The organism is Rossellomorea aquimaris (genome assembly GCF_020172085.1).
GTDB classification, from domain to species: Bacteria; Bacillota; Bacilli; order Bacillales; family Bacillaceae_B; genus Rossellomorea; species Rossellomorea aquimaris_E.
In genome coordinates this window covers 287022-344692 of the sequence record NZ_JAIVAT010000008.1, presented here as the reverse complement: position 1 = coordinate 344692, position 57671 = coordinate 287022, and the positions used below count along the sequence as shown (strand labels likewise).

General features: G+C 41.9%; 61 protein-coding genes and 1 pseudogene (1 of these 62 only partly in view). 44 read left to right on the top strand and 18 right to left on the bottom strand.

Going from position 1 to position 57671, the window contains the following annotated elements; genetic code table 11:
* From LCL96_RS19405 to LCL96_RS19380, 6 genes are all read left to right on the top strand, one after another.
* Positions 1-32, top strand: partial view of a two-component system regulatory protein YycI gene (locus LCL96_RS19405; protein ID WP_224944384.1) — the 3' portion only. The gene continues 769 nt to the left of window position 1, outside the view; 32 of the gene's 801 nt are visible here — the last part of the coding sequence; the start codon falls outside the window, past its left edge; it ends in the stop codon at positions 30-32.
* Between the two features lie 11 nt (positions 33-43).
* A complete protein-coding gene (locus LCL96_RS19400; RefSeq protein WP_224944381.1) occupies positions 44-838 on the top strand; it encodes an MBL fold metallo-hydrolase in 795 nt (264 codons plus the stop codon).
* A 346-nt stretch (positions 839-1184) separates the two neighbouring features.
* The gene (locus LCL96_RS19395; RefSeq protein ID WP_224944378.1) at positions 1185-2429 is read left to right on the top strand and encodes a S1C family serine protease; all 1245 of its coding nucleotides are present in this window, start codon (positions 1185-1187) and stop codon (positions 2427-2429) included.
* Between the two features lie 121 nt (positions 2430-2550).
* Positions 2551-2709, top strand: a complete 159-nt coding sequence (locus LCL96_RS19390; protein ID WP_224944375.1) for a CxxH/CxxC protein — start codon at positions 2551-2553, stop codon at positions 2707-2709.
* Positions 2710-2804: 95 nt separating this feature from the next.
* Positions 2805-3284: a 23S rRNA (pseudouridine(1915)-N(3))-methyltransferase RlmH gene (gene rlmH, locus LCL96_RS19385; RefSeq protein WP_224944373.1), complete on the top strand. Its 480-nt coding sequence runs from the start codon at positions 2805-2807 to the stop codon at positions 3282-3284.
* A 324-nt stretch (positions 3285-3608) separates the two neighbouring features.
* Entirely contained in the window at positions 3609-4235 is a 627-nt protein-coding gene (locus LCL96_RS19380; RefSeq protein WP_224944371.1) for a sulfotransferase family 2 domain-containing protein, read from the top strand.
* A 73-nt stretch (positions 4236-4308) separates the two neighbouring features.
* Here the strand turns inward: LCL96_RS19380 and LCL96_RS19375 are convergent, their stop codons facing one another.
* Positions 4309-5481: an MFS transporter gene (locus LCL96_RS19375; RefSeq protein ID WP_224944362.1), complete on the bottom strand. Its 1173-nt coding sequence runs from the start codon at positions 5479-5481 to the stop codon at positions 4309-4311.
* 79 nt (positions 5482-5560) lie between these two features.
* Between LCL96_RS19375 and yeiL the strand changes: the two genes are divergently transcribed.
* The gene (gene yeiL, locus LCL96_RS19370; protein ID WP_224944360.1) at positions 5561-6232 is read left to right on the top strand and encodes a transcriptional regulator YeiL; all 672 of its coding nucleotides are present in this window, start codon (positions 5561-5563) and stop codon (positions 6230-6232) included.
* Positions 6233-6300: 68 nt separating this feature from the next.
* On the opposite strand, the gene adhP is transcribed toward yeiL, so the two are convergent.
* Both adhP and LCL96_RS19360 read right to left on the bottom strand, forming a co-directional pair.
* Positions 6301-7332 (bottom strand): alcohol dehydrogenase AdhP, encoded by a 1032-nt coding sequence (gene adhP, locus LCL96_RS19365; RefSeq protein WP_224944357.1) that lies wholly within the window; start codon positions 7330-7332, stop codon positions 6301-6303.
* Positions 7333-7603: 271 nt separating this feature from the next.
* The gene (locus LCL96_RS19360) at positions 7604-8599 is read right to left on the bottom strand and encodes a tRNA dihydrouridine synthase (RefSeq protein ID WP_224944355.1); all 996 of its coding nucleotides are present in this window, start codon (positions 8597-8599) and stop codon (positions 7604-7606) included.
* Between the two features lie 358 nt (positions 8600-8957).
* Between LCL96_RS19360 and yiaA the strand changes: the two genes are divergently transcribed.
* From yiaA to LCL96_RS19345, 3 genes are all read left to right on the top strand, one after another.
* Entirely contained in the window at positions 8958-9428 is a 471-nt protein-coding gene (yiaA, locus tag LCL96_RS19355; protein ID WP_224944353.1) for an inner membrane protein YiaA, read from the top strand.
* A gap of 445 nt (positions 9429-9873) precedes the next feature.
* Entirely contained in the window at positions 9874-10212 is a 339-nt protein-coding gene (locus tag LCL96_RS19350; protein WP_224944352.1) for a PadR family transcriptional regulator, read from the top strand.
* Positions 10209-11195, top strand: a complete 987-nt coding sequence (locus tag LCL96_RS19345) for an HAAS signaling domain-containing protein (RefSeq protein ID WP_224944351.1) — start codon at positions 10209-10211, stop codon at positions 11193-11195. Before LCL96_RS19350 ends, LCL96_RS19345 begins: the two co-directional genes overlap by 4 nt.
* 56 nt (positions 11196-11251) lie before the next feature.
* On the opposite strand, the gene LCL96_RS19340 is transcribed toward LCL96_RS19345, so the two are convergent.
* Positions 11252-12442, bottom strand: coding sequence for an MFS transporter (locus tag LCL96_RS19340; protein ID WP_224944349.1), 1191 nt, complete (start codon positions 12440-12442; stop codon positions 11252-11254).
* A 178-nt stretch (positions 12443-12620) separates the two neighbouring features.
* Positions 12621-14087 (bottom strand): L,D-transpeptidase, encoded by a 1467-nt coding sequence (locus LCL96_RS19335; protein WP_224944336.1) that lies wholly within the window; start codon positions 14085-14087, stop codon positions 12621-12623.
* Between the two features lie 166 nt (positions 14088-14253).
* Here LCL96_RS19335 and LCL96_RS19330 point away from each other — a divergent pair, with 166 nt between their 5' ends.
* A complete protein-coding gene (locus tag LCL96_RS19330; RefSeq protein WP_224944333.1) occupies positions 14254-14649 on the top strand; it encodes a hypothetical protein in 396 nt (131 codons plus the stop codon).
* Position 14650: 1 nt separating this feature from the next.
* Positions 14651-15928, top strand: coding sequence for an ammonium transporter (locus LCL96_RS19325; RefSeq protein ID WP_224944331.1), 1278 nt, complete (start codon positions 14651-14653; stop codon positions 15926-15928).
* 33 nt (positions 15929-15961) lie between these two features.
* Here LCL96_RS19325 and LCL96_RS19320 read toward each other — a convergent pair whose 3' ends face one another.
* Together LCL96_RS19320 and LCL96_RS19315 are read right to left on the bottom strand one after the other, a co-directional pair.
* Entirely contained in the window at positions 15962-17383 is a 1422-nt protein-coding gene (locus LCL96_RS19320) for a PH domain-containing protein (RefSeq protein WP_224944329.1), read from the bottom strand.
* A complete protein-coding gene (locus LCL96_RS19315) occupies positions 17380-17898 on the bottom strand; it encodes a PH domain-containing protein (RefSeq protein ID WP_224944327.1) in 519 nt (172 codons plus the stop codon). Before LCL96_RS19315 ends, LCL96_RS19320 begins: the two co-directional genes overlap by 4 nt.
* Positions 17899-18165: 267 nt before the next feature.
* Between LCL96_RS19315 and LCL96_RS19310 the strand changes: the two genes are divergently transcribed.
* From LCL96_RS19310 to LCL96_RS19285, 6 genes are read left to right on the top strand one after another with little or no spacing between them, the layout of a single operon-like run.
* The gene (locus LCL96_RS19310; protein WP_224944325.1) at positions 18166-18522 is read left to right on the top strand and encodes a DUF5082 domain-containing protein; all 357 of its coding nucleotides are present in this window, start codon (positions 18166-18168) and stop codon (positions 18520-18522) included.
* An 18-nt stretch (positions 18523-18540) separates the two neighbouring features.
* Positions 18541-18819, top strand: coding sequence for a YwqI/YxiC family protein (locus LCL96_RS19305; RefSeq protein ID WP_224944323.1), 279 nt, complete (start codon positions 18541-18543; stop codon positions 18817-18819).
* A gap of 13 nt (positions 18820-18832) precedes the next feature.
* Positions 18833-20263: a ribonuclease YeeF family protein gene (locus LCL96_RS19300; protein ID WP_224944322.1), complete on the top strand. Its 1431-nt coding sequence runs from the start codon at positions 18833-18835 to the stop codon at positions 20261-20263.
* A 33-nt stretch (positions 20264-20296) separates the two neighbouring features.
* A complete protein-coding gene (locus tag LCL96_RS19295) occupies positions 20297-21004 on the top strand; it encodes a hypothetical protein (RefSeq protein ID WP_224944320.1) in 708 nt (235 codons plus the stop codon).
* A gap of 16 nt (positions 21005-21020) precedes the next feature.
* Positions 21021-21815 carry a hypothetical protein gene (locus LCL96_RS19290; protein ID WP_224944318.1) on the top strand — a complete coding sequence of 265 codons (795 nt, stop codon included), beginning with the start codon at positions 21021-21023 and terminating at the stop codon, positions 21813-21815.
* A 14-nt stretch (positions 21816-21829) separates the two neighbouring features.
* The gene (locus LCL96_RS19285) at positions 21830-22252 is read left to right on the top strand and encodes a hypothetical protein (protein ID WP_224944316.1); all 423 of its coding nucleotides are present in this window, start codon (positions 21830-21832) and stop codon (positions 22250-22252) included.
* A 412-nt stretch (positions 22253-22664) separates the two neighbouring features.
* Here the strand turns inward: LCL96_RS19285 and LCL96_RS19280 are convergent.
* Positions 22665-22826: pseudogene (locus tag LCL96_RS19280) on the bottom strand (DNA-binding response regulator); the annotation flags it as partial.
* A 163-nt stretch (positions 22827-22989) separates the two neighbouring features.
* On the opposite strand from LCL96_RS19280, the gene LCL96_RS19275 reads away from it, so the two are divergent.
* The 7 genes from LCL96_RS19275 (at position 22990) to essA (ending at position 33994) form a co-directional block, all read left to right on the top strand.
* A complete protein-coding gene (locus tag LCL96_RS19275; RefSeq protein ID WP_224944314.1) occupies positions 22990-23616 on the top strand; it encodes a hypothetical protein in 627 nt (208 codons plus the stop codon).
* A gap of 516 nt (positions 23617-24132) precedes the next feature.
* Entirely contained in the window at positions 24133-24426 is a 294-nt protein-coding gene (locus LCL96_RS19270; protein ID WP_224944311.1) for a WXG100 family type VII secretion target, read from the top strand.
* Positions 24427-24506: 80 nt separating this feature from the next.
* Complete coding sequence (locus tag LCL96_RS19265) at positions 24507-24746, top strand: EsaB/YukD family protein (RefSeq protein WP_224944309.1); 240 nt, start codon at positions 24507-24509, stop codon at positions 24744-24746.
* 14 nt (positions 24747-24760) lie between these two features.
* A complete protein-coding gene (gene essB / locus LCL96_RS19260; RefSeq protein WP_224944308.1) occupies positions 24761-26065 on the top strand; it encodes a type VII secretion protein EssB in 1305 nt (434 codons plus the stop codon).
* A 15-nt stretch (positions 26066-26080) separates the two neighbouring features.
* On the top strand, positions 26081-30538 hold the full coding sequence (essC, locus tag LCL96_RS19255) for a type VII secretion protein EssC (RefSeq protein WP_224944306.1): 4458 nt from the start codon (positions 26081-26083) through the stop codon (positions 30536-30538).
* A complete protein-coding gene (esaA, locus tag LCL96_RS19250) occupies positions 30535-33528 on the top strand; it encodes a type VII secretion protein EsaA (protein ID WP_224944304.1) in 2994 nt (997 codons plus the stop codon). The genes essC and esaA overlap by 4 nt, the downstream gene beginning before the upstream one ends.
* Positions 33518-33994 (top strand): type VII secretion protein EssA, encoded by a 477-nt coding sequence (gene essA / locus LCL96_RS19245; protein WP_412103608.1) that lies wholly within the window; start codon positions 33518-33520, stop codon positions 33992-33994. The genes esaA and essA overlap by 11 nt, the downstream gene beginning before the upstream one ends.
* 53 nt (positions 33995-34047) lie before the next feature.
* Here essA and LCL96_RS19240 read toward each other — a convergent pair whose 3' ends face one another.
* Positions 34048-34410 carry a VOC family protein gene (locus LCL96_RS19240; protein ID WP_224944300.1) on the bottom strand — a complete coding sequence of 121 codons (363 nt, stop codon included), beginning with the start codon at positions 34408-34410 and terminating at the stop codon, positions 34048-34050.
* 49 nt (positions 34411-34459) lie between these two features.
* A complete protein-coding gene (locus LCL96_RS19235; RefSeq protein ID WP_224944298.1) occupies positions 34460-35314 on the bottom strand; it encodes an AraC family transcriptional regulator in 855 nt (284 codons plus the stop codon).
* A gap of 149 nt (positions 35315-35463) precedes the next feature.
* On the opposite strand from LCL96_RS19235, the gene LCL96_RS19230 reads away from it, so the two are divergent.
* On the top strand, positions 35464-36474 hold the full coding sequence (locus LCL96_RS19230) for an NADP-dependent oxidoreductase (protein ID WP_224944295.1): 1011 nt from the start codon (positions 35464-35466) through the stop codon (positions 36472-36474).
* A gap of 39 nt (positions 36475-36513) precedes the next feature.
* On the opposite strand, the gene LCL96_RS19225 is transcribed toward LCL96_RS19230, so the two are convergent.
* Together LCL96_RS19225 and LCL96_RS19220 are read right to left on the bottom strand one after the other, a co-directional pair.
* Positions 36514-36918 carry a carboxymuconolactone decarboxylase family protein gene (locus tag LCL96_RS19225; RefSeq protein ID WP_224944293.1) on the bottom strand — a complete coding sequence of 135 codons (405 nt, stop codon included), beginning with the start codon at positions 36916-36918 and terminating at the stop codon, positions 36514-36516.
* 103 nt (positions 36919-37021) lie between these two features.
* Positions 37022-37897 carry a LysR family transcriptional regulator gene (locus LCL96_RS19220; protein ID WP_224944278.1) on the bottom strand — a complete coding sequence of 292 codons (876 nt, stop codon included), beginning with the start codon at positions 37895-37897 and terminating at the stop codon, positions 37022-37024.
* A gap of 187 nt (positions 37898-38084) precedes the next feature.
* On the opposite strand from LCL96_RS19220, the gene LCL96_RS19215 reads away from it, so the two are divergent.
* The 18 genes from LCL96_RS19215 to gvpU all read left to right on the top strand — a co-directional run bounded on the left by LCL96_RS19215 (position 38085) and on the right by gvpU (position 49712).
* Positions 38085-39371: a GntP family permease gene (locus tag LCL96_RS19215; RefSeq protein ID WP_224944276.1), complete on the top strand. Its 1287-nt coding sequence runs from the start codon at positions 38085-38087 to the stop codon at positions 39369-39371.
* 21 nt (positions 39372-39392) lie between these two features.
* Positions 39393-40169 (top strand): 3-hydroxybutyrate dehydrogenase, encoded by a 777-nt coding sequence (locus tag LCL96_RS19210; protein ID WP_224944273.1) that lies wholly within the window; start codon positions 39393-39395, stop codon positions 40167-40169.
* A 543-nt stretch (positions 40170-40712) separates the two neighbouring features.
* Positions 40713-41891, top strand: coding sequence for a ParM/StbA family protein (locus LCL96_RS19205; protein WP_224944270.1), 1179 nt, complete (start codon positions 40713-40715; stop codon positions 41889-41891).
* A gap of 9 nt (positions 41892-41900) precedes the next feature.
* Entirely contained in the window at positions 41901-42494 is a 594-nt protein-coding gene (locus LCL96_RS19200; protein ID WP_224944268.1) for a ribosomal L1 domain-containing protein, read from the top strand.
* Between the two features lie 360 nt (positions 42495-42854).
* Entirely contained in the window at positions 42855-43115 is a 261-nt protein-coding gene (gene gvpA / locus LCL96_RS19195) for a gas vesicle structural protein GvpA (protein ID WP_224944266.1), read from the top strand.
* A gap of 50 nt (positions 43116-43165) precedes the next feature.
* On the top strand, positions 43166-43651 hold the full coding sequence (gvpT, locus tag LCL96_RS19190; RefSeq protein WP_224944264.1) for a GvpT/GvpP family gas vesicle accessory protein: 486 nt from the start codon (positions 43166-43168) through the stop codon (positions 43649-43651).
* Between the two features lie 27 nt (positions 43652-43678).
* Positions 43679-44140: a gas vesicle protein GvpQ gene (gene gvpQ, locus LCL96_RS19185; RefSeq protein WP_224944262.1), complete on the top strand. Its 462-nt coding sequence runs from the start codon at positions 43679-43681 to the stop codon at positions 44138-44140.
* A gap of 21 nt (positions 44141-44161) precedes the next feature.
* Positions 44162-44422 carry a gas vesicle protein GvpJ gene (gvpJ, locus tag LCL96_RS19180; protein ID WP_034764908.1) on the top strand — a complete coding sequence of 87 codons (261 nt, stop codon included), beginning with the start codon at positions 44162-44164 and terminating at the stop codon, positions 44420-44422.
* 88 nt (positions 44423-44510) lie between these two features.
* Entirely contained in the window at positions 44511-44777 is a 267-nt protein-coding gene (gvpO, locus tag LCL96_RS19175) for a gas vesicle protein GvpO (RefSeq protein ID WP_224944260.1), read from the top strand.
* A 27-nt stretch (positions 44778-44804) separates the two neighbouring features.
* Positions 44805-45728, top strand: coding sequence for a gas vesicle protein GvpN (gvpN, locus tag LCL96_RS19170; RefSeq protein ID WP_224944258.1), 924 nt, complete (start codon positions 44805-44807; stop codon positions 45726-45728).
* Positions 45729-45739: 11 nt separating this feature from the next.
* Positions 45740-46507 (top strand): GvpL/GvpF family gas vesicle protein, encoded by a 768-nt coding sequence (locus tag LCL96_RS19165; RefSeq protein WP_397550614.1) that lies wholly within the window; start codon positions 45740-45742, stop codon positions 46505-46507.
* Positions 46507-46761 (top strand): gas vesicle protein GvpG, encoded by a 255-nt coding sequence (locus LCL96_RS19160; RefSeq protein ID WP_224944255.1) that lies wholly within the window; start codon positions 46507-46509, stop codon positions 46759-46761. The genes LCL96_RS19165 and LCL96_RS19160 overlap by 1 nt, the downstream gene beginning before the upstream one ends.
* A 10-nt stretch (positions 46762-46771) precedes the next feature.
* Positions 46772-47578 carry a GvpL/GvpF family gas vesicle protein gene (locus LCL96_RS19155; RefSeq protein WP_224944252.1) on the top strand — a complete coding sequence of 269 codons (807 nt, stop codon included), beginning with the start codon at positions 46772-46774 and terminating at the stop codon, positions 47576-47578.
* Positions 47579-47601: 23 nt separating this feature from the next.
* On the top strand, positions 47602-47877 hold the full coding sequence (locus tag LCL96_RS19150) for a gas vesicle protein (RefSeq protein WP_034764922.1): 276 nt from the start codon (positions 47602-47604) through the stop codon (positions 47875-47877).
* A complete protein-coding gene (locus LCL96_RS19145) occupies positions 47843-48127 on the top strand; it encodes a gas vesicle protein K (protein WP_224944241.1) in 285 nt (94 codons plus the stop codon). Before LCL96_RS19150 ends, LCL96_RS19145 begins: the two co-directional genes overlap by 35 nt.
* Positions 48128-48149: 22 nt before the next feature.
* The gene (gene gvpJ / locus LCL96_RS19140) at positions 48150-48479 is read left to right on the top strand and encodes a gas vesicle protein (RefSeq protein WP_224944528.1); all 330 of its coding nucleotides are present in this window, start codon (positions 48150-48152) and stop codon (positions 48477-48479) included.
* A gap of 15 nt (positions 48480-48494) precedes the next feature.
* A complete protein-coding gene (gene gvpT, locus LCL96_RS19135) occupies positions 48495-49298 on the top strand; it encodes a YtxH domain-containing protein (protein ID WP_224944240.1) in 804 nt (267 codons plus the stop codon).
* Positions 49299-49316: 18 nt separating this feature from the next.
* Positions 49317-49712 carry a gas vesicle accessory protein GvpU gene (gene gvpU, locus LCL96_RS19130; protein WP_224944239.1) on the top strand — a complete coding sequence of 132 codons (396 nt, stop codon included), beginning with the start codon at positions 49317-49319 and terminating at the stop codon, positions 49710-49712.
* Positions 49713-49843: 131 nt separating this feature from the next.
* Here the strand turns inward: gvpU and LCL96_RS19125 are convergent, their stop codons facing one another.
* The 6 genes from LCL96_RS19125 to LCL96_RS19100 form a co-directional block, all read right to left on the bottom strand.
* Positions 49844-51616, bottom strand: a complete 1773-nt coding sequence (locus LCL96_RS19125; protein ID WP_224944238.1) for a metallophosphoesterase family protein — start codon at positions 51614-51616, stop codon at positions 49844-49846.
* Between the two features lie 153 nt (positions 51617-51769).
* On the bottom strand, positions 51770-53125 hold the full coding sequence (locus LCL96_RS19120) for a GntP family permease (protein WP_224944237.1): 1356 nt from the start codon (positions 53123-53125) through the stop codon (positions 51770-51772).
* Between the two features lie 15 nt (positions 53126-53140).
* The gene (locus LCL96_RS19115) at positions 53141-54277 is read right to left on the bottom strand and encodes a glycerate kinase (protein ID WP_224944235.1); all 1137 of its coding nucleotides are present in this window, start codon (positions 54275-54277) and stop codon (positions 53141-53143) included.
* Positions 54278-54416: 139 nt separating this feature from the next.
* Positions 54417-55568: a CdaR family transcriptional regulator gene (locus LCL96_RS19110; protein ID WP_224944233.1), complete on the bottom strand. Its 1152-nt coding sequence runs from the start codon at positions 55566-55568 to the stop codon at positions 54417-54419.
* A gap of 275 nt (positions 55569-55843) precedes the next feature.
* A complete protein-coding gene (locus tag LCL96_RS19105; protein ID WP_224944231.1) occupies positions 55844-56101 on the bottom strand; it encodes a GlsB/YeaQ/YmgE family stress response membrane protein in 258 nt (85 codons plus the stop codon).
* A gap of 75 nt (positions 56102-56176) precedes the next feature.
* A complete protein-coding gene (locus tag LCL96_RS19100) occupies positions 56177-57646 on the bottom strand; it encodes a phospholipase D family protein (protein WP_224944228.1) in 1470 nt (489 codons plus the stop codon).
* Positions 57647-57671 lie beyond the last annotated feature (25 nt).

Below are 57671 nucleotides of genomic sequence, written 5' to 3'. Positions count from 1 at the left end.
TAGAAATCACCAATCCAGAAAAAGAAACATAGGAGTGAGCGTTATGACGATGCATTTTAGTGTGCTTGCCAGCGGCAGTACAGGAAATGCAATATTTGTCGAGTCAGAGGAGCATTCCTTCCTTGTCGATGCCGGCTTAAGCGGCAAGCAGATGGAAGGTTTGTTCAGTCAGATCGACAGGAAGATAGAAGATCTGTCAGGGATTCTCGTCACGCATGAGCATAGTGACCATATTAAAGGGATCGGTGTGTTGGCAAGAAAGTACAAGCTTCCGATCTATGCGAATGATAAGACCTGGAATGCCATGGATGGTTTAGTGGGGAAAATCGATACGGAGCAGAAGTTCTCCTTTGATATGGAAACGTCCAAGCACTTTGGAGGACTGAGCATTGAGTCCTTCGGTGTATCACATGACGCCGCTGAACCGATGTTTTATATATTCCACCATGGAGATAAGAAGCTTGTTCTTGTCACCGATACGGGATATGTAAGCGATCGGATGAAAGGGATCATCTCAAATGCCGATGCTTACGTATTCGAAAGTAACCATGATGTGGGAATGCTTCGCATGTGCCGTTACCCATGGAATATCAAGCGGCGGATCCTCAGTGACTATGGTCATGTATCCAATGAGGATGCTGCCATTGCCATGAGTGAAGTGATGGGAGAAAATACAAAAGGCATTTATCTAGCCCATTTAAGCCTCGATAACAACATGAAGGACCTGGCAAGGATGAGTGTTACTCAGACACTTGAATCAAAGGGAATAATGGTAGGAGAACAAATTGATCTATTTGATACGGATCCTAAAGTACCAACGCCTTTAGTTGCGATTTAAACCGGTTTAAATGTTTATGAATTCTCTTTTGATGGTATGTAAAAGGTGAGGACCTCTGTCCTCACCTTTTTGTGTTTTACATAAAGAAGATATATACCCAATCGGTAATCATCCAGCTCCGGCGGCTAGAGGCTCGAGGTCATAAGTCACGAACACCAAAAAGGCAAAGAGCGCCTTTCCGGTGTTCGCGCCATATGCATGTCGCCTCTGGTCAAGCCACCTGCGCTTTTGGTATCATGATGAAATTCTTACCTTTTTTTCATCATTTTTTAATTTAATCTGACTATAATCGGGCTTGGAAAGATAAAATAACAAAAGGAATAGCTGGTAGAAAGGATGATGAAACGTGGGATATTATGACGGCAATCATAACTCGGAAGGCAGGACTGGCAGACAAAAGGGAAATCGGGGCGGGATGTTTCTTGCGGGGCTATTTGGGGTCATCCTGGGAGCGATTCTCGTGGTCGTGGCCATTCCTCAGCTGACGAACTTTGATATATTACCTTATTCGGTCCAACCGGATCAGGATCTGAAAGAGACGGACCAGAATTACCATAATGGAGCTACAAAGAATGTGTCTGTCAACGTGACGACGGATGTGACGAAAGCAGTTGAGAAGACGGGAGACTCCGTAGTCGGCATCACGAACATCCAGTCCCAAAGCTTCTGGGGTCAGGGTGGCGGACAAACCCAGGACCAACAGGCGGGAACAGGTTCCGGGGTCATGTATAAAAAAGAAGGAAATACGGTGTATATCGTAACGAACAATCACGTGGTTGAAGGGGCTGACCAGCTTGAGGTCACTTTGGCTGACGGCACAAAGGTCCCGGCGAAGCTTCGCGGTACCGATGTTTGGACCGACCTTGCCGTCATCGAAATCGATGGAAGCAAGATCAAGAATGACGACATTGCCGAGTTTGGAAATTCGGACGAGCTGAAAGCGGGAGAACCTGTCATTGCCATCGGTAACCCGTTGGGACTACAATTCTCAGGTTCTGTGACACAAGGAGTCGTATCCGGTGTGGAAAGAACGATCCCGGTAGACATTAATCAGGATGGGATGGAAGATTGGAATGCGGAAGTACTGCAAACTGATGCAGCGATCAACCCGGGTAACAGTGGCGGAGCACTCATCAATATATCCGGACAGCTGGTCGGCATCAACTCCATGAAAATTGCCCAAGAAGCCGTTGAAGGCATTGGACTTGCCATTCCCATTAATTCTGCCCGGCCAATCATTGAGGATTTAGAGAAGTACGGAGAGGTCAAGCGTCCGGCAATGGGTGTGACCCTTGAAGACGTTAACCAGATTTCTGCTTATCATCAGCAGGAAACATTAAAGCTGCCGAAAGACATTAATTATGGTGTGATGATCAGACAAACCGTTCCTAATTCACCTGCTGCACAGGCCGGACTTCAAGAACTTGATGTCATCACAGAGCTTGATGGCGAGAAGATTCAAAATGTGATCGATCTCAGGAAGCATCTTTATACGAAAAAAGAAGTGAACGATCAAATGAAAGTCACCTTCTATCGTGATGGTAAGAAGAAAGAAGTCACGATGAAATTAACGGACGAATCGCGATTATAGGTTGTGGATAAAACGAAAAGCAGGAAGGCATGTGCCCTTTCCTGCTTTTTCTTTACATGATATGATGTTTGTGGATAAGTATATGAACAGGAATTTTAAAGAAGGATGAGGAGGAAACGACATGATTTTTTGCTGCTTAGAGCACGTGGAATTAGCCATGGATATTGTCGTCGATGAGCATGAAGTAGCACCACAGCTGGAAGAACTATCTGAAGAAAAAAAGTTATCCACAACCTGTGAATATTGTGAGAATAACGCAATATATATAGTGGCGAACTAATATTCCCATACTATATGCGGAAGTGATCTGTGGATATGTGGATAGTTTCTGTGGATAATGTGTTTGTAAATTGTTTGTAAAGTGAGTGTGGATGTGTGAATATCACCATTGTAACGGTTGGAAAGTTGAAAGAGAAATACTTAAAACAGGGAATTGGCGAATATGTGAAGCGTCTAGGGGCGTATGCAAAGATCGACATTGTGGAGCTGGCAGACGAAAAAGCCCCTGAAGTACTGAGTGATTCTGAAATGGAACAGGTCAAGAATAAGGAAGGAGAAAGGATCCTTTCAAAGATATCACCGGATCACCATGTCATCGCACTGGCCATCCAAGGGAAAATGCGCTCTTCAGAAGAGTTAGCCGATAACCTGGACAAGCTTGCCACGTATGGGAAAAGCAAAGTAGCATTTGTGATTGGCGGGTCATTGGGGCTGAGTGATGATGTGATCAAGCGGTCGAATGAGACTCTTTCATTTTCAAAGATGACCTTTCCCCATCAGCTGATGAGACTGATATTGGTGGAGCAGATTTACCGGGCGTTTCGGATTAATCGGGGGGAACCGTACCATAAGTGAGGGCGAAACCATTACAAGATGCGGATTTATAAAAATCATTGTAAATCTAAACGGCAGAACAATCTGCCGTTTTTTTATTACACAATTTTTTTTGGATTCTACTTCCAAGAACTTATCTTTTACTCCATTTTTAATGCCGTACTGATTAGTTAAGGGCGAAAATTTTTTCAAAGATAGAAATTAGACTAGAAAGGACTTTCTCAGCACTTAAAAGAAGCTGTATAACAACTTTTAACAGTTAGAATAAGGAAAAGGCCGTTCCATAAGAAAATAAATTAAATAAGATATAAAAAAAGTATGATTAAGAGTAAGGGGAATGGAGTAATGATTATTTCTCATAAATATAAATTTATTTTTTTGAAAACCAAAAAAACGGCGGGGACAAGTGTCGAGATTTCCTTATCCAGGTATTGTGGTGATAGCGATATTATCACTCCTATATCACCGGATGATGAAAAAATTAGAGCTAAACTTGGTAAATATCCTCAAAATTACAATATTGGCTCAACAAAATTCTATAACCACATTCCTGCAAATAAAATAAAGTCTTTAATAGGAGACGATATATGGAGCACGTATTATAAATTTTGTTTCGATAGAAATCCTTGGGACAAAGTGATTTCTTTATATTATTATAGTGGAAATTCAGAAAAACAAAGTTTTGAAAAATATTTAGAACAAGAGAAATATAAAGGTGCTTATAATTTCCCCATCTATACATTGAATCATCAACCGGCTGTTGATTATCTGGGGAAATATGAAAGTTTAGAAAGTGATTTGAAATCTATTTGTGATCATATAGGTCTTCCTTTCGATGGTTGGCTACCAAAGGCAAAAGGTGATTTTAGGAAAAATCGACAAAGTTATCGTACACAATATAATGAGAACCAAACTAGGATTATTAAACAATTCTTTCAAAAAGAAATAGATTTACTCGGTTACAAATTTTAAAGCAGATGAGACTTATCAAAATTGATAAGTCTCATCATTTTTTATTATGTTGAACAATTAAATTACTAGAAATTTAAGCAGATACTAAAACATTCTTCTCAACCTCTACCCTTCGATATACAAGCGCAATCAACATCGCTGGTAAACTACAGGCCAGCATTCCAATGAAGGCATAGCGAGGCTCAATTTCATATAGGTAGCCTCCGAAAATGGTGAAAACCGCAGTGCTCCAGCTAAGGGCAAATGCTGAGTACATCCCTTGAGCTTTGGGTATTTGTATATGCGGAATGTTAGTGGTTAAGTATTTCATAAAGGCATAGTGACCCATCGCAAACGAAAAGGCATGTAGTGTTTGTGCGATAGAGAAAACCATGACATTTGGAAAAGCAAATACTAATATCCAGCGCAAGGAAGATCCAGCCGCGGCTAATGCTAATAAGGTTCCTGGTGAAAGGTGATGTAATCGTTTATCTGCAATGGAAAAGAAAATAATTTCTGCGATGACAGCAATGTTAATAATGACCCCAATAAGATAAACAGGTGCATCGATCTCTTGTAGAAAGATATAGCCGTAATTGTAATAAGTAGCATGGGCTGCTTGAAGCAGGATAACGATCAATAGAACGAGCATGAAGTGTTTGATTTGCAGTAGATCTAGTACCTTTATCTTTTTGGTTTGGCCAGCTTGTGGCTTTTTCGATAAAATCTCAGGAGCCTTCAAAAAGCTTAGCCCCACAAAACAACTAACTCCAAGTAATAGCGCCCAGAAGATAACATCATCTCCGAACATGCCTGTAAAAACGGTCAGCATGATGCCAACTGAAACAAACCCAATGGACCCCCATTGACGACTTTTACCGTAATGCTTCAACTGTTTACTTTGCACAAGAATACCGGCAACACTATCTAAAGCGGGCATTAAAATGGGATAAAAAATGTTTAAAGCGATTGTTACCATTAGTAAGCCAGTAAAAGAATGTGCCGGAACATAACATAAAATGGTGATAAGTGCCCCGATACCTGCTATGTTCAAGAGTGTTTTATTACTAATCCTCTCTAACAAATAGGGAAAAGCGAATAATGTGGAAAGTCCCCTCGCAATCAAGCCAAGACTCATAATCAAACTAGCTTCTGATACCGAAATACCTTTTGTGTAAATCATCCAGCCGGCCCAATAAGGTAGAAAAATCCCCCATGTCATAAAAAAGCTGAAGAAATGTGTACTCATCCATCGTTGTGTATTCATTTGTATCCTCCTAATCATTAGCATGATATCATGGGAATAGATACGATTATATGAGATATCTCATATTTTGAGGTGGAAGATGGAATTTTATAAAGGTGAGAAAAAGCGGCTGTATGTAGAAAAGCACTCTATAGCGAGTAAATTTTCTTTCAACGTTGAAGAGTTTATGGAAGTTAGGGAATATGACCGTGGTGAATGGATTATTCAAGAGGGGAAGAGACCTGACTTTTTATTTTATGTAACAGAGGGAAAAGCCAAAATATACGTCACCCATCAGAACGGAAAAGTGTCACTTATCAATTTTATCAATGCACATGATTATATTGGAGAAATGGAATTACTTCATGATGTGTATTATACAAAAGGGATTCAAGCATCGACCAAAACGGTCTGTTTTGCGATTCCTTATTATCATTGTCGTACCAAATTACTTGAAGATGCAAAATTCCTGCGTGAATTAACCAAGTTTTTGAGCATGAAGGCAACGCTAATGGCAGCCAAGTATTCACAAAGTCTTGCATTCCCCTTGGAAAATAGGTTTGCAGATTTTATTTTACAAACCGCTGATAATGGGGTTTATAGAGAAAAGCACGTCATTGTTTGTGATTATTTAGGCGTATCTTACCGCCATTTATTGCATGTTTTGACGCAATTTTGTAAGAAAGGGTACCTGCATAAGGATGGCCGCAATTATATAATTAAACAGTATGATTCTTTGCACGGGCTTGCTGAGGCGATTAAGAATCAATAATCCTAACCAACCCCTTAACAAAAGCGGAATCACCCATTGTCACCGGTGATCCCGCCATTTCAAATCTATTATCTATATGAATGTTGTTTAAAATCAATAACCATCCGACCTTGGATTTTCCCTTTTTCCATCTCTTCAAACACATCCTGTACTTCGTGTAAGCAGCGGGTTTTAACGATAGGCACGACTTTGCCTTCTGCCCCGAATTGGAACGCCTCTTCAAGGTCTCTACGTGTTCCCACCAAAGATCCGACAACTTCAATTCCGTCCAGTACCAGTCGTGGAATATTCAGGTCCATGGTTTCAGATGGCAATCCGACGGCCACGACTTTCCCGCATGTGCGGACTGCATTGACGGCAGAATTGAAAGCAGCTTTAGACACGGCTGTTACGACTGCGGCATGAGCTCCACCGATTTGTTCTTGGATAAGTTGATCAGCATCCCCTTGGGTGATCGGGTTAATGGTCATATCTGCCCCGATCTCTTTGGCAAGAGTTAATTTATCGTCATTGATATCGACAGCAATGACCTTTGCGTTGAACACGTGTTTGGCGTATTGGATAGCAAGGTTCCCAAGTCCACCGCACCCATAGATGACAATCCATTGACCAGCTTTAATATCCGCCACTTTGATGGCTTTGTACGTAGTGACGCCTGCGCATGTAATACTACTGGCCTGTGCAGGATTCAATCCTTCAGGTACTTTGACGGCATAGTCGGCCGCTACGATACATTGTTCAGCCTTTCCTCCGTCCACACTATAACCCGCGTTCTGGACGTTACGACAGAATGTTTCTCTTCCTGTTGTACAATATTCACAACGGCCGCAGGAATGAAACATCCAGGCGATGCTGACTCGGTCACCGATCTTTAAGCTTGTCACATCGTCGGCAATTTGAGATACAATACCGATTCCTTCATGACCTAAAATCCGACCCTCGACATTTCCGAAATTACCGGCTGCAACGTGCAGATCCGTATGACAGACACCGCAATACTCTACATCTACCAGTGCTTCACCGGATTTTAACGGACGTAATTCCTTTTCAATCACTTCAATGTTTGATTTGGCATTTGGATTCACGACTACTGCTTTCATAATGTGATGTCTCCTTTTGTAATCAATTTGAATTTGAAAAGCCTTTTACACTATGTTTATACCAAAATTCAGCAAATCATCTTTACAAAACCATCATAGCACCATTTTTGGCGAAAAGATTGTGAAGTATTGAACAATTTAAGAACGTTTTGGGTTAGAGATAAACCAGCTGTAAGATCTCAATCATGGGATAAGGGTGAGATCCATTTTTACAAAAAAAGAGGAGAGCCATCTTGGCTCTCCTCTTTGTCTTATAATACAAAATAAGCTTTTACTTCGTTACAGAAAACCCTTCCTCATCCTTCACTCTATCCGCATACTCATCAAGCAGAGCCCGAACTTCATCCGTGGATTCTGATTCCATCAAACGATTTCGCAGCTCACTTGCTCCACGGAATCCGCGGACGTAGATCTTAAAGAAGCGGCGAAGCGGTTTAAACTGCCGCGGCTCAAGTTCTTCGGAGTACTGATCATGGAGATCGAGTTGCAGACGCAGGAGATCAAGAAGTTCCTGGCTTGTATGCTCTTTCTTCTCTTTTTCGAAAGCGAACGGGTTGTGGAAGATCCCACGTCCGATCATAATGCCGTCCACTCCGTATTTCTCGGCGAGTTCAAGTCCTTTTTGACGGTCAGGAATGTCTCCGTTGATGGTCAAAAGTGTATGAGGAGCGATTTCGTCACGTAGCTTTTTGATTTCAGGAATCAGTTCCCAGTGAGCATCGACGTCGCTCATCTCCTTCTTCGTCCGAAGATGGATCGAAAGGTTGACGATATCCTGCTCCAACAGGTGCTTCAGCCAGTCGTACCATTCCTCCACCTTGGTATAACCGAGGCGAGTCTTCACGCTGACGGGAAGTCCTCCTGCTTTCGCTGCCTGGATGATTTCTGCTGCCGTATCCGGGCGACGGATCAAGCCGGAGCCTTTCCCATTTGCCGCGACATTGTGCACAGGACAGCCCATATTGATATCGATTCCGCGGAAGCCCATTTCTGCCATGCCCATACTCATTTGACGGAAGTATTCAGGCTTGTCTCCCCAAATATGGGCGACGATCGGCTGTTCATCATCCGTGAACGTCAGACGCCCGCGTACGCTGTCTTTTCCTTTCGGATGACAATAGCTTTCTGTATTCGTAAACTCTGTAAAAAACACGTCAGGTCTCGCCGCTTCACTGACGACATGACGGAAAACCACATCGGTCACGGCTTCCATCGGTGCCAGAACAAAAAACGGCCGAGGTAACTCATGCCAAAAATTATCTTTCATAATCTATTTAAACCCTTTCCTTTAAGGAAATACACATTCCCAAAATTAAAAAGTAACACATGTCTTAGTTTATCCATTCCCATCTAGGATGGATTCCAACCAGTATATACTTTAATGGTATTAAGCAAAAAGTGCAAGGGAACGAGACGTTTTGATGTAAGGGAAATATTTGAAAAGGTTCAATACATTACACCCTTTCCTCCCTCCTTCAGTCTTGAATGGAATATACTCAGAAAAAATACTTAAAATATGGAATAAATTTATAGTAGTTTCAATAATTGTAAGTATATTCTGTAAAATATTGTTATAATGTCTCATATAGAAGAGTGCAATTTATGATAGTAAAGGGGAGCGGTCAATGTCCGATTATAATGAGAGTCCATTAATGAAAAACGATGACAAGAAACCAAAGATCAAGGTGGAGAGAAAAGAAGGTGAACCGACAGCCGCTTTTAAAGGAGCAAGCTGGGCGGCTTTGGTGGTAGGTGTTGCCGCTTATCTGATCGGACTGTTCAATGCAGGGATGGAGCTCAATGAGAAGGGATATTACTTTGCAGTATTGGTATTCGGACTGTATGCAGCTGTATCTCTGCAAAAAGCGGTAAGGGATAAAGAAGAGGATGTTCCTGTTTCCGGTATCTATTACGGACTCAGCTGGTTCGCCGTGATTGTCGCGATTTCCTTGATGGCCATTGGTCTTTATAATGCCGGAAGCATCATCTTAAGTGAAAAAGGATTTTATGCAATGTCATTCGTTCTTAGTCTATTCGCAGCTATTACGATTCAGAAAAACATCCGTGATACGCAGGTGGCGAGAGATAAAGATTGATCATGGGCGGTACTGCTTTCAGTACCGCCCTTTGTCGTCTCGAACCTACATTTCTTCTCACCACAAGGTAGCCGAATGAATTCATAACCAATATATGTAAAAATACGCAAATAATAAAATTTTGGCGCAATTAAGGCCGAAAACGACGCAAATAATGAAAAAATGACGCAATTCCTCCTGTAAATGACGCAATCCCATGCCGTTACTGACTTATACAACAGCTGATATGTGAAACATACCTTGTATGGAGCTTATCACAACCCCTTGATCCCTCATATATTTCTTATTCATGCAGCTAACGGTCAAAATGAGCTGAATTATCATCTAAAAACTGATAGAATCCAAAAATTAACAAACATATCTTTCTTTTATACACGTCTATAGTGTATGATACATAGTATAAAGCGTATAGTGTATAACATACAGTATAACAAGAGGTGAACATATGGATAAGTCACTGCTGACATCGTTGACGACGGAGTTGCGGAGGGGGACATTGACTCTGGCCGTATTAAGTCAATTGCGGACACCACAATATGGGTATTCCCTCGTCCAGTTACTAGAGAAAAGTGGTATTTCAATGGAACAGAGTACACTGTACCCGCTTCTGAGGAGATTGGAGAAGCAAGAACTGGTCACAAGCAGCTGGGACCGGTCGGAAAGCAGGCCGAGGAGATATTATGTATTGAGCGAATACGGTGCTGAGATCCTGTCACAGTTAAGAGCGGAATGGGAAAAGATGCACGGGGAACTGGCGATATTATTAAAGGAGGAAGAGGAATGATGAAGCTTGTTGAACTGTATATTCAAGAAGTGATGAGAAGGCTGCCCGAGAAGAATCGGGAGGATATTGCCCTTGAATTAAGGTCCTCGATTGAAGATATGCTACCGGAGGATTATACAGAGGATGATGTGAAGGAGGTTCTGTCTTCTCTTGGAGATCCTGCTGTTTTAGCCTCGAACTATCAAGACAGGCCGATGTATCTGATCGGACCGAGATATTATGATTTGTATATTGCTCTCCTGAAGATCATCCTCCCTATTTCTGCAGCCATTACGTTCATTGTGTTAGCGGTATCCTCCATTTTGGACTATTCTGGGGAATCAAATCCCATTGGGATCTTCCTCTCCATAGCAGGAAATGGGGTCGTCGAGGTCATTGGTACGGGAATGCAGGTTTTCTTTTGGCTGACCATTACATTTATCGTCCTCGAGCGAACGGTTTCTACTGACAGTCAGGCTCCAATCACAATCAAAGGCAAGGAATGGACGCCTGATGACTTAAAAGATATCCCATATATCCCAAAAGAAAAACGAGTTTCCAAGATGGAGATTTTCGGAGGGTTGATTTGGACGGTTATTTGGTCTACCTGTTACTTTAAGGCTTCGAGTATTCTCGGATTATATGAAAAAGGCGACAACGGAGGGTTCACTCCTATCTTTGAACAGGATGTGCTCATCGGATACTGGCCTTTGGTGGTGTTCCTGATTGCCATGGAACTTCTCCTTCTTTTTAAAAAATGGAAAGAAGGTGTCTGGACCTGGAGCCTGGCTATTGTAAATGCAGGATTTCAGCTCATTCCTGTGGCTGCCTTTATGTTCATGTTCAGGAATATGGATCTATTGAATCCTGAATTTCCGGAGAGGATACAGACACTATTCAACGATTCTTTCAACTTCCAGTGGCTGTACCTCACAATATCGGTTGCACTATTGGTGTCCGCGGTAATCAATAGCTATGATGGTTTTAAAAAAGCCAATAAATGAAAAGAAGGGTTCTGATCCTCTGATCAGAACCCTTTCTTATTAACGAAGTCAGCTATTTATGCCAATGTCCCCTGCTTCTGGTCTAACCGGTAACTCATGAAGGTCAGCAAACTTGCACAAATCGCAACCACTCCGCCGACAAGTGTCACATTCAGCAGTGGTCCCTGATGGTAGACGAATCCGCCTAATGCCGATCCCATGGCGATACCGACGTTGCTTGCTACGGGCATCAAGGAAGCGGCGAGTCCCGTCGCTTTTGGCTGATACACACCAGCAAGGTCGATCAAATAAAGCTGGGTTGAAGTAGTGAGCAGTATGGCCATTAAGGACATCAGGCCAATGTTGATCAAACCGATGACAAAGTGATCGGTCGTAAAGTACAGGGCAATCAGCACAAAGGCCTGTACAAGGAAAACGAATCTGAGCCGACCGATGGCGTTGTGACTGGCGATCTTTCCGGCAAGAATGTTGCTGAAGATCGAGATGAAGCCGTAGGCAAACAGAATCAAGCTGATGGAGCTGTCCGGAGCTTCCATCATATTAAGGATTGGAACAAGATACGTAAATACCGCATAGGTCGCACCGAAACCAAGGGATGGAATGAAGAACGCCATCAGGATCCGGGGGTGGGTCAATAAAGAGAATTGATCACGCATGGAACTGCGGTATTGACTGAGCTTACTCGGCAGGTTCATGAAAGATGCCATAAAGGCTACAACACCAAGCAATGTCGTTAGTAAGAATGTAGCATGCCAGCTGTACCATCCGGCGATAACCGTGCCGATGGGAACACCGATTACGTTCGCAAGGGTGAATCCGCCAAATACGAATGAGATGGCCACTCCACGTTTTGTGACGGGAATGGCTTCACTGGCTATCGTCATGGCAAGGGAAATCAAGACTCCTGTCACAATCGCCGTCAGCATTCGAAGTGCCATAAGCATGACATAGCTCGACGAAATCACACACAACGCATTTAAAATAATGAATGCCCCTATCAAAAACAACACCCATTTCCGTTTAGGAAAATGGCTTGTAGCAGACATGACAATGGGTGTGGCAATGGCAAAGGTGATGGCAAACGCTGAAACAAGCGTCCCTGCCTTTGCATTCGTTATATGGAGACTTGAAGAAATCTCCGTTAAGATCCCGACGATGACAAATTCGCTTGTCCCGAGAACAAATGTTAGTAGTGTAAGTGTAAAGATCAGGAACCAATGCTGTTTGGATAATGCCGTTTCTTCCATAATGACCTCTTTTCTAAGATGAATGCAATTTTAATGTAATAGGCAAACAATTAAATCATCATACCATAAAATTTTTTCAGAAAGTACCCTTGCTGAAAAAAGGTAAAAACAAACAGGACATGGTATAAACATGTCCTGATGTAGGTGTATTCTATTCATCAATAGAATCGCTTCTTTTTTAGTCAGCCCACGTAAAAATGGTACCAGAAGTCTGGTTGTTCCCCGATCCACTGTGAGGAATAAGTTGATCCAGGTTTTGTTTGACCGGTTTCAGTTTATGTTCAGCGTTGCTATCGCTGATTGTTACAACGGCCCCTTTTGGAACAAGGTCATATATTTCCTTTATGTCTGGGTTGGTAAGACGGATACACCCATGTGACATGGCGTTTTCAATAGATGCTTCATCGAAGGTCCCGTGGATGGCGATGTCCCCCATGCCGAGGGCTGCGGTACCAAACATGCCGGGGTGCTCCCCCAATGGTTCAAGGACCCGGTTTCGTATGGGAAAACGGCCGATAGGAGTGGAGTCATTCTTTCCGATGCCGATCGAATGAGATGAAATGATATAGGGCGGGGTTTTGACTATGAGGGAAAATGTCTGTTTATCGATATCCACCTGTACGGGATTGAAGGGGATCGGGGAGGAGTCAGGAGTGTTTGGATAAAACATATCGGCCATCGCCGCAGCCTCATGATTGTACACCCATCCCCCTGAACCTGTGAACGAGCTGGAAACGGAATTCGAACCGGTAGTGGCTTCATTCGGAATGAAGCTAAGGTAATTGTCCGGATAATCTGCCACCAGTTGATTAAGTCTTTCAGGAGGCATCCCCTTGTCTTTCATATAGGATTGCAAAGCTGTGCGAACGACATTTGCCCCGATAAATGACAGGGGACTTGGGTCAACGCTGAATGCCTCCTTCCCGTTATTCAAAAAACGGATCTTCACAGGCTCGCTTAAAGCGGAATTGTATTCTGCTTTTACAAAGGAGCTTTCTTCTATTGATCTGCTTTTTAACGGAAGGACCTCAAAAGAGAGCTTTGAGTCCGTCGTCGATACTCCGTATATCAGGATATTCTTATTCTTTACATCCCTTCCAAGTCGGATCGACTGATCATGGAGGGATTTTTCAATTTTATCTTTAGGTGTGTTGGCAGGGAAATACATGACATAAGGAAGATCTTCCGTCTCGTATACAACATCCGTACCGGTGTTCCACATTTTAAGGCTGGACGAAATCGTACTACTGAATGAAGGAAATAAGAATAATAAAATCAATAAACACACATTGATGATAAGAAGGGTACACAATATGACCTTTGCATAAAAAGGAAGAAAGGCCTTGGCTGGCTTCTGAACTTGTCCCATGTCCCCGGTGATTTGATCTTCAAGGAGCCTGCATGCCTGTTTGGCTTTGAAATAGTAAGGGGAATAAATATTTGCAGCTTCCTGATAGTGTTTATAGGCTTTGACCAACAGCCCTTTCTCCTCCATTTTTTGTCCGAGCAGATAATGGGCTTCCGGTGAGGAAGGATCGTGATATCGAAGGATCTTTTCATGATATTGTTCATCACTTTTTGATAGGTAGATATTTTTATGAATGTGTAACAGGTTCTTTTTCAGGTGGCTGTCAAAACGTCCCATGTGCCCCCCTCCTCATTCAGCAGGTTTCTTTATATATATTTGGGTGAATAGGGAAAAAGAACGGGAACACATTGTTAGAAGATTATTAGGTGTTTTATCTGTACAAATTTTCAGTAAATTGATATTATGTTAGAAAACATAACATGAATTTGTAAGGAGAGTTTACATGATAATTCGTGATGAATTAAATCGGGAAATGGACTTTGCCTGTGATGAGCTCATAGATATGCTGGAAAAGATTAAACATCATCGGGAACAAGAGATGGATGATCTAAAGCAAAAAATTAGAAGGTATGAAGAAAAAAAGCGGGCGGAAGAAACATTTTATCGTTCGTTATCACCTGTAAGGAAGTTTTTTGCCAGTCGTCCCCCCAATCATCATCAGGCAGTGGAGTATATGGTCCATGTGAAGGATCGCTTGAAACAAATTAACGGGATCAAGAACCGCATCAGGCAGATCGATGGGGTCATAGCGTCCTGCAGGGACCATTCGTCTGAAGAGTTGGAAGTGTCCAGTGCGATGACCGAAGAGATACTTAAATACCGGAAAGGACAGGTATAAGATGACGATTCAAACACTTAATTCAGGACTCGATACAATCTGGGTAGTCTTGACGGCAGCCATGATTATTTTGATGGAGGGGGGATTCGCCCTTCTGGAAGCAGGATTTGTGAGGCATAAAAATAATGTCAATATCATCATGAAGGTCTTCGTCGACATCACGATTGGGGCTCTTTGCTTTTATTTCATTGGATTCGGGCTCATGTACGGAAGTGATTTTCTTGGGATGATCGGCACGAGCGGTACGATGCTGAAGGGAGACCTGAGTCATTTGGATTTCACCATCTCCCTAGATACCTTCTGGTTGTTCCAGGCGGCGTTTGTCATTGCCGTCATTTCCATTGTGTCAGGAGCGGTTGCGGAACGGATTAATTTCCGGGCTTATATTCTGTATGCTGTCCTCATGACAGCTTTCATTTACCCCATTGGCGGACACTGGGTATGGGGAAGCGGGTGGCTTGGAAACCTTGGCATGATGGATTTCGCCGGTTCAGCGGTCATTCATGCCCTTGGTGGTTTCTCTGCATTGGCTGCGGCCATGTTCATCGGTCCCCGCAAAGGGAAGTACACTCCTCACGGTACGAGTACGATTGCCTTGCCGAGTAATCTTCCACTGGCGTCTGTCGGAGCGTTTTTGCTTTGGTTTGGCTGGTTCGGTTTTAATGCCGGGAGTACGTTGAGTGCAACAGATGTGAAGATTGGTCATATTGCCGTAGTGACCATGCTTTCGGCTGCATCCGGGGGAGCGGCAACCCTCCTTTACACGTTATTCCGCTATAAACGATCCGATGCCGCTGCTGTCATAAATGGATCGCTGGCAGGGCTGGTCGGGATCACCGCAGGGTGTGCGTTTGTCAGTGATGAGGCGGCGATTTTCATCGGAGCCGTAGCAGGACTGATCATGCTGTTTGCTACAGAGTGGTTGGACGCAAGGAAAATTGATGACCCGGTTGGAGCGTTTCCGGTCCACGGCGTTTCGGGAATATGGGGTACCATAGCAGTCGGGTTGTTTTCAACAGACGGCGGCCTTTTCTCAAGCGGGAGCTGGGAGCTGTTGGGTATCCAACTGCTAGGTCTGGTTGTATTATGCGCCTGGGGATTCGGTATGACCTGGTTGGGTCTTTCTCTCATACGGTTATGGATACCTGTCCGTTCAACAGAAGAAGAAGAAGAGGTTGGCCTCGACATCAGTTATCATGGGGTGATGGCTGCCTATCAGGAACATGAGTTTATTAGTTATGAAGATCAGTATGGTGGAGAAGAGCCTAAACGAGAGTGAAGCAAATCCCCTAAATAAATAAACAAATCCGTCTCAATTCGAGACGGATTTGTTATGATACCATTCGTAAAGCGAGCCTGCTTCGTCTTTCGACACCCCGTATAACAGACTTTCATGAGTCGGTTTTGCCCGATTTGAGAATGTAATGGTTGCTACACCAAACTTCCTCTGAAGCCATGAATGCTTCACGGTCATCTGCTGGATCCGATGCCTGTGGGTAATGAAGGTTTCGTTCAACCATCCACCCTTTCGGATTTGGACGGTCGAGCCGTGACGTGAATAGCTTGTAAACCAGTAATCAAGGAATCTCAGGAGAATGGAAACGGCAAAGATCACTCCTGCCACCCACATCCAATCCTGTTTGAAAATCCATAATCCGGCCGCAGCAGCGATTGTCAGATAATACGGCTGGCTAAGCTTCAGCCAAAGGACTTTAAGAGGGAAACGTTCCATCTTCTCCTGGATAGGATAGTGAGGAAGGATGGCGTGGAGCATGTCATACGCTTCCCTTTTAGGCATAAATGGATAGAACGAACTGATTTCCTCTTCGGACGAACCGGCACTGATCAACTTGATTGATACGAGACCAAGCATCCTTTTTACCATGGTTTGTTCCACTCTGACAGCTTGTACTTTATTCTTTGGAATAGAGAAGCTTACCTCATTCCCCATCCCTTTCTCGATATAAATCCGTTCCGGGTCATCACTGATGATATAGTTTCCGTACTTGATAGACGTTTTAACGAAGCCAATCAAGATAGATAGGGACATGGCTGCAATGATTAAAACGATCAGGATCCATATATGGTCCAGTAAGTAGTGCCAGGCGCTTTCCGCTGATTTTTCAATGGCAAAGAAATCCGCCAGATTGAAATAGACGGCGCTTAATAACGGAAAGATTGCCAGGAAACTGAGTGATGAAAAGGATGCTTTGATCAGGTCTTTCCTGGTCGTCTGAAAGTGTATCCTTCGATCCGGCAATATCTCTTCTTCCGATTCCTTCGTTTCCTGCTTTTGTTCAAGGTAAGACAGGATCCGATTTTTTTCGCTCTCTGTGATAACCGGGAACTCATAGGTGGCGTCATCTCCATTTGCCCCTGTTTCCATCGTTAAAGAAGTTAATCCGAACCAGCGATGGACGAAAGTTGTATGAGACTTGTGGCTGTGAATTCGATTCCAGGCGACGTTTTTTTGCTTTTTGATGAACATCCCTTCTTTAAAGATGATGGAATGCGTGCCTAATTCATAGCGGTTAAAGATCCATTTAGCGAAGATGGAGAGAATAGACCACGCTGTTGCAACCAACAATGCGTACCGGCCCCACACCACCCATCCGGCAGTTGAATTTGCCTTCAGAATAAACAGGAGGAGATAGAATCCAAACAGGCTCTTTGCTGTCGAGACGAGTTCTACGATGATATAGGCGGGATGATATCGTTTGGCAGGATGGGTCATGCTCCTATGTCTCCTTCTTCTGAATTGTTATCCCTTGTCTTTGCGAAGGTGGCAATATCAGATTTCAATGACTTCGCTACCTGTGCAGGTATTGCCGGGATCTTATGATTGGAGGTCGTGGTCCCTATTTCAAGATCATAAAGGTCGTACCGGCGCATAATGGGTCCCTGCTCGGTTCGGACGAATTCCACTTTCTCCATGGGGATCAGGACATGCTGCTGCTGCCATTTTCCAAATTTCAGCTGAACGAATTCCCGGTCGACCTGATAGCGCCATGTTCTTTGCAGGTAAATGGGTTCAATGAAGATGGAGAACACGGCAGAAACAATGAATAACCCGCCTAGGACGTATAGGACAATTCCGACCCAGTCATACCAATTAAATTGGTTGGTACAAATTATCAAGATTCCTATGATGATGAGTACTGTTGTATGCCCGATTGTGTTGGAGATTCGCCAGACTTTGGTTGCTTTGTCTGATATGGTTTCCGTTGGTTCTGATATATGTAAGTACATATGGTTCACCTCTGTCTCACTTTACGGATTAAAGAAACAGAAAGTTTCATAATATGGAAAAAATAGTGAAATTTAGGTTTTAATTTCCCTGAATTGTGATACTTAATAATTAGTTCATTTTGTTCAAAGATTATAAGTGCGTCAAAAGTACTGCTTTTTGCTTTAGAAAATAAACAGATTCTATCATATTGACAGTATTTCATACATGATATAGTTAAAAGGATTGGAAAAAATTATAAAAAATGATTTGATTTGAGGTGATGAGTCTTGTCTCTTTTTTATTATTATGGGTTATTAAAGGAGAAGCGTGAGCAACTTCAAAGACTGAAGGATTGTGAAAGTAAACTTCATATGAATCAACAGGAGCTATCGGGTTATCAGGAAATGATTGTAAACCCTGAACTTTCAGTACATACCTGGCAAGGTAAGCTTGCAAACAAATTTAGTGAAATAAGACTTGAAGGGATGCTTCATTATTTTACAGACATCAAGGAAAATCAATTTCATGAAGTGTTTTCTATATTAAGAAGTAAGATACAGCAGATTCAAAGTGAAATTCAGTCAATCGAACATATCATACACATAATGCAGTTAGAGGAAAAGAAAACAGAGTATCAAAAATAATGATCGGAGGCTTGTTATATGGTCAATGAAATTAAGGTTGTTCATGGGGAGATAGAGCAAAGTCTTGCAAAAGTGAAATCTTCTACGGAATCACTTCGATCTGATCTGCCCAAAAACATTGGAAAGGAAAATTCCTTGGAGGTAGTCACAAAATTAAATGAGTTAAACCAGATGATGGAACAGATGATTGACCATTATAAGCAATTACTTATCAGAAATGAAGAACTGACACGTCAGGCTGTCCAGGATATGGCTCAAGCCGACCGAGATCTTTCGTCACATATCAAAGTAAGATAGGGAGAGAAAAAGTATGAAAACACTCGATGTCATGTCTTTGGAGTCAGGTTTGAATAAAGTCCTTCAAACATTAAATCAACAAAAAGACCAGATGCTTGAAATTGAATCATCGATAAGTGATTTTATCGCACAAGAAGAATCCTTTAAGGGAAGGGGCGGTCAATCTATACGGGCTTTTTATCGGGATTCCCATCAATCTTTCCTGGAATTCTACCAACAAATGGTCTCGACTTATGAATCAACTCTAAAATCCATTAAAGGTGAATTACAAGGGATGGAGCCCTCACAAAATGGCTATATACAGGAAAGCTTCCTCCAGCACGATGTCGACAATGGGCTGAACCGTGCCAGAGATATGGTCATGGACATAACAAATGAATCTAATGCAACGATTCAAAGTGTCCAGGACATCGTCTCTTTACCAAGGCTTTCTGACAACTCTTTTCTTCAAGAGGTCCATATTGCAAGGCAGCAAAAGGATCAAACGGTAGAAAAATTGCATCATTTTGACCAAAGTCAATCCGCTGCCCTTGATCCGATCCAACAAGATGTAACCAGAATGGATCAATATATTAAAGAAGTTCAAGGTCTCTTCTCAAGTGGCAAGATAGCAATTGATACCTATCAGCCTAACAGCTGCTATAACCCTCAAAGTACTGACAGTGGGGCAACAAATCCATATTATGAATTAACAAACAACCCTAGATTTGTCGAAAACGGCGTAGAAGCTGCAGATACTGTGAATGGGCTGCAGCCGGCATGGGATCCAACTCCCACATTAGGGATTAATTTTGATCAGTGGCGTGAGCAACCGATTAATGCGGCGACTAATTTTGGGGTAACGGCTGCGACAGGTTATGGAGCAGCAAAAAACGTGAACAAAGCCCGAAAAGGTGCAGGGGTAACTAAAAGTATGTATACAACTGGTCAAGGAAAGAGACGTGTCCGAGTTTCATTAACAAGGCCTGAGCTTATGGGCTTTCAGAAAAATAACTATAGTGGAACCAATGCAACAAATTATCCTAAGCTTTATAAATTGATAGACCCAATGACAGGGGTAAAACAATCCTTTAAATGGGCTGGAAATAAGATTGGATATATTGGAGTTGGAACTACTGTAGTCGGTGACATTGTACATGGAGTTCAACATGATCAATCAGCAAGTGAAATTGCCGGTAATGTAACAGGAGATGTAGCCGTAGCTGGCGCGTCTATTGCATCGTCAGCGTATGTCGGTGCCTTGGCAGGTGGAGCAATAGGTGGCCCGATTGGGTTAGCTGTTGGTGCCGTTGCAGGGGCTGCTGTAGGGGTGATTACAACATCCATACTAAGTGACCTTAAATTTATGGATGTTGATCATGATGGTAAAGGTGACTCTATCGGTGACGCAATAAAAAAGGGTACAACTGGAATCATTGATAAGGTGGGATCTTGGTTTAGCTAATCTTCCATTTTTCAATTACTGAGGTGAAAGAATTTGAAAAGACACAAAGATATTGATGATATTACACTGTCTTATCTAAATAATATGCAATTCCCTAAAGAGAACAGAAGAAATGTAATAGGTTTTTTATTAATATTATTGGATTTTATAGGGTTACTCCCATTACTTAGTATCCCATTTTATCCACCATTATTTTGGGCTGCTCTGATTCCCATCATAGGAGTCCATCTGTGGGCTATTCTTTATATATTGGCACCTTATAAATTTGAAAGATCCTACTATTTATACATTGGGGTATTAGGGAGTGTGAATACATATGTTTACTTCCTTGTAATTCAGAAGTTTTTATATAAACATATTGGCGTAGAAAGTAGTAGCTTCTTCTATGTAGGCTTAATTCTAATGTTGTTATTATTAATTTTCTTTCAGGTTTTCAACGTGAAAATGTTGTATTCAGGTACCTACGCTAAGCTTCAAAACGGAAAATCTAAGTTTAACATTACTCCAATAGTTGCATCATCGAGCTTTGGGTATGTTATTGCTCAGTTTCTTATGTCCTATCTTGTAACAGACTCAGCTTTTATGATTGCATTAATTATAGCTTATTCAATTGTATCTTTAGTGACTGCTTATTTAGCCACTTTTATCCATAGATATTTGTATATCCAAAAAAACTATGAAAAGGTGTTAAAGATATACCCTGAATTTGGTAAACCTAAATCAGAGAGAAAATTCGGTTAGTTAAGGGGGAAGACAATTGTCTAACTGGACATTAACAAACAAGGATCTATATTTACTTGTAAAAATGTTGGGTGGGAAAATTTTGATAGGGATTTCTAACCCATTCCCTGACTACCATGAGGATGAATTGGAGAAAGAATGGGAAAAGATGTTTAAAAAACTTCATAAGTTTCAATTACTTGATTATATTGAAGGCGATCTTAAATTCGAGGATCAATTTATTAAAGCCATGTGGGTTCTGGCAAGAAGCAATTTGGTTGCAGAAATTGTAACGGATCACAATGAACAAAGTATTTTTTATTTTAGTGATGATCGGGTCATTGAGTGTCTGAGAGAAAATGAAATGAGCTATAAGATCATTCAGCATCCAGCTCCTGACTACACAATGAAGCAAGTTATCTTTCCCCGTATGCTGATGGGAATTGAAGATCGACCTGTTCGGTTGCAGGATCCACTATACTTAATCCCGAGTGAATATTTTAGTTACTGTGAACGTCTGGCTACTTTCAATATAGATAAAGTAGCGATTAATAATAATATCATTTCTGATAGTTTGCTAGTAAAGCAGTTTAGTAGATCAATACAAAGAAAGATCTATACGAATAGACTGATGGTTTTTTATAAGAATGAAATTGAATGGAATATAGAAGGAGTTCATATCCTATCATCTCCATCTTATAATTGGACTTTAAGAATGGTGAATAAAGACGGTATGGAGTGGTTGAGGTCGTGTCAGGCATCAGGAGAAACATTAGTGCATGAAATAGCAGGAGTTTTTGAAAGAGTTAAAAAGAAACAAGAAGTGAATTAGAAAGGAGCACAACTATGTTTTTTAGTAAAAAGACTACAGAGGACATCTTTTGTATTGCTGTTTTCCCTGAAAGAGAGTTAACGTTTGATGAACTAGATGAATATAGTGACCGGTTTGAAGCTGCGGGGAATATTGAGGTGGTTTCAGAGGTGGAACTATCAGAAGAAATTGAATTTACTTTATCCAAAAAATTCCCTGGAACTGACATTTCTTCTCCAGGGTTTGCAGTGCTTGAGTTGGATATGGAGCGGATAAAAGAAGAGACTAAGAAAATGGAGCAAAAATACAAGTGGAAAAAGATTTTTAATTTAATCCCCAATGACGAATATCTTATTGTTGAAACAAAAACCATGTTTGACTTTCAATATACCCTTCTTTATACAAAGGATGTTGAGGAAGTTGTTACCTTCTTAGAAAATTACAAACAAGTTATTTAAGTGGTATTGCCAAAAGTGGATTGTTTAGGTGAAAGAAAAAAGGTTAGATGACAATACTTTGTCTTATTTAAGGTTTCAATCAATCGGGGAAACAGGGGTAATATACTCGTGTTCTTATTCATTTTTCTGGATATCATTGGAGTGCTTTCCCTTTTGGGAGAGCTTTTGATTCCATCGTTCTTTTGGTGTGGCATGATTCCGGTGATATTCATTCATCTGTTGGCCATACAGTATGTGATTGCCCTTTATACCTTTGAAAAATCATATTATTTGTTTTTCGGAGTGTACGGGGTTATCAATATCTTCGTGTACTTCTTAGTGATACAAAAATTGGTATATTCACATTTTCATATCATTGTACCGTTCCCTTTTCTATTGGAATCGGCTCCATAAACGTCATCCGCTTCTGATGAAGCTGTTGATCTAAAAGGAGCTTTACTTCTGCTAACTCCTGCATCACGTGATGAAAGTCGGCGACTCCATATACTTCGTAGGACCACTGGGAAAGTCGCTCCTTGATTTCATTAAATAGAGTTGTATCATCTTCAATTAGTAGTAATTTCAATTCACTCACCACACAATCTTACGGTTTACATAAATTGTATAGGAATTCGTATAGGTTTGCCATGTGACGAATAAAGCACAACTTTATTTAGAAATATTTAGATTAATTTTACAAAATATGGATATTTAACTTCTAAAAGCAATTTCCGAATTGCAAAAGAAGGGATTAAATTATGAAGAAAATTCTAGGGTTATCGGTGGTGGCTGTTTTATTAAGTGGATGCGGCGAAGTGCAAATTTCGATTAATAAGGATAAGGAAGTAGAATCCAAAGAAGGGATCAGTAATAAAAGTGATAATGAAAAAATGGAACTGATAAATGATGGATCGGAAAGTGAAAAGATGACGGATGTAGACAAGCAAAAGGCAATCCTTCAATTCATCAACGAAGATATTTACAAGGTGGCAGAATATGAAGTCGTTGCATTTCAGTCACTGGCTTCGGTATCCGGGGTCAACTATACGGATGATCCAACGGTCTACAATGAGCTGACTAACAATACCATTCCTGCTTACGAGAAAGCCTTGGAAGAAGCAAAGGGCATTGAGGCGGAAATTCCGGAACTTGAAGAAATGACGGGGAGGATCGTCACAGCGACCCAGACCTTTTATGATGCCCTCATTCTCGAAAAAAAAGCGATTGAAGATCAGAATGAAAGCTTGATAAATGAATCCAATGCCAAAATGGAGGAGTATTACAAGTTAGTGGAAGCTTATCATTCAGACATGAAACTTCTTGCAGAGGAGAATGGTGTGACGTATGAACTGGATAAACCGAAACAGAATGTAGAAGAACTATAAAAATTAAATATTGAACAGGTTTTGTTTTAATATCAAGAAACATATTCCAGAATAAAGGTGTAAGTTTCTGTATGTTTATAACTGAGTCTTTTATAGATTACTTAAGAGTTAATCATTTTTTGAAAAATGGTTTAAAAAAGTAAAAATAAGGATATATAGTAAGTACTTGTAACTAACGGACTTGTATTAGTATATGAATTTAGCTTATAAATAGCTGATTAAGAGTCTTTAGTATTATATTTTGGTTCTATTTTCCTAATCGGATAAGAGGGATTTTATATCGATTGACCTGAATTTAATTATTCCTGTAGTTATAAAGTTTCCTTTTTACTGTAAAAATTGTGTTTATATGTATGTTTATAATAGTATGATATTGGAAGTGTGGAAGTAATTGTAATAAAATGGGATTTGAAAGTTAACCAGTTACATAGTCTAAACCGTTGAGGTTTTTTAATTGGGTATTCTGATGTTGAAATAGATGACTACCACCAATATTAATTAAGGGAGAGGAATTACATGTCAGGAATTATTCGCGTTACCCCAGCAGAATTGATTAGTATGGCAAACCGATACACAAGCGAGAGTGGTCAAGTAGGTGAACAAATCTCACGCCTGGACAATATGATATCTGAATTAGAAGGTATGTGGGAGGGTGAGTCAAGCCGTGCGTTTGCTGAGCAATATCAAACACTTCGCCCTTCATTCCTTCAAATGCAACAGCTTCTTGAAGACATCTCAATGCAATTGACTAGCACGTCTAAGTCTCTTGAAGATGCAGATGCTCAAATCGCTAATCAAATTCGAGGATAAGTATATCCCAACCTATTTAATACAAGAAGGAGCGCTTATCATTATGTTGGGCGCTCCTTCCTTATGAGGTGAATCCGGACATGTACATAGAAATTACTATTGATTTAAAACGATATGACCATAAACGCTTTGAACTTAGGCTATCAAATTATCATACTATTAAAAAACTGATTGATCTCGTGTGGCAGTCACAAAAACTTGAAGTTGAATCCAGAAATGGATACTGGATCCGGATTGCCAACAAAGAAAGGGTTGTTTCTGGAAATGTACGACTGATTGATGCAGGCATCAACACGGGAGATCGTATTGAAATTTTATAAAGGAGACCAATGGAATGTCACAAAATAGCGGATCTTACCTACAAGAAAGGCTCGAAGCAGTTATACATAGAGAAGAAAATCACCTCACTCTGATCTTTCAAAAAGAAAAGATTAAGCTGGATGAAGTATCTGAAATAAGCTTGTTGAAGAATCTATCTCCTTTCATTCAAAAAGACATTACGATGGAAAATGATGAATTAAGGGTTGTACATACTGTACCTGCTTCCTTCTCTTTTTATTCTCAGTTAAACGCCAATGAAAAGGAAAGGTTGATGACTGCTTACCAACTGGTGCAACAGATTCAAAATCATACTTTGTCACGCCTCCATCTTATCATTTGTCCTGAAAACATTGTTTTTGATCAAGGATTGACTCCTCATTTTATTCACTACGGTGTGAAAGAAAGTCTTCCTCCGTACGAAAAAGACAAGGAGCTCTTATTAAAAGAAACGAAAGCTACGGTGGCAGCGATTATAGACTCCAATCATACGTTCAAGGAATACTTAAAGTTTAATGGAACGTTAAAGTTGTCTCCATTGACAAAGGATATTCTGGAAGCGGAGAGCCTGCAGCATGTAAGTGAAGTCTTAGATGATCATATCGCAGAAAAGAAAAAATCCGAGAGTTTATACATGAAGGTAAGTAAAAAGAAATGGAAAATGAACCGTTACGTTCTCCTCGGTGTCTCGATATGCCTTGTGCCTGCCTTACTCTATTCCATCTATGCCCTTTTCTTTATTAATCCTAAGCAGGACAGGGTCGTGGCAGCACAGGAAAGTTTCCTGCTCGAAAAATATAGTGACGTCGTGACGGAACTCCAGCCTTATGAAATCGACGAAATTCCCAAGGTCACCCAATATCAACTTGCCCTTTCCTATATTATTAATGAATCATTGACCGAGGAACAAAAAGAGAATGTGCGTAATACGGTTTCTCTTCAGTCAGACCCGTTATATTACGAGTATTGGATTAATATCGGCAGGGGAAAGGCCAAAGAAGCTTTAGAAAACGCCCGCTTCCTAGAGGATCGTGACCTGATATTATTCGGACTATTAAAATATCGCGAACAGGTTAAGGCGGATAGCAGCCTTGATAGTGAAGAGAGGCAACAGGAATTAGATGAGATTGAAAGTGAAATTTCAGAATATGAGGAAGAAATGAAGGCGTTGGAAGAAGAGGAAGCTACACAGGTACAAGAGTCGAAAGAGCAGAACGAGAAGAAAGTTGAACCTGCAACGACCCAATCTTCGCCAACAGGAGGGAATTCTCCTGCCGTGGAAACGAAACCTAATCAGGATGAGAAGAAAAAAACTAACTAACAAGGGGGTGAAGAGATGTATGCCTTATGGGTTTTTCACGACCAGTATTATCAAACAATCCTTGTAAAAGATGAAAATATAAAAGTTACCCTGGGACCGTCTATAGAAGATACAATTACTATTTTTTCTTTGCCGTCTTCCATAGAAATAGAGTATTCAGGATCTGCCTTGCATGTGGTTCGGGAAGGGCAAGAAAGAACTGAGTTGGAACCAGGCAAGAAACAATCCGTTCTAATGAAGGATACTAAACTGGACATCCTCGTCACTTCATTTAAATCAAAGACAGAGAACTACTATATAGGGGATAGAGCGGAGGTTCTTGTGTCTTCCTTAAATCCAGAAGCAACAATTTATTATCCTACCGAAGGGCCCACTGTCGATTATTCTTGGTACAAAAATTCCGACAATGAGTGGACGGTGGAAACAAGCAGTGCTGCTCCTGCCTATATAAATGGCCATCTCGTTGCAGGTGAGCATAAGCTTGAAACGGGTGATATATTATTCACACCCTTCCTATCCATTACCCTATTGGAAGAGGATTTAATCGAGATACATAGTGTGGAAAATTATCAAACGAAGTTAGTGGAGACGGTACGTCCAATGTCAGAAATGCAAAAGAAATATCCCAACTACCGGCGTACCCCAAGGATGGTTTACGATCTTCCGGATGAAAAGGTCCAGCTCTCCTTTCCTAGCCAGGAGTCCAGTGATACAAATAGAAGCTTATGGTTAATTATCCTCCCGCCTCTTATGATGCTGATAGTCATGGGGATTGTAGCCATTGTCATTCCAAGGGGGATATTCATCATCATCTCGATGGTTATGTTTACTACTACACTTGTAACATCGACCGTACAGTTCTTCAAGGATAAAAGCAATAAAAAGAAGTCCCAAGAACGCAGAAAACGTATCTATACCCAATACTTGGAGAATAAAAGAGAAGAGCTTCAGTCCCTTGCTGAGAAACAGGCGAATGTACTACAATTCCATTTCCCTCCCTTTGAAAGGATGAAATATCTTACAGAGCAGCTGTCAGACAGGCTTTGGGAGAGAACGATCGAAAGTCCCGACTTCCTGCAGTTTCGGTTAGGCAGGGGGAAGTTACCTGCCAGTTACAGTATTTCGGTGAATTCTTCCGATATGTCCAATCGTGAAATGGATGAGCTGTTGGAAGAGTCACAGAAGTTAGAAGAAGCTTATAAAGAAATAGAGCAATTACCAGTCACTGCAGATCTTCATAAAGGCGCTATTGGTCTGATCGGGAAAGAATCAGTGTACAAAAACGAGATACATCAGCTGATCGGGCAATTGACGTTCTTTCATAGTTATCATGATGTGAGGTTTGTTTCCATCTTTCAGGAAGAGGAGTATAAGGATTGGGAGTGGATGAAATGGTTACCCCATTTTCAATTACCTCAGTCATTTGCAAAAGGATTTATTTACAACGAGAAAACAAGGGATCAAATTCTTTCCTCTATTTATGAGATCCTCCGTGAAAGAGATATAGATGAGGATTCTGAAAAGGTGAGGCATGCTCCTCATTTTGTCTTTATCATCACGAATCATCAGCTTATTTCGGACCATGTGATCCTGGAATACTTGGAAGGGGAATACGGACATCTAGGTATGTCCGTCATCTTTGCAGCAGAGGCGAAAGAAAGTTTGGCTGACAATGTCCACACCCTTGTCCGTTATATCAATGACAACGAAGGGGATATCCTCATTCAGGATAAGAAAGCCGTAAAGGTTCCTTTCCAAATGGATGGGTATGAGCATGAAGGAAATGAGAAATATGCAAGAACCCTCAGAACGCTCAATCATCAGATCGGAATGACAAACTCTATCCCTACAAGCGTATCCTTCTTGGATATGCTCAAAGTAGGGGATGTTGATGAACTTCCAATCAGAGAGAACTGGCAGACGAGAGAATCAGCTAAATCGCTTGCTGTCCCGGTCGGATTAAAAGGGAAGGAAGATCTTGTAGAGCTAAACTTGCATGAGAAGGCTCACGGTCCTCATGGATTATTGGCAGGAACGACCGGTTCAGGAAAGAGTGAATTCCTGCAAACATATATATTATCGTTAGCGGTTCATTTCCATCCCCACGAAGTGGCATTCTTATTAATTGATTATAAGGGAGGGGGGATGGCTCAGCCGTTCAAGAATATCCCTCATCTATTAGGGACCATTACAAATATTGAAGGAAGCAAGAACTTCAGTACGCGGGCGCTTGCATCCATAAAGAGTGAATTAAAGCGTAGGCAGCGATTGTTTGACCGATATGAAGTAAATCACATCAACGATTACACGCGCCTCTATAAACAAGGGAAAACCGAAGAACCTCTTCCTCATTTATTCCTCATCTCAGATGAGTTTGCCGAATTAAAGAGTGAAGAACCGGAATTTATTAAAGAGCTGGTCAGTGCGGCACGCATAGGCCGTAGCTTAGGGGTCCATCTTATTCTTGCCACCCAAAAGCCAGGTGGGGTCATTGACAACCAAATTTGGAGTAATGCCCGTTTCCGTGTTGCGCTAAAAGTACAAAACACTGAGGACAGCCGGGAGATTCTCAAAAATGGAGATGCAGCTTCCCTTACTGTAACAGGTCGGGGTTACTTACAGGTTGGGAACAATGAGGTGTATGATTTGTTCCAATCAGCCTGGAGTGGTGCACCATATCAAGAAGATGCATTTGAAACGGAAGATGAAGTGGCGATTGTGACCGATTTAGGACTGATTCCATTATCAGAGGTATCGGCTAATCCGCGCAGCCAAAAAGAAATGATCAGTGAAATAGATGCTGTCGTCGATTGTATCGAAAGCTTACAGAATCAAATGGACTTAAAGCGATTGTCAAGCCCATGGCTTCCTCCTTTGGCCAATCGAATGTACAAGACTGGGCACGTTCAAACCGAAGCAAATAAAATCCTTCTCTCTATGGTGGATGAGCCTGAGAAGCAAAGTCAAACCCCTTATCATTATGAAGTGATTGATGATGGAAATGTCGGTGTGTTTGGATCGTCGGGTTATGGTAAAACCCAAACGCTTATAACCTTAATGATGGGGATGGCGACTCAGTTTACCCCTGAAGATATTCATTATTACCTTCTTGACTTTGGAAATGGAGGGTTACTTCCATTAAAACAATTACCTCATACAGCAGATTACTTTCTGATTGACGAGGAACGGAAGATAGAGAAATTTATTGGAATCTTAGACGATGAATTGGCACGCAGGAAACAATTATTCCAAAAGCAAGAAGTCAGTTCCATTAAGATGTATAACACTGTAAGTGAAGAAAAACTTCCGCTTATCTTCGTGACCATTGATAATTTTGATCTGGTCAAAGAAGAAATGCAGGAGCTCGAGTCACAAATCAACCAGTTTGCAAGGGATGGTCAGTCCCTTGGGGTTTATATGTATTTTACGGCTACTCGTGTCAACTCTGTGAGACAGTCGCTGATGAACAATCTTAAAACGAAAATTGTCCACTATTTGATGGACAGCTCAGAGGCATATACGATGCTCGGTAGATTACCTTTTTCTCCGGAAGCCATACCGGGACGAGCCATCGTAAAGAAAGAGACAGCCTACTTCTCTCAAATCTTCCTTCCTACTGAAGGAAAGGATGATTACGAACAGCTAAGTCTGTTAAAAGAAGAAATTCAGTTGCTAAAAGAGAAATATAAAGGACTGACTTCACCTAAGCCGGTGCCGATGCTACCGACTGAATTGACCATGGTGAACTTTACCCAGTATACAGATTCAGGACAAAAAGCTGGCCTGCTGCCAATTGGTCTGGATGAAGAATCGGTAAATCCGGTTTATGTGAATTTCAAAAAGACAAAGCACTGCCTCGTATTGGGACAGGCTCAAAAAGGGAAGACGAATGTCTTAAAAGTTTTGGCAAATACAGCGTTACTTCAAGATAGTGAACATATCGCGATCTTTGATTCCATTGACAGGGGATTATCTAATTTGATGCGAGAGGAAAAGGTCGTGTATATGGAAAACAAAGAGCATATTACCATGTGGCTTAACAGGGTGGAGGAGCTATTCAATTCTAGGGAAGAGCAATATAACTTGTCCATTCAAAAGGGGAGCTCCCTGCCTTCTTTCTCACCTGTGATGTTGATAGTAGATGGGTATGCAAGATTCCTGCAAAACCTTGATCCCCTGCTGCAGGACAAAATTGTTAAGTGCTTGAAAAATTATAGTCATCTTGGATTCTGTGTCATTGTTTCCGGAAACAACAGTGAGTTAACGAAGGGTTATGATACGTTGACGGTTGAAATGAAACAAATTCGCCAGGCGATTGTTTTGATGAAGAAATCGGAACAGACCCTGTTCACCCTTAGCTATGACCGGAGAGAACCTGAAATACAACCAGGCTTTGGTTATTATGTTGAAAATGGAAAAGAAACAAAAATTCAAATACCACTTATGGTAACGGAAAGGAAAGTACACGCATGACAGAGAAAGTAAGCCTGTTCAAACTTTTATTAGCGGTCATGATGATTCTTGCAACTCCTCTTCTATTCTTCCGTTCAGTAGGTGAAAACCCGCTGAAAGTAAAAGAAAATGCCACACAATCCATTGCGATTGTAAACGAAGATGCCGGGACTCAAGTAGATGGAGAGCCCCTGACATTTGGTGGGGATGTGACGTCCATATTAGAAGACCAATCGTCCTTTGAATGGACCGTCGTGGGCAGAAGTGCAGGAGAAAATGGTCTGCAGAGTTCTAAGTATGACGCGGTCGTGTATATCCCCTCGGATTTCTCTGACAAAGTCATGACATATGATGAAGACAGACCTGAAAAGACGAATCTGAATTATAAAGTCCAAAGCCAACTGAATGCCGTAAATAAGGAAAAGGTTCAGTTGGAGATCGAAAAGGCAACGAAAAGGGTCAATCACAAAATGTCCTCCCTTTACTGGAATTATGTTTCGGCAGATATGGAAAATATACGGGCCGAATTCGATGAAATTTTACAGAAAGAGCAGACATTCCAAGAAACGATGCTGGCATTCTATAAACCCAGTTCAAAAGATCTCGCCGGACAGATTCAGCAGCAGACATCGATGCTAACAAATCTTCAAAATTCGATTCAGCAGGCTGACAGTCGGACACCGGAACAGCAAAATTCGTTGGAATCCTTTGAACAAAGCCTTTCTAGCTTCGTAGAATATGTGAATCAATATAGAGAATATCAAGACAATCAAAAACAGTTGTTAGCGGATATTCAATCTCAGTCGGTTCAATCGATCAATGAAGCAACGGAGAACCAACAACCGCGATATTTAAAGTCTCAGTCACTTTTCGCAGAGCAAAGTGATAACATGACTGCTGGTTTGATTCAGATTGATAATGATATGGAGAACAACCAGCAAATGCTTAAAGATCTGCAAAAGCAAAGGTTCGACGAGGTGGGTAGACAAGTAGAAGACTTCTACTCCTTCCAGGAAAGAGTATTGACCTTCTATCAGCAATTACAGGACACAACAACCCTTAATAGTCTGCAGGGGGATATCTTCGAATTGAATAATAGATTATCAGAAGGAGATGGGGAGATCTTTAATCCTCCCCCTGAACCGGAGATTCCGAAGCCTCCAAAAGAAAAACAAGATACAGGCCATCAGCAGGTTGTTATTTCCTCTCAGGAAGGTGAGCCGGAACAAGGGAAGCCAAGTGCCCCCCCTCCGCCACCTAATCTGGACGATGAAATAACTAAGCTGGATTTAATATCTTCGGATTTGAATTCATTGAAAGAAACGCTCGCAAATTTGACAGACCCTACACCTGAAGCAATCACTGCAGCTGTTGGCAATATTCAAACCATCAATGAGCGTATTATTCAGGTTCGATCCAGTCTTCAGGAGAAAAATAATCAATCAGAAAATCCTCTTCAGGCAGAGGTTGATAGGCTCTTGGGAGAAGTCTCAAGACTTCTCGAGGATAATCAGAACCTGATTGATAAGGTTGATGAATTGACTCAGCAGATTGAATCTCTTACAGCTGAAAATCAGGAACTTAATGATCAGGTAAAGACCTTAATTGAAACAAACGAGGCTTTGACCAAACAATTGGAGATGTTCTCTGATAACATCAATGATATTGTTGCTGCCATTGAGGATAAGGAAAGTGCCATTTTGAATTCAGCGGCCTTATCTGAGAGCAGACGCAATACTTTGTCAGGTTACTTTGCACGTGGTATCAATAATTATAAGCTTATGGACCTTCTGAAGTATTATTCATACCTTGATCGTTATGAAGCCACATTGAATGGCATGTTAGCAGAGAACGGAGTAAAAGCCACCGTTCTTCAAGATGAAAGTCTTAAAAACGAAGTAAATGAAATATTGCAGGTGAGCCAGGCTGAGCAAACGGAATGGGATCAATTAAATACCGGATTACCAAATACCGAGGATGCACTGAACACGCTTCAGGATTCCTACACTGTGTTTGCAGCGGAATATAATCAAACATTAAATGAACAACAAGCACTGCTTACTGAGAGCTTAAATGCCATCAATCAGGAAGCCACGAATGTGCTTAATCGTATTCAGCAGCCGGAGCAGGCGGCTCCCACTCCCGCACCGGGAACGGCCGGTCCGGATTTAGTTGGAAACCAAAAGCAAATAGGCAGTGAAATCAGGTCCATTCACTCCTTCCTGGATACGGTGAGCGATAGTCAAAATACCATCGTTTCGTATACCGACGAGCTACAATCCAATGTAACCAATGTTCAAAGTGATGCAGATACATTGAACAATAAGTGGGCGACGAATGTGGCATCCACTCAATTGATTCGTGATGATGTATTCAGCGTTCTTGGGAATGCTTTCGTTGACGGACAGTCAAATGGATATGTATATGATTTCTTAACAAATCCGTTAAACGTAAAAGGGGAAGTTCCGGAAGAGAAGAGTGCAAGTGTCCTTCCACCGGTTGTTATCCTGTTTATTATCTTATTGTCCAGCTTGTTAATTGGGTATACAAGTTATTACTTCCAAAATGCACCTCTTTGGATTCAAGGAGTCATCTTCCTCCTTCTAAATCTAATCGTTGGATTTGTGATCAGCTTATATGGTTTAGAAATCTATCCATTGGTGGAATCCCGTTCAGTAGAGTGGACGATCTTTACGGTTCTACTTTTATTAGCTGGATCTGGGCTTGTCAGAGTGGCATTTGTTGCACATCGATTATTGGGATGGTTTGTTTCTGTAGGACTCATCACCCTGTTTGTGACACCGCTATTAGCCTTGACCACACCAAATTTTAATTTTAAAGATCCGATGTCCACTGTGTATATGTCGATTCAATACGGGACGGAATCATTATTCAATCAGGCTGTCATTATTTTAGGATTGCTGGTGGCTGGACTCGTCGTTTTACAAGTATTATTGAGTAGAAGATCCAGTAGACCATTAGATAACGGAACAGAAGCTCATGAGGGGTAAGTTCCTCTTTCTTTTGATAACTATCGTAAGTATGAGTGGTATGTTTGGTTCCAACGTATTAGCAGAAACAAACATAAATGAACTAATACCAAATGAATATCAAGAAAAAAAATTCAAAAAGAATAGTGACCTCATCCACGACCAGTCTTCAACGAACCAAAAGATACAAATACCTGATGAACAGAAAAGCCTTACATTTGAAGGGCGCTCAAGCAATGGACTGGATGATTTGAAAGAAGAAATATTTCACAGTGAAGCAAAAGATACGAATACGATAAAAGCAAAAGCTGAAAAGCTGAAATTGTTTCATCAATCCGAATCAGCAAGGTTAGGGGAATTTGAAGAAGAAAATAAGTCTTCTTCCCTTTCTCTTTTGATTTTTGTATTTGTAGGAATATGTGTATTACTTCTGATCACGGTTATTATCATTTGGAATAAAACGACTCAAAGAAAACCGGGTGAATGAGATAAAAGGAAGAGGGGCCGTCTATATAACGGGTACCTCTTCCTTTTCTAATTTTACATCTCACTTACTAATGCCTGCGTATTACCCTCTGTATCAACAAAAAACACCATCCAGGTTTCAGTGTCATCCATCTTGGCAACGAGATGAGGCTCGTCTACGAAAGGTACTCCTTTTTCTTTCATTTTTCTGTAACTAGTATGGATATCATTCACTTCGAAATAAATGACCGAACTTTGTGTATATTCTTCTTTCTCAGGCAGGGCAAGAAGGAGCCTTACCCCCTGACAATCGAAAAACGCCATATGATCGGTCATAAATAAGAGGGATTGACCAAGCTTCTCTTGGTAAAAAGCGGTTGCACGCCTTAAATCCTTTACTTGTACAGCGATTTGTTTGATTCCTTGAATGGTTTTCATGTACTTCTCTCTCCCTTCGGTTCCCCATAATCATATAGGTTGGAAGGAATTAATTCTTTGCCAAAATCACTTTTTTTCGATATTGGGTCGGAGAAATTCCCATATATTGTTTGAAAATCTTCGTGAACGAAGCGGGGTTCTGGAAGCCGATTTCAAATGTGATGTCGGTTATGGAAAGTCTGGTGTCTTTTAGTAATACTTTCGCTTTCTCTATCCTAAATTCGGAGATATGACGATGTGGGGTTTTCCCATAAAGTTGCGAATAGGATCTTATCATGTGGTTGGCTGATAAGCAGGCGACTATAGCAATCTCTTCTATTGAGAGTGATTGATGGTAATAAGCCCTTATATATTCATGTGCCAAAGTGATTCTCCTATATAGTTCTTCACGGGTAGATGATTTAACAGCATGAATGGATTCGGTTGCTTTCAAATGTTGAAAGTGAGAGATTAAAAGATTCTCCATCAAGAAATGATACTGTTCTTCATAACAGGTATGCTCCCAATGGGAATGAAGTGCTTTCGTGATATGTAACTGTTTTGAGAGTGAATGTGGGATGGAGTAGGTCCTTTCAAAAAATTCAACAGATCCGTTCTGTTTGTATGGGTCAGATACGAGATGGTCAGATGAATCAGTCATTGTGCGATAAACATCTTCAGCAAAGCCCGCCTTAAAGAAGATACAAAATGATTCCACTGGCTGATCTTCCTCAATGGTAATCGTGTATGGGCCATTATTGATCAATAGATATCGTCCTTCCTCCACGCCGAAGTAGCCTCTGTTGGTCTTGTAGAAGGCCCTTCCGTTCATGAAGGTCTTAATGGAGAGCTGTCCCACCCCTTCCCAATGAAATTGGTCGCTCTTTGCCTGAAGGATGTAGTTAGAAGAGTCAGGTTGTTTCATACGATTTTCTCCCGAATGCGTCATTGTTACTATTATACAAAATAATGGAAATGATTATCTATGCCTTTTCATTGACGGAGGTGGTCCATTTATACATAATACGTTTATAAGATTAAACATTTAAACTTTATGTATGAGGAGGATGAATTATGAAAGCAATGACGATAAAACAGTATGGAAAACACACTCCCTTAGAGCTGACGGAGCTTCCATATCCCGAAATAGGAGAACATGATGTTCTAGTGGAAGTTTACGCAGCAAGTATCAACCCGATCGACTTCAAGATCAGGGATGGCAAGGTGAAAATGCTGTTGAGTTATCAAATGCCACTCGTGTTGGGGAATGATTTCTCCGGGAAAGTGATTCAAACAGGTTCCAAAGTAAGGAAGTTTCAAGTGGGGGATGAAGTATACGGCAGGCCGCGTAAGGACCGGATAGGTACATTTGCTGAATTACTTTCTGTACATGAAGATGACGTTTCGTTGAAACCGGATAATCTGTCGTTTGTCGAAGCAGCTTCCCTTCCCCTGGTGGGGCTGACAACATGGCAGGCGTTTCATGAGGTGCTGAAGCTGAAAAGAGGGCAGAAAATCCTCATCCATGCCGGGGCAGGGGGCGTCGGAACGTTTGCCATTCAGCTAGCGAAGGAAATGGGGGCCTATGTAGCGACTACGGCAAGTGAAGAGGGATATACCTTGGTGACGGCCCTTGGTGCGGACAAGGTGATTAATTATAAAGAAGAACCGTTTGAAGAAGTTTTACAGGAATATGATGCTGTATTTGATACTTTGGGAGGGGATTCCCTGAATCGTTCTTCCCAGGTACTGAAGCCGCACGGTAAAATCGTGTCCGTATCGGCAGTGCCAAACGGGAGATTCGCCGTGGAAAACCGATTGGGTATGATAAAACGAATCATATTCTCTCTGGTGAGCCGGAACATAACGGCTCTTGAGAAGAAGTTTAATGTCGATTATCACTTCTTGTTTATGAAGCCGAGTGGGGATCAGCTGGAAAGTATCAAGGAGCTTGTTGAACAAGGGACAATCCGCCCAGTGATTGACAAGGTATTTCCCCTTGAGGAAGCCCAGAAAGCCATTCAATACGTGGAAACGGGCAGAGCGAAGGGTAAGGTAGTACTTGAGGTCAAAAAGTCCTTATAAGGCAATTGAAGAGGCCGGATGGAATTACCCGGCCTCAGTCTATTCATGTTGTTCTTCTTCACGAATAGCGAATACTTTCTTCGCAACCGTCAGGGCATTGAGGATGCGTGGAAAGCCTGTATAAGGAATCAGATGGGTGATGCTTTCAACGATCTCCTCCTTCGATAGTCCAGCAGTCAACCCCGTATTGATATGAAGCTCAAGCTGAGGCTCCGTACCTTGTGTCACAAGTGATGAAATGGTAATGAGCGCACGCTGCTTATTGGTCAATCCAGGACGCGAATAAATATCGCCGTACGCAAATTCAATGATGTATTTACCGACATCAGGAGCGATATCTTCCAATGCTTCTGATATCTTCAAGTGTGTTGAAATCTCTTTATTATCTGAAAGTGTGTATTCCATCAGTTTGTCTAATCCGTGTTGATATCTGCTTTCATTCATTGTATATACCTCCTGTAAATGTGCTACAGGATATACTATATCGTTGTGTAACTTATGCGTAAAATACATATTAATTATTGTTAGTATGCAATTTGGTTATAGTTTATCGATTGTCCAGCATCTTCTTGAATTCACGGACTGCAAAGGATTCATATCGTCCTTTTTTTGTGATGATTCCCAAGTTCCACGGAACGGTCGGATTCACAATGGGAATGGATTTAACCACACGCTGGTCCACTTTTTTAGAGATGGATTGAGGAAAGATCGAAATGCCGAGATTCTGGCCGATCATTTCCCCTATGAAGTCCCATTGTGAGCTTTCGTAGGCGATCTTCGGATAGAAGCCCGCTTTTCGGCACTCTTCAATGATTTTGTCGTGAAGGGCAAAATCTTCACTGAAAAGGATGAAATCCTCATCATGTAATTCCCTCATTTCCACCTTTTCTTTCCCGGCTAACGGGTGAGAGTGGTGGACAAATAACATGTGCTTCTCGGAAACGAACGGTACGACATCAAACTGCTCTTCATCCATTGGTAAGACTACAACTCCCAGGTCGAGCATCCCATCCCTCACTTCTTCTTCCACCTTATTCGCCCCATATTCGTTCAGCTGAATTTGGACGTCAGGAAACAACGTCTTAAATTGTTTGATGATGCTCGGGAAAAATAAAAACCCGATCAGCGGAGGAATTCCGATTTTAATTTTCCCTTTCTTCAGGTTCATCAAGTCATAAAGGTGAGTGGACAAATGATCAAGAGATTCAAGGATCACCTGTCCCTGCTCATAAACGATTTCGCCTGCTTCTGTCAATTCGATTTGACGGGCGGATCGGTCGATGAGCTCCATCTCCAGTTCATCTTCAAGGCTCCGGACCATTTTACTGAGAGTAGGCTGTGATAGATGCAGCACATTTGAAGCCTTCGTAAAGCTTTTATATTTCGCCACTTCATTGAAGTAGGTGAGCTGTCGTATATCCAATGGTATCTCTCCTTTTTAATCTATAACTTTTTTGCATAACATCCATAGTTTTAATTCATTTTACTTATTTATAGGAGAAGAGTAAACTTTCTTACGTCAAAAAATTTACTAGTTAACGTTGAAAGAGTGAAGCGGAATCATGTAGCGCACTCTCTCTTTTTGTTTTCGTTAGAAGGGTGGAAAGAAGTTGTTTAGTATTTTAATTGGTCTGGTGCTCTTGATGGTCTTTGCTTATCTTGGCTGGTCCATCATTTGGATTGCACCGATCGTCGCAGGTATTGTCGCGTTCATGAGCGGTATGGATCTAATGGATGCGTACACCGACACCTATATGTCGGGATTTGTTCATTTCGCCAAGCAGTGGTTCCCCATCTTCTTATTAGGAGCCGTCTTTGGGAAATTGATGGAGGATACGGGGGCAGCCAAATCCGTCGCCTATCAAATTACTAAAATGATAGGGGAGAAGCGTGCAATTCTGGGTGTTTTGGTCGCTTCGGCTGTTCTGACTTACGGAGGCGTGAGTCTTTTTGTCGTTGTGTTTGCGATCTATCCCATCGCTCTCGCTTTATTTAGAAAAGCCGATATTTCAAGAAAGCTCATTGCGCCGACCATCGTCCTTGGTGCATTCACGTTCACCATGACAGCCGTTCCCGGAACACCACAAATACAGAACTTAATCCCAATGAAGACGTTCCATACGTCACCGATGGCAGGTTCATGGATGGGAATCGTAGCATCGCTCATCATGGCTGTAGGGGGATATCTTTGGCTTGTAGGAAGGCAGAAAAAGATGGCCGCAAGAGGAGATACATTCAAAGAAATCAATCGTCCAGGATCTGAGGCGGAGAAAGATCAACAAGTGTTGCCAAATTGGATCATTTCCCTATTGCCATTACTTCTCGTCGTTGTGTTATTGAACGGTATTAAGCTGGACGCCATCTCTTCATTATTGGCAGGAATTATCTTGATACTCCTAATGAATGTTAAACGGTACAAGAAATTTATCCCGTCCATCAATGAAGGGGCAAAAGGCTCTGTGATGGCTATTATTAATACCAGTGCTGCAGTAGGGTTCGGTGCAGTCGTGACAAGTGTCCCTGACTTCGACCGAATCACGGATCTTTTATTGGGGATCTCATCAAATCCCTTGATCTCTGAGTCATTGATTGTACAGATTCTTGCCATGATTACCGGTTCTGCATCAGGGGGAATGGGAATTGCCATGCAGGCACTCGGTGATACCTATTATCAACTGTCACAATCGACGGGAATCAGTCCGGAAGCTTTTCACCGCATGGCTTCCATTGCCTCCGGGGCATCGATCCTGCCTCACAACGGGGCATTACTGACGTTGTTGGCAGTGACAAATGTAACGCATAAAGATTGTTATAAAGATGTGTTTATTGTGGGCCTTGTAATCCCGACCATTGCAGTCATTGCCGGGATCATCATGGCTAGTATAGGACTTATCTAACTATTAAAGGAGTGTTTTACATTGGTAGAAAATAAAGTGGTTGTCATTACAGGTTCAGCAAGCGGCATTGGCTTTGAATTAGGGAAATCCTATGCTGAAAACGGAAGTAAAGTAGTACTGACTGATTTAAATGAAGAAGGCGTTAAGAAAGCAGCAGAAAATCTTAAAGAACTTGGATATGAAGCGATCGGACTTAAAGCCGACGTCACAAGTGAAGAGGATATTAAGAACATGATCGATAAGGCATACCAACAATATGGACGAATCGATGTACTGGTGAACAATGCTGGATTACAGCATGTGTCTCCAATTGAAGAATTCCCTACAGCCAAATTTGAGCTCATGATTAAGATCATGCTTACGGCCCCTTTTATCGCTATCAAGCACGTTCTGCCAATTATGAAAGAACAGAAATTTGGCCGTATCATTAATGTTTCTTCCATCAACGGCTTAGTAGGTTTTGCCGGAAAAGCTGCTTACAACAGTGCGAAACACGGTGTGATTGGATTAACGAAAGTGGCTGCTCTCGAATCGGCTCCTTATGGGGTTACAGTGAACTCCATTTGTCCTGGTTATGTTGATACACCTCTTGTAAGAGGACAACTGAAGGACATCGCCACTACACGCAACGTTCCATTAGAAAAAGTCTTGGAAGAGGTTATTTATCCTTTAGTCCCTCAAAAGCGTCTGTTGGATGTCAGTGAGATTGCGGATTATGCCATGTTCCTGTCCAGTGACCAAGCGAAAAGTGTGACCGGTCAGGCAGTTGTCATTGACGGCGGCTATACAGCACAATAGTGAATTTTTGAATGGCTTCGGCATGCTAAATGCTGAAGTCTTTTTCATTTATTCACCTTTAGGAGATCCTACGCATAACCGGACACTTTCATTTACCACTCTTTCTTCTCCAAATTTATTTGAAAAAATAATGTCTTGTTCCATTTTTCTTGTCCTTCACCTTTTTTGTTTTTCTTATTTCGTCATGATTTTTTGCTAAAAAAAGGTAGATTCCTAGTTTTAAAGAGTAGTAGTGAGAGCATCATTCGTAATGGAAATATGTAAAAATATGATAGTTTACAATTTTGTATACTTGTAAACAAATATGTACACAATTGTATACAATAAAGTATACATGTACACAAACAAGTACACATGTTGAATTAAAGGGATGTGTACAAATAATGTATACAAAGATACAAAAATGTATACATGTGCTCTCTCTGTGGGGATCCATAATCGATAGAAAAGTAGGATTGACCAGAGACAAGAAATTGTTTAATCTGGAAGTAAGAGTTGAAATTTTTTGACAAATTCTCACTCATGAATGAAAGGATGATTTTAATGACGAATTCTCGAATTGCAGCCATTGATGTTGGTAATGATTCTTTAAAAGGTATTTTTGGGAAAATGGACGCTGAGGTGAATATTCCGAACGTCATCGCACGGGATATTGAAGATCGTCCGATCATCGGGATTGAGGAACTGGATACACAAGACCCACTAGACGGCATACATATCCGTGTCCACTCCCCTGCTCTGAAAGACAACAATGCAATTTATCGTGTAGGTAATCTTGCAACAAAGAGCAATAACTCGACTGAACTTGATCCGGGTAGCAGTAAATCAGAAGAAGATCAAACACTGATCATGCTGTTTGCTTCCATCGCTCTTGATGCAGCACGGAACGATTCTAATTTTAAAAAGAATAATAATGTAATAGAAGCAAACTATACGCTCGGAACAGGTCTTCCCCTCCGTGAAGTAAAGGAAGGGAAAGATGTTGGTTACCGCTCAAGATTATTAGGTTCGGTACACCAGGTCGAGTTCCTTGTCACTCCTCGTTATCAAGGAATCAAAGTAAATATTAAATTTGATGAAGTGAAGGTGTATCCTGAAGGATTTGCTGCTTTTATCAACCTTGTAATGGATAATAATTCTAATATCATCAATAAAGATTTGGTAGATAAGCGAATCTTGATTCAGGATATTGGAGGATTATCAACAGATATCGCGGTCATTAAGGATCGCAAGGTAGACGACGATAAAGCCCAAGGATTTAATTTGGGTGTGTCTGAATCACTTGAATTAATCCGGGAGGAAATCCGCTCGAGACACGGTATAGAGCTTGACAGCCGACGCGATGTGGTTGAAATCATCACAAAGAAAAATGATCGAAATCACATTATGGTCAAAGGAAGTCGTACAAGCGTCCACGATATCGTCGACCGTATCATGCTTGAACTTGCTAAGAAGCAATACCGCCACCTGCGTAATATGTGGCAAAAGAACTCCCAGACGGAAATCTGCTACTTCATCGGCGGTGGATCAAGCGTCCTGAAGGAGTATATCAAAACGCTTAATAACAATCTTGACGGGTACAATATCGACTTCTTTGAAGATGAGAAGGAAAGCATTTGGATGATGGCCAATGCCTACTATAAGCTGATTGCGGACTTCTTAAGAAAAACGCAAAAACAACAAACCCAAAAAGAAGAACAAAAATTAGCGAAAACCAAATAGGGTGATGGTATGAAAGAAAAAGGGATGTCGAGGGGACAGCCGATAACGTTTCGTCTCCCTTCTGATACACCTGATCATGTTTTAAAGCATCTACAAAAGCTTAAGGAAACGGAAAAACGAAATTTTTCCAGTAAGATTGCAGAGCTTGTACTGAATGGTGTGAATGACACGATTGCAAAGAGGCGGGAAGCGATTACGATTCCCCTTCCCAAGGGGTTGGATAAGTCCCAACGTGATTGGTTAAAACATGAACATTCTGAAGCGCTCTTAGGGAGTATTGTGTATCAACTGCTTTCAAATCCGGTTCGTACAGCCTCCCTGCTTGCTTCCTTAAGCAGTAACTCGTTGGATATTGATGAAGCCCTCTATCTTCAGGAAGAATCTGCAGCAAGTCATGATACTAGTAGGGAATGGTCCCTTGATCAAGTGGTGGATGATACACCAGATGAAGAAATAGATGAGCGTTCTTATTCTACTGATGAAGAATTGGACAACTTTGACTGGGACAGTGCCATGAAACCCCAGGAAACGGTTAAGGAAGAACCAAAAGAAGAATCGCTGGACGATTTGTTAGGCGATTTCCTTGCCCAAATGAATAAATGAAATAAGAATCTGAAGCGTTTTAAGCTTCGGGTTCTTTTTCGTTTAAGAGAAAAAGTCCTCAATGCCCCATCTTTTTCAAAGCACACTTCCCTTCTTTATACAACCATCTATTAAAGTGAGAAACTGTAATCAATTTGTCTTATTTGAATTATTTTTTCTACCCCAAGTCCACAAGTTTATATGTCTCTAAGAAACAAATGTTACAGAGCGTCTTCCATTGATTAAAACATGTATAAAAAATGGCAGTTTATTTCAAATGATTCCCATGACCTAGTTTATGCATGGCCACAATCGAGGTAAACACCGATTAAACAGAATAGAAGCGTGTCATTGGCAAAACCATTATAGAGGAGAGATTCGATGAGTATTCAAAAAAGTAATGACAGCTCAAGTCTCGCGGAAGTAATTGATAGAATCCTGGATAAAGGAATCGTCATTGATGCATTTGCCCGGGTTTCCTTGGTAGGAATCGAGATTCTGACAGTGGAAGCTAGAGTCGTCATTGCAAGTGTGGATACGTGGTTACGATATGCAGAAGCCGTTGGGCTTTTGAGGGATGAGGTCCAGGAAGAGGGTCTCTCAAAGCAGGAAAATGAAAGAGGAACAGCATTCAGCATTTAAACAAGTAAATCAAATATAGTTTTACTAATTTAGTAGAAAAGAGGATGAATATGTCAGAAGTGAAGAGCAGTCAACAAGTAGAAGAAACGAACGCGGCAGAAGAAAAGCAGGCAAGCGAAAGCAGACCATCCATGAATTATGCGATTATCGGCGGAGTGGTTGGAGCAGGAATAGGATTGTTATCCAACCCCGGAACAGGAAAGAAGGTAGTGGACAGCCTGGGCAAATCAGACGTAATGAAAGCAGCCAGTAAAGAACTGCGGAGATCGGCACAGGAATTCCTGACTGAACAAGCGATTATTACACTGCGACAATCGGCTACAGGATATATGAGTAAGCTCGAAGGAGGATTACTTTCTCCTAAGAAGAAAAAGGAAGAGTCATCGGAAACGAACGAATCCAAAGCTGAACATAGCGGAAATTCAAACAATCAATCAGAGGAACTGGAAGAAATCAAAGAAGAAAACAAACATTTAAATGAACGATTAGAACGCATCGAGGAAATGCTTAACAGCCTTGTGGAATCTAAGAAATAACATCGAGCCTTCCGAAGGGGGAATTGAATGGGTAAGCCGGTAAAAAAAGCAGTTGGCAAGATGGCAAAAAAAGCCCTGGATCATGCTCCTGAATCCCTTAAGGACACAATCAAAGAAAAAGCAAAAGAAAAATTTGTCGAAAACGTTGAAGAAGGCATGCAATCAAAAGCAAATGAAGCATCCGAGAAGCTTAAGGACGCGAAAGAAAACAATGCAGCTAATGTTCATAACAAAGCAGAGGAAGCAAAGGAAAAAGTACAGGACGTATTACTTTCGGTACGGGAGAAACTGAGTCATGCAAAAGAAGCCGGTGAAGAATTTCAAAAGAAAATCTCCTCCTCCGATCAAGATCGAACCAAGATAAAAAGTGTAGGCAGTCTTAAAGGAGCAAGCGATATTAAAAGCTCCTTTAATATCAAAAGCTCTACAGAAATTAAAAGTTCAGAAAATATAAAATCTTCTAAAGACATTAAGACAATCAGCTCTTAAGCACCGAAAGGAGAATGAAAGATGGCTATTCAAAAAAGTAACAACAGCTCAAGTTTGGCAGAAGTCATTGACCGGATTCTTGATAAAGGTATTGTCATCGATGCCTTTGCAAGAGTATCAGTTGTAGGGATTGAAATTCTAACGGTAGAGGCTAGGGTTGTCATTGCCAGCGTGGATACATGGTTGCGTTATGCAGAGGCAGTGGGGCTTCTTCGTGATGATGTCGAAGAAAATGGACTTGCTACTCAACAAAATGAAAGAAGCTCCCAGTTTAGCATTTAGATAGACACGGGGAGCGACTGCATCAGGAATGAGAAAGTGTTTTGAAGGGGAACTAAACGGTCCCCTTTCAAAACAGTAGGAGGCGACTATGGTTATCAAGGAAATCATGAATAGTGTAACGGATTTCTTCAATGAACATGTGGCTCCAGTCCATAAGATTACGTCAGTGGAATTAACGGAAGACGAAGGCTGGAAGCTTCAAGTAGAGGTCATTGAAGAAAAAGAATATATGAAGAAATATGCAAAGGATGAGATGCTCGGCACGTATGATGTCATCCTCAATAAAGACAAGGAAGTCACATCATTTAAGAGACGGGATATCCGCTACAGAAGTGCCATTGGACAGGAAATGTAGTGGTGAGTGAGTAGGAGGGAATGGTACGTGACGGTCTTAACAAAACGGGTCAAAAAGGATAGCAGGGCACTCATTCAAGACGATGAAACGAAAGAATTGCTTTCGCGTTCATTGCAATACCTGAAAGCTGGATATCCTGTACATTTTACAGGTCCTTCCGGAGCCGGGAAAACCTCTCTGGCACTCGCACTTGCAAAGAAGAGGAAAAGACCGGTTATGCTCATGCACGGAAACCACGAACTGAATAATAAAGACTTAATCGGTGATTTCACCGGCTATACAAGCAAAAAGGTCGTCGATCAATATGTCCGATCTGTATATAAAAAGGATGAAAGCGTAACAGAGACATGGAGGGACGGACGTTTACTGGAAGCGGTCAAGAACGGCTATACACTTGTATACGATGAATTTACACGATCACAGCCTACAACGAATAATATCTTCCTTTCTATTTTAGAAGAAGGAGTTATTCCATTATACGGATCAAAGCTCACTGAACCTTTCATTAGGGTGCATCCGGAATTTTCCATCATTTTCACTAGTAACCCTGCAGAATATGCAGGGGTTTATCAAACACAGGATGCTCTTCTAGATCGGTTGATTACGATTAACGTAGATTATAAGGAACCTGAGCAAGAAGCAATGATCGTATCAGAAAAAGCAAACCTGGTCATGAGCGAAGCAAGAGCCATCACCACACTCATTTCTACTCTGCGTGATCAATGTTCGAAAGATACGAACGGACCAAGCTTGCGGGCTTCCTTGATGATCGCAAGGCTTGCCATTGAATCTGACATTCCCATAGACGGTAAGAATCCTGATTTTCAACGTCTATGTATCGATATAGCAGCACAAAGTGTCAGTCGATGTATCGACGGCAAAGACCCTCAACAAAAAGCGGAAAAATTAATCATAGATGCATGTAAACAAATGAAGGTATCTGAGGAATAAAGGAGAGTTTTATGATGAGTCAGGAAGAAACGGGAATCTATATATTTTGTGCCATTCAGACAGACAAAGATGATCAATTTGGTTCTATTGAAATAGAAGGCGAAGAACGGGAGACGTTCACGATCAGGTACAAGGATGCCGCAATGGTAGCAGCGGAAGTACCGATGAAAATCTATCATCCAAAGAAGCAGAATCTTCTTATGCACCAAGGGGCGGTCTCGCGGGTGATGGATCAAAAGGATACGGTCATACCAATCAGCTTTGGAAATGTTTTTAAATCAAAGGACGATGTAGCAGCCTTACTTGAAAACCTTTACCCCCAATTCGAAACTCTATTTCCGGCCATCAAGGGGAAAATTGAGTTAGGCCTGAAGGTGATCGGTAAAAAAGAATGGCTGGAAGCGATGGTCAAAGACAACCCGCAGGTAGAGAAAATGGCATCATCGGTTAAAGGGAAATCGGAATCTGCCGGCTATTATGACCGCATACAGCTTGGAGGGATGGCACAGAAGCTATTTGCGGGCCTCCAACATGAGGTGAAGCAGGATGTCTTTACTCCACTTGAAGAAACAGCTGTATCAGCAAAGGCGAATGACCCTTCCAGTGAGAAGATGCTGCTTAACGCCTCCTTTCTTATTGATCGTGAACAAGAGGAACAATTCGATCAGAAGGTCAATGAAGCACATGAACAATGGAAGGATAAGGTTGAATTTCATTACAGCGGCCCGTGGCCAGCTTACAATTTCGTCAACATCCGATTAAAGGTGGAGGAAGGCTGATGATTCATAAATTGGTGAGCGCACCAATTAATCTGGTCATTAAAGTCGGAGAAAAGATCAAAGAAGAAGCGGATAAAGAATTATTCGACCTTCCTACCATTCAACAAAAATTGATTCAGCTTCAAATGATGTATGAATTAGGGGAAATCCCTGAAGAAGCATTCCAGGAAAAAGAAGATGAGCTCTTAGCAAGATATGAAATGGCGAAACAAATGGAAATGGAGCAATGGGAAGAATTAACGAAAAAGAAATAAGGGTGATCAGATGAGCGATTTACTTTATCTATATGGCTTAATTCCAACAGAAGAAGCAAATAAAGAAACCCTGCCCCCCATGAAGGGGTTTGATGGAGAAGGAGAACTGTATACGATACAAATTGAAGATGTAACCGCCATTGTCTGTGACCTTCCATCCGATGACTACTCGGAGGAGTCAATTAAGGAAAAAGTCGATAATGACATGGACTGGCTTCAGGAAAAGGCCTTTCATCACCACGAAACCGTATTGATGGTGTCGAAACTCTATACCATCATCCCCCTTAAGTTTTGTACTTTGTACAAAAATGAGGAGAGTCTGAAAAGCACGATTAAAGGTAACCGAAACAAGCTTGATACGACGTTTAAACAACTGGATGGGAATGAAGAATGGAATGTCAAAATCTACTGTGACGATAAGCTGTTGAAAAAGCAGGTAAGCGAAAGCAATCCGTCCATTGAAGCCAAAAGACAGGAAATCAGTGACTTACCAAAGGGCAGGCAGTTTTTTGAAAAGAAAAAGATCGATCAGCTGATCGACAGGGAACTGGAAAACGAGAAAAACCGCCTCTGTGAAGAGGTTCATGAAAAACTGAAAGAGCACTCGATCTATGGAAACATTAAAAAAAATTGGAGCAAAGACGTTACGGGACGACAGGAACATATGGCATGGAACAGTGTATTCCTCCTTCCGGTTTCCAATGTGGGTGAATTTGTAGAGGAAATCAAGCAATACGAAGAAGAACTGGGACAAGCCGGCTGGAAAATCGAAGCTTCAGGACCTTGGCCACCCTATCATTTTTCTAGTTTTTCTTAACCAACTAATAAGGAATGAGAAATATGACTGTAAGAGAATCGATCGAGAACAAAGATATAGCCCTTATTGATATTTTAGATGTCATTCTCGATAAAGGTGTGGCGATAAAGGGAGATTTGATCATATCCATTGCAGGGGTCGACCTCGTATATCTGGATTTGCGGGTATTGATTTCTTCAGTTGAAACTTTAGTTCAGCATAAGCAGGGAACGCGTAAAACGGTCACGTCCGACCAATTTGATCAAGAAAGGGAGGGATTGATCCATGCAACAGGCCAGCGGGACAAATGGGCGAATTAATTTCGATCCGGATAAAGCAGAGCAAGGCTTGGCACAGCTAGTTTTGACCGTCGTGGAACTGTTAAGGCAAATTGTCGAGCGGCATGCTATGCGACGTGTAGAAGGCGGTACATTAACGGATGAACAAGTAGAGAACCTGGGGATCGCCCTTATGAACTTAGAAGAAAAAATGGAAGAGTTAAAAGAGGTATTCGGTCTTGATGCTGATGACTTGAATATAGATCTTGGCCCTTTAGGAAGCTTGATGTAATAGCGGTTAGGGAGGTTACATGATGGGAATGGAGCATCCGGTACAATCCAATACAATTGTGGATGTATTAGAAAAGATTCTGGATAAAGGTGTAGTCGTGGCAGGAGATATTACGGTGGGTATCGCCGATGTCGAGCTGCTGACAATCAAAATCCGCTTAATTGTTGCCTCTGTAGATAAAGCAAAGGAAATAGGAATGGACTGGTGGGAAAATGATCCCTATTTAAGTTCAAAAGCGGCAGATAACAACACGAAAGCCCTTGAAGAAGAAAACAAGAAACTACAGGAACGATTGGAATCACTTGAAAAGAAACTGGATACAAACCGCCTTAACCCGGCGGATACAAACTAATTGGAGGTTTTACAAATGGCAGAAAAAAATAATACGCAAACAACAGTTGAGAATCAAGGACAAGAAAAGAATCCTACGAATGAGAACAAACCAAGAAGAAGCGGCCCGATCAAGAGGACAGTGGCAGGAAGTCTCCTCGGAGCAACAGTGGGCTATTTAGCAACACCTGAAAACGGGAAAAAACTTCTGGATCGTATCGATCAGGAGAAAATTAAAAGCAAGAGCTTAGACTTCGGAAAAGCAGCAAAAGAAAAATCGAGAAAAGCCGCTGTCACACTAAAATCATCTACAGCGAGCCTATTCAAGCGTGATAGGGACGAGGAAGCATCTGATGATACAGAAACAGCTGTAAATACGACAGAAACGAACCAATCAGAACAAGACTCCAACCAAGACTATGAAGCTCTTAAACAAGAAAATGAAGAACTTCAGAATCGCCTGCAGCAATTAGAAGAAAAAATGAATCAAATTGCTGCAGCCCGTGAGGATGAAGATGATGAAGAGGAAGACGAAGACGAAGAAGAGGAAAAAGAAACTTCTTCTAGAAAGAAATCGTCAAAGAAATCCAAAGAAACGGCGACAGATGAAGAGGATGACGACGAGGAAGAAGACGATGATGATGATGATGATGAAGATAACGACGATGAGGAAGAAGCATCAAGCAAAAAGAAATCAAACAGCAAGTCAACAAAAGGAAAGAAACGATCCACACGTAAGAGCAGTGCTAAAAGTAAAAAAACGGCCAAAAAAGATGATGATTCAAGCGAAGATCAAGAAGAAGACACAACACTCTCTACGGAGGATGACACAGTAGCTTAACGAAAGGGAGATGTGATCATGAGTTCAGGACCAGAAAAGGACAGCATCTTAGAATTTTTTGTGCAAGCTTCAAATAAACATGACTTTTCATTAGACATCACGTTAAACGTCGCTGGAGCCGTCATAACGGGTACTCTCGTTTCTGCGAAGGAATACTTCGACTCGTTAAGCGAAACCTTTGAGGACGGCAGTGACGTGGCTCAGAAGCTGAGTGAGGAGCTTGCCAAGGCAGGAGAGTCAGTAGAAGAGAATCAAAGCGCTGAAGCCAACTTCATTCATTTGAAGAATACAAAGGTATATTGTGGCGACAGCAAGCCTACCCCTTCCAAAGGGAAAATTATGTGGCGAGGGAAAATCGGTGAGGTAGACGGTTTTTTCTTAGGGAAAATTGCAGAATCGAAGAGCAGTAAATAATAAAAAGCGACTGAGCTTGGATTCAGTCGCTTTTTGCTATAGTAAGGGGAAATTTATTTCCCGGGCAGTAATCAACTCCAAAATCAAGCCCATTTCCAATAATAGATGGAAATGGGCTTCTAAATGACATCTTATTTTTGAACATTGATGATTTCACTGCTGTTCGGCTCTAAAGTCATCTGTACTTCAATATACTGCTTACCATCTGAAGCGTAGTTTTGTGTGATGCTTCCTTTGGATACGTTATATTTCCCCTCTTTCATGTAAAAAGGAATTGTGACCTGTAAAGGTTTATTTAAACGATTGGTTATATCCACTTGCTGTGAATCAGCATTTCCGTCGTTCGCTTTCAGATAATCTGCGTCAAAGGACATGGTCCCGCCTTCTGTATCGCCGTTTTGGTAAACAGGGATGGAACGATCAGGATCTTCGTAATGGTAGGATGAGATTTGTCCGTCTTGGACGGAAAAGTCTCTAAAGCCTACCCAGGGCTTACCGGATAACTCAATGGCGGTGGTAGTGGTATATAAGATACCCTCCTGCTGGGTTACATCGTCAATATGAGTGTGTCCATGGAGACTGATTGTCACATCATTCGCCTTCATGATATCGATCAATTCTTTGGCGTTTTCCCCGTGCCACTGCTGATCATATTTAATCCCTAATTTTTCACCAAGGATCAGTGTGCTCAAGCGCTGAGGGTCATGCTGTTCATCATATTGCTTCCAGTATTCTTGAACGTCAGGATCGTCTTGAGGCCAAATATCCCTGTCGCGCCATAATGGATTATGGTGTGAAAAGAGGCCGCGGATTTGGTCACTTTGTGCTGTTTTGGCGTTCTCTTGTAGATCTTGTTTTACCCAGTTCAACTGTTCTTCCCGAATCTGGCCGCCCCATGTTGGAACAGAAACCGTACCATTTCCACTTCGGTCAAATTTATCCCAATCGAATGAGTTATATCCGATGAAATGGGCGTAAGGTCCGTAATCGAAGGAGAAATATTGAGGCCCGAAGTACTTTTCCCAATACTTTGCTCCATCCGTCATTGTTGCATCCTGGGCGTAGTAATCATGGTTTCCAGGGACGATATAGACAGGTACATTCAGTTTTTGAAGCATTTTAAAGGTTTCTTCATATTCATAAATATACTCTTGAGGATTTTGTTGACCAAACATTAAATCTCCTGTCAGAACCACAAAATCGGGGTTCTTTAAGTTGACTTCTTTAATCGCTTTCTGCAGATATAACCAGCGTTTGGTTGGGTCCGGATCCCACATGCCGGTTTCCCTTGCCCGGCCTGGCGTTAAGGAAGAGGGATCATCGGTATTTCCAAGGTTACGCGGAGAACCTATATGAGTGTCAGTCAAATGCAAGAAGGAAAAGTTCTTCTTGTACTCGTCGACCACTTTGACAGAATGAGGTTGTTCATCTGTGATTCTTTGTCCGTTCCCGGTATAGGTCACCTCTAAATCATATAATCTCTGTGGAGTCCCCTCAGGAATGGAGACGGTGACATCGACAATGGAAGAGCTGTCCTTCCAATGCGATTGTCCTGGTTGTACAGATTGGACCGGTAATTCGTATTCACTGGTGAGGGAAGAGTGATTCGTTTGCTTTAATTTTACAGACCAAGACCCGGCTTCCTTTCCTTGAGTATCAACCTTTATGGTAAGGGGCTCCCCTTTCTTTTTAATAGCAGGCGTTGCAAATAAAGGATAGATAATCTGATTTACCTTTTCATCAACCGAGATATTTGGCGATTCGTCTAAGTAATGAGTACTGTTCCCGATTCCTCCATCACGCTCGCCAGAAGCACTAAGGGGGTTGTCCAGTGCCTGGGCTGATAGTGGAAGAAGAGAAAATACCAACAGTAGTACGATTCCTTTTTTTAACCAATTCTTCATGATGCTTACCTCCTTTTCTGCCTCAAGAGTATCAGCCTTATGTAAAGGCAGTGTGGAGAGGTGTTTACAGAATGATATCTCTACTATTTACATTTTAATAAAAGAAATCCTCATAAAAAGGGTGCCCCATCATGTGGGACACCCTCTCTATCGTTAAACAAGTATGATCCATAACAATAAAGTAAATACAAGGGCGGTTAACCCTTGAACCAGCGTAGCGGCGGTCTGTGCCTTATAAGCGTCCGTGACCTTCATCCCGCTGAACTGTGTGACAACCCAGAAGTAGCTGTCATTGACATGGCTGACCGTCATGGCACCTGCTCCAATGGACATCACGACTAAAGCAAGCGGCACGGCACCTTCAATCCCCATTTGTGGAAGTAGCGGGGCAATCAGGGAGGAGGTGATGACCAGCGCTGCCGTAGAAGATCCCTGAGCCGATTTTAATAGTGCTGCCACTATAAATGGTATGAGAAGGATAAGGGCACCGGAAAGCAATCCTCCGTCTGCAATTCCTTGAATCATTTCCGCAACGGGAGTCGCCTTAATGACGGAGCCGAACGCCCCACCTGCACCTGTGATCAAAAGAATATTGGTCGCATCTTTCATCCCTTGAGTAACCCAGCCGTTCAAAGTTTCTTCATCCCATTTCGGCATGAGGGCGAATGCCGCCAGGACACCGATGAGTAAGGCTACAACAGGAGATCCGATGAATAAGAGTACATCTGCGGCTCCGCCTTTCCATTGGAAGAAGCTGACGACTGATCCTGCCCCGATCAATAGGATGGGAAGGACAATAGGGGCAAAAGATTTGAACGTAGAAGGAAGTTCTCCGAAGGATTTGACAATCTCATCATAATCCAAGTCCAGCTCATCTTCTCCTTCGATTTCAATTTTATCTGCGACTTTAACCGCCCACAGATAGCCTGCTAGAATTGTAGGAATGGCTACAATGATCCCAATTAAGATAATCGTTCCTAAGTAATCACTCGCACCGATATTCCCGGCTGCGGCAATAGGACCCGGAGTAGGTGGCACGAGGGTATGGGTTGCGTATAGACCCGTTGCCAGGGCAACGGACATGGAGGCAAGAGCCACTTTTGCCCGTTTGGCCAATGCTTTTTTCAAGCTTGAGAGAATGACGTACCCTGAGTCACAGAAGACCGGGATACTGACGATGGCCCCGATAAGGGACATGGCGAGCTGCGGTCTCTTTTCTCCTACTAATCTCAGAACCACTTCTGCCATCCTGAGAGCAGCGCCTGATTTCTCTAAGATTGTTCCGATGATGGTACCTGCTACGATGACGATGCCAATATACCCCATCAGCCCACCGAAGCCGCCGTTGACTGCTTCTACGACTTCATTCAATGGAAGACCAGCGAATATGCCGACTAAGAAAGCTGCAAATAATAACGATAAAAACGGCTGAAGCTTTAATTTAGATGTTGTGAAAATGATGAATCCTACCCCTAAGACAATGACCGTAAATAACCAAATTCCCGACATGAGAAGTTCCCCCTTTTATTTTTCACCCTTTGTTCTGTTCAAAATTCGTGCGATGTTTCTTGTTTCATGGTAAAGAAGTTCCTCGGCCCGGCTGATGCTTTCATCTAAAGACATTGGGCCGATGGCGATGGAGTGACAGCTGTCAAAGTCTCCGTATAAGTTTTGATACCCTTCACCCAAGCTCCCGGCGATAAGGGACACCGGTGTTTGATACTGGTTGGCGATGGAAGCGACATAGGAAGGGAGTTTACCGAACAGTGTTTGATAATCGCTCTGTCCTTCACCGGTGAGCACCCAATCTGCATCCCGAACCGCAGTTGAAAGGCTGGACGCTTCAGCAACGAGCTTCGCACCGGATTCAAGTTTGCCGTTTAGATGAAGGAAGGCGAAGCCCAGCCCTCCGGCTGCGCCGGCACCGTTTGTATCTTTGAAGTCAATCCCTCTAGCCTCTGTAAGCACCTGACTGTAGTGAAGCAGTTGTCGATCGAGCTCCTTCACCTGTTCTTTCGTGGCCCCTTTTTGGGGACCGAATACAGATGAGGCTCCCGTTTCTCCGCATAAAGGGTTTTCGACATCTGATGCAATGTGAAACGTACACTCTTTAACGGCGGGGTGAAGAGTACTCCAATCCACTTTAGAGATGAGTCCAAGATCTCTACCGAAGGACCCGACAGCATCCCCTCGTTCATCATGGAAGGTCACTCCAAGGGATTGGAGCATGCCGAATCCACCATCATTAGTAGAGCTTCCGCCCAGGGCAATAATGAAGTGACGAAAGCCTTTTTCCATGGCTGAGACAATGACTTCCCCGATACCTCGTGACGTTGTGTGGAAGGGATTCCGCTTTTCTTTTGGAACCATGGGTAATCCTGCAATGGAAGCTATTTCAATGACTGCCGTCTTTTGATCTCCCAGTATTCCATACTCAGTGGGGATTTGTTCTCCCAAGGGACCTGTTGCTCTTGTCTTGATTTTCTTCCCTCCCGTAGCATAAATGAGGGTCTCAAGAGTCCCTTCGCCTCCATCGGCCATAGGGAGGACGGTCGTGTTAAACAACGAAGATTCATCCAGGAAGGCTTTCTCCATAATCGTCCCAACCTTAAGGGAACTTAGACTGCCTTTAAATGAATCGGGGGCAATAAGAATATTCATAGCGGCTCCTTTTTTTCAGAAAATAGAATCTATTCTTCTATTAAATCAACTAAAGTAAGCGGTTACAATGTGAGTTCCTCTAAACATTTCTGTATAAAAATAAAAAAGATTGTGCATCTGCACAATCATATTCTTACGTCTACATACTCATCTCCTGGATGATTAAAAGAAATCTAAGCAATATGGCATCATCAAACTGTCTTGGATTAAGACCTGTCAGTTCCTCAATACTTTCAAGTCTGTAGAGGAGAGTGTTTCGGTGAATATGCAATGAGCTTGCTGTCTCTTTCATGTTTAATTGGCAGTCAAACAGCCGTTGAAGAGTCTCTCGCAGCGTGGTGCTCAGGTGGAAGGTACGATCATCATAACGATTCATAAAATCCTTCCTGATCTCAATGGGCACTTGCTTGATAAGATCCATGATACCCCAATCCTGAATATGGATATAGTCGGGGAACTGTGGGAAACTCTCTTGTAATTCCAGTGAGTTGTGTGCTTCCATATAAGATTTTCTGTATCCGTTGACTCCCGAGTAGATATTTCCGACAGCTGTCTTCACGCTGAAATGCTTTTCCTGTAAATGTCGCTGCAGGCGGTTAGCCAGCTGGATACTTTCTCCCTTGGTGGGGCAAATGCTTGATGAAATGCCGAGAACGCAGGATGATTCGGTAACGAAGGATTGAAAGTGCACTTTCGGTAGTTGAAGCATTATTCTCCTCATTAGCTCTTCCTTGACCATTGATAGAGGAAGGCTCGGTGAAGAGTGGGCTGATAGGTCATCAAATTGAACCAACATGATTTGTACCTTTTCGTTCGTTTCGAGATGTAAGTAGTGATGTGCAAATGACTCATTTTTTTGTTCATCAAAATAATGGGGGTGAACCAAATCCAGTAACCAATTATCCATCAATGTTTTTTGGTGCTGCAATTGATTGTGAAAATGTACCTGCTGCAACATCACTTCAACGGTGACCTTCACGATCTTCACAAACTGCTCTAATTCTTGTGGAGAACCTGTAACCCCGACAACTCCGATCATTTCCCCAAGGAACTCAATCGGAAGGTTGATTCCTTCCTTGGAGCCGTGATACCTGCCTGATTCTTGCTCCGATATGATCAATGGGCTTTTCTGTTCGAGAACGTATAGAGCTCCTTCGTGAACTTGATTCATACGTGAAGGGTCTGTACTGGCAACAATGACGCCGGACGCGTTCATGATGTTGATATTGTAATGAACGATGGTCTTCAGTTTTGAGATGATTGGATAAGCTAATTCTTCCGTGATTTGCATGAGAAACTCCCCGTCATTTATCGTCTTTTCTCCATTCTAGCATATGTTTTCTTTCTTCCGATTCGGGTATAGAGTACTATACAAAGGAGGTTACCTTTATGAAACGTTTAATTGGAAGACTGATCAAATGGGGACCTATTATTTACCCGATCTATAAGAAGTATCGGAATAAACGAAGACATAAGAAATCGATGACGTATTAAGAGAGCAGCCTGCAATGGCTGTTTTTTTATTGGCACAAAATAACCCCCCTGGACTCCAGGGGGGCAATCTCCTTAATGAGACGTTCTTCTCATTCCTCTTAGAAGAAGACTTAATAGGAATACAAAGATGATCGCTCCAATCAAGGCCGGTACGATGGCGATTCCTGCAAGTGACGGTCCGAAGCTTCCGAGGAGCTCTCCGCCGATCCATGCACCGATGATACCGGCAATGATGTTTCCGATGATCCCGCCAGGAACGTCTTTACCTAATATAAGTCCAGCTAACCAACCGATGATTCCACCAACAATTAAGTACAAGATAATACCCATTTTTGTTACCTCCATTTATCGTTTTTTAATATGTGTTGTTATAAAGTAAATTCCCCTTTTTCTCAAAGTCAAAACCTAATATGTTGTCACTTGGAAAATTTTCTGAAGGACATACATGACATACTTAACAGCAGGCAATTTATCCTGATATTCTTCATAGTCAACGGTGTACGTCCCGTTCCGGTTGTTCCATATACGGTCAAAATAGTCGTCGATTTCAGTCATGGTCTTGCTGTCTGTAGGGGCTGTCAGCTTCAGGTTTTCTTCCATATTGTAATCATCCATATTCCGGGACGTATAGTTCCCCGACCCGCCAATGACGGTACTTTGATCCTTTCCTTTTACATAGATAATTTTTGTATGATATTGCTCTTTATTGGTGTTATACCATCTGATGGTAATATGTTCGTTCTCTAATTTATGGAGTTCGGCTGCAATAGGGAGGTTCGGTAACCCGATCTTTTCTTGACCAAAGGCATTCTGATTCGGGTCCAGCACTATACGGATGTCCACTCCCCGTTCGGCTGCATCTTCAATCGCATCGATGATGTCCCGGTCCGCCAGATAAAACATGCCGATCCATGCTTCGTCACCCTTTTTGGCCTTATCTAATGCCTGTACGACCCCTTTTTGGATTTTTCGTTCCGTCAAGATTTGTGCCTTGACAGTCGATCCATCTGTAGGGACGTCTTTGACGGTCTTGTCGAGTTCTTCCTCGGAAGGGAAGGCGTCCATCTTGCCATTTGAGAATGCCGCAACGGCTTTTTCGGCTTTGACCATATCCTTGATGATGTCCCCCTTCACCTTGAAAGCAATATTCGAATGAAAACCACTGGCATCATGGGGGTTGGCCGATAAGATGAGACCTGCGTCTTCCGTCATCACCACTTTTCGATGATTGGCCTTTACATTTAATAGTTTCAAATAGGATCTCATCGTGACGTTTGGTGCGGAAGGGGCCATCGGGTTGGGCAGCCACCCATAACCATCCTGTCCAAACCAGCCAATAGTGGTCCTCCAGACACCTGAGTATAAGATGTTGGGATCTCTCAGGCGATTCAAGTCGGTAAATACGACTTCAGCTCCCTGTTTTTCTAACGGTTCAAGTTGTTTCGCTATATGAGATCCGTAAGTCGTATTGACAACATCACTGATAAAAACCACTTTTAAATCGGGTTTCTTTTTCATCTGTTCTTGAATTTTCTTGGATAATGTTTCACTGATTTTAGGATAATCGCGGTCACCCTTCGTATATCCGTTCACTAAAAATAAGTCTAGTACAAGAAAATCATCGGCTTCTTCAATGGTTTGATAGACTTCATTGAAGATCGACTGGTCATATTGTTCCTTTCCATCTTTCTGATAAGTCAAATCGTATAAAAATTCTACTTCCTTTTCCGGTATGGTATAGGTGTCACTGGCGTACGAAACCCCGGGTGGCAATGGTTTTACCCGGTTGTAAAACATGACCACGGTAAGAATCAGCAGGATGGCGCCGCCGATCCACCAACTTTTCTTCTTGTACCACTTTCTCTTTGTCTTCAAATGAATTCCCCTGTTCTACTATTTT

Excerpts from the sequence above, each read along its gene's own strand:
- gvpT (WP_224944264.1), top strand. The coding sequence starts at position 43,166 with ATGTCAGAAGTGAAGAGCAGTCAACAAGTAGAAGAAACGAACGCGGCA.
- LCL96_RS19240 (WP_224944300.1), bottom strand. The coding sequence starts at position 34,410 with ATGAAAACCATTCAAGGAATCAAACAAATCGCTGTACAAGTAAAGGAT.
- gvpQ (WP_224944262.1), top strand. The coding sequence starts at position 43,679 with ATGGGTAAGCCGGTAAAAAAAGCAGTTGGCAAGATGGCAAAAAAAGCC.
- LCL96_RS19375 (WP_224944362.1), bottom strand. The coding sequence starts at position 5,481 with ATGAATACACAACGATGGATGAGTACACATTTCTTCAGCTTTTTTATG.
- LCL96_RS19150 (WP_034764922.1), top strand. The coding sequence starts at position 47,602 with ATGACTGTAAGAGAATCGATCGAGAACAAAGATATAGCCCTTATTGAT.
- LCL96_RS19205 (WP_224944270.1), top strand. The coding sequence starts at position 40,713 with ATGACGAATTCTCGAATTGCAGCCATTGATGTTGGTAATGATTCTTTA.
- LCL96_RS19165 (WP_397550614.1), top strand. The coding sequence starts at position 45,740 with ATGATGAGTCAGGAAGAAACGGGAATCTATATATTTTGTGCCATTCAG.
- LCL96_RS19300 (WP_224944322.1), top strand. The coding sequence starts at position 18,833 with ATGAAAACACTCGATGTCATGTCTTTGGAGTCAGGTTTGAATAAAGTC.
- LCL96_RS19380 (WP_224944371.1), top strand. The coding sequence starts at position 3,609 with ATGATTATTTCTCATAAATATAAATTTATTTTTTTGAAAACCAAAAAA.
- LCL96_RS19305 (WP_224944323.1), top strand. The coding sequence starts at position 18,541 with ATGGTCAATGAAATTAAGGTTGTTCATGGGGAGATAGAGCAAAGTCTT.
- LCL96_RS19315 (WP_224944327.1), bottom strand. The coding sequence starts at position 17,898 with ATGTACTTACATATATCAGAACCAACGGAAACCATATCAGACAAAGCA.
- LCL96_RS19270 (WP_224944311.1), top strand. The coding sequence starts at position 24,133 with ATGTCAGGAATTATTCGCGTTACCCCAGCAGAATTGATTAGTATGGCA.
- LCL96_RS19330 (WP_224944333.1), top strand. The coding sequence starts at position 14,254 with ATGATAATTCGTGATGAATTAAATCGGGAAATGGACTTTGCCTGTGAT.
- esaA (WP_224944304.1), top strand. The coding sequence starts at position 30,535 with ATGACAGAGAAAGTAAGCCTGTTCAAACTTTTATTAGCGGTCATGATG.
- gvpJ (WP_034764908.1), top strand. The coding sequence starts at position 44,162 with ATGGCTATTCAAAAAAGTAACAACAGCTCAAGTTTGGCAGAAGTCATT.
- gvpJ (WP_224944528.1), top strand. The coding sequence starts at position 48,150 with ATGGGAATGGAGCATCCGGTACAATCCAATACAATTGTGGATGTATTA.
- LCL96_RS19120 (WP_224944237.1), bottom strand. The coding sequence starts at position 53,125 with ATGTCGGGAATTTGGTTATTTACGGTCATTGTCTTAGGGGTAGGATTC.
- yiaA (WP_224944353.1), top strand. The coding sequence starts at position 8,958 with ATGTCCGATTATAATGAGAGTCCATTAATGAAAAACGATGACAAGAAA.
- LCL96_RS19320 (WP_224944329.1), bottom strand. The coding sequence starts at position 17,383 with ATGACCCATCCTGCCAAACGATATCATCCCGCCTATATCATCGTAGAA.
- LCL96_RS19155 (WP_224944252.1), top strand. The coding sequence starts at position 46,772 with ATGAGCGATTTACTTTATCTATATGGCTTAATTCCAACAGAAGAAGCA.
- LCL96_RS19265 (WP_224944309.1), top strand. The coding sequence starts at position 24,507 with ATGTACATAGAAATTACTATTGATTTAAAACGATATGACCATAAACGC.
- LCL96_RS19340 (WP_224944349.1), bottom strand. The coding sequence starts at position 12,442 with ATGGAAGAAACGGCATTATCCAAACAGCATTGGTTCCTGATCTTTACA.
- LCL96_RS19350 (WP_224944352.1), top strand. The coding sequence starts at position 9,874 with ATGGATAAGTCACTGCTGACATCGTTGACGACGGAGTTGCGGAGGGGG.
- essA (WP_412103608.1), top strand. The coding sequence starts at position 33,518 with ATGAGGGGTAAGTTCCTCTTTCTTTTGATAACTATCGTAAGTATGAGT.
- LCL96_RS19225 (WP_224944293.1), bottom strand. The coding sequence starts at position 36,918 with ATGAATGAAAGCAGATATCAACACGGATTAGACAAACTGATGGAATAC.
- adhP (WP_224944357.1), bottom strand. The coding sequence starts at position 7,332 with ATGAAAGCAGTAGTCGTGAATCCAAATGCCAAATCAAACATTGAAGTG.
- essC (WP_224944306.1), top strand. The coding sequence starts at position 26,081 with ATGTATGCCTTATGGGTTTTTCACGACCAGTATTATCAAACAATCCTT.
- LCL96_RS19125 (WP_224944238.1), bottom strand. The coding sequence starts at position 51,616 with ATGAAGAATTGGTTAAAAAAAGGAATCGTACTACTGTTGGTATTTTCT.
- LCL96_RS19235 (WP_224944298.1), bottom strand. The coding sequence starts at position 35,314 with ATGAAACAACCTGACTCTTCTAACTACATCCTTCAGGCAAAGAGCGAC.
- LCL96_RS19275 (WP_224944314.1), top strand. The coding sequence starts at position 22,990 with ATGAAGAAAATTCTAGGGTTATCGGTGGTGGCTGTTTTATTAAGTGGA.
- LCL96_RS19145 (WP_224944241.1), top strand. The coding sequence starts at position 47,843 with ATGCAACAGGCCAGCGGGACAAATGGGCGAATTAATTTCGATCCGGAT.
- gvpA (WP_224944266.1), top strand. The coding sequence starts at position 42,855 with ATGAGTATTCAAAAAAGTAATGACAGCTCAAGTCTCGCGGAAGTAATT.
- LCL96_RS19285 (WP_224944316.1), top strand. The coding sequence starts at position 21,830 with ATGTTTTTTAGTAAAAAGACTACAGAGGACATCTTTTGTATTGCTGTT.
- LCL96_RS19360 (WP_224944355.1), bottom strand. The coding sequence starts at position 8,599 with ATGAAAGATAATTTTTGGCATGAGTTACCTCGGCCGTTTTTTGTTCTG.
- LCL96_RS19105 (WP_224944231.1), bottom strand. The coding sequence starts at position 56,101 with ATGGGTATTATCTTGTACTTAATTGTTGGTGGAATCATCGGTTGGTTA.
- LCL96_RS19390 (WP_224944375.1), top strand. The coding sequence starts at position 2,551 with ATGATTTTTTGCTGCTTAGAGCACGTGGAATTAGCCATGGATATTGTC.
- gvpU (WP_224944239.1), top strand. The coding sequence starts at position 49,317 with ATGAGTTCAGGACCAGAAAAGGACAGCATCTTAGAATTTTTTGTGCAA.
- LCL96_RS19110 (WP_224944233.1), bottom strand. The coding sequence starts at position 55,568 with ATGCAAATCACGGAAGAATTAGCTTATCCAATCATCTCAAAACTGAAG.
- LCL96_RS19200 (WP_224944268.1), top strand. The coding sequence starts at position 41,901 with ATGAAAGAAAAAGGGATGTCGAGGGGACAGCCGATAACGTTTCGTCTC.
- gvpT (WP_224944240.1), top strand. The coding sequence starts at position 48,495 with ATGGCAGAAAAAAATAATACGCAAACAACAGTTGAGAATCAAGGACAA.
- LCL96_RS19230 (WP_224944295.1), top strand. The coding sequence starts at position 35,464 with ATGAAAGCAATGACGATAAAACAGTATGGAAAACACACTCCCTTAGAG.
- LCL96_RS19115 (WP_224944235.1), bottom strand. The coding sequence starts at position 54,277 with ATGAATATTCTTATTGCCCCCGATTCATTTAAAGGCAGTCTAAGTTCC.
- gvpO (WP_224944260.1), top strand. The coding sequence starts at position 44,511 with ATGGTTATCAAGGAAATCATGAATAGTGTAACGGATTTCTTCAATGAA.
- LCL96_RS19400 (WP_224944381.1), top strand. The coding sequence starts at position 44 with ATGACGATGCATTTTAGTGTGCTTGCCAGCGGCAGTACAGGAAATGCA.
- yeiL (WP_224944360.1), top strand. The coding sequence starts at position 5,561 with ATGGAATTTTATAAAGGTGAGAAAAAGCGGCTGTATGTAGAAAAGCAC.
- essB (WP_224944308.1), top strand. The coding sequence starts at position 24,761 with ATGTCACAAAATAGCGGATCTTACCTACAAGAAAGGCTCGAAGCAGTT.
- LCL96_RS19160 (WP_224944255.1), top strand. The coding sequence starts at position 46,507 with ATGATTCATAAATTGGTGAGCGCACCAATTAATCTGGTCATTAAAGTC.
- LCL96_RS19345 (WP_224944351.1), top strand. The coding sequence starts at position 10,209 with ATGATGAAGCTTGTTGAACTGTATATTCAAGAAGTGATGAGAAGGCTG.
- LCL96_RS19335 (WP_224944336.1), bottom strand. The coding sequence starts at position 14,087 with ATGGGACGTTTTGACAGCCACCTGAAAAAGAACCTGTTACACATTCAT.
- LCL96_RS19325 (WP_224944331.1), top strand. The coding sequence starts at position 14,651 with ATGACGATTCAAACACTTAATTCAGGACTCGATACAATCTGGGTAGTC.